Source organism: Photorhabdus machadonis, assembly GCF_052657765.1.
The window spans coordinates 2,652,894-2,710,564 of record NZ_CP199761.1; the positions used below are offsets into that span (position 1 = coordinate 2,652,894).

Here is a 57,671-nt window from a genome sequence, read left to right on the forward strand (position 1 = left end):
TATCCCCCATGCTGGAATAATCAGTGCTGATTATATAGGTAGCACTTATAGTGCAACCTCAAGATTTATTGAGACGATTGAATCACATAATCGACGCCTGATGGGGACAAAATAATAAGGTAAGTAAATTGGGTATGAAAAGCAGCTTAATACACTTTCTTCCCCGACCATAAACAGACTCAGACATTACAGAGGGCATTATCAATGCTAAAATATGCTGACTCCCAGAAAACGTCCAAACAACGATCTAAAAATACTTCCAGAATATCACCATCATCAGACTCTTCTGATGGTTACCTTTCATTTCCAAAGGCGGAACTTCAAGACTTTTTCCTGGTACAACCACATTCCGGCGAACTAAAAAGTTATTGTGGCTACTATGCCCTTTGCCACTACATGGGAAAAACGCTTGATCTAGATGATTTTCGCGACACTGTATATAAACAGTACGTAGATATTGGATTGCAGGAAAATGAAATACGTAAGTTGATCGCTGAAATTGGAACCGGCATGGAGGGGATTGCTACCGGAAAATACAATTTTATTGAATCTAAAGATCCCACGCCAGGAATTGAGAGAGGTAAGTTTATGGCAGCCACAAACAGATATGGTGGTCATTGGTTAACATACATGCGTGACAACTTGGGAAAGTGGTTGGAATACGATAGCTGGAAAGACTGCCCTACTATTATTGGTAATGAACAAAAGCTTAGGCGTCAGCTACAGACAGACCAAATGACTAATATTTACTATGCTGATTAGGGTGGCTTTTTAGGAGATGTATTCTGTAATGGTTGTATAAAGAAATATAACAGGTGTGTCTATTTTTTCTGAACTATATGGTGTGTTATTTATGCCTGAGGGTGATGTGACCGGGAGATAAAACTCAGCAGAAAAGTCATTGGATTATTAATGCATTGATTCAGCCTCCCATGTAAGAGAGGCTGAATTAATATCGCTTTATTGAGTTGATATTTATAACACCAGATTAAGGATAATGATGCCACACAAGCCAACTCCCCAAGCGATAGTGGTTGGTATTGACCAGACGATCATTTGTTGTTTGACATCTTTAATTCCTATCATTCGGTTAACCACCCAGAATAGGCTATCATTAAAGTAACTGAAGAATAGGGATCCCATGGCTGCGGCTTGTGCGGCAACCAGCATATTGATCCCCGGAATCTGACTAATAATGGGTGCGGAAATGGAAGCTGCGGTAATCATTGCCACGGTACCAGAGCCTTGGATCAGTCGAACCAGCGTTGCGATAATAAATGGGATCAACACAGGTGTCAGAGGTAAATTCGCTATGTGTTGTGCCAAAATAGTGCCGGTTCTACTTTCGCGCAATACCGCCCCTAATGCACCGCCAGCGCCTGTCACCAGCAAAATAATACCAGCAGCCTGTAAACCTTCTTCCAGACGGTCCATTACTTCATGTTTACTGGCTTTTGGCATCAGGGTATAAACTGCCAACAATACACTTATCGCCAGAGCGATAACTGGCGCACCGAGGAAATCAAATGCTTGAAAATATAAGTTGTTTTCTTGCCCAAAAAAAGTTTTGGTGCTTAATAACAGTCCATTAATGGCTTTAATGAAGATCAATGCAATAGGAACGATAATCGGTAACAGCGAGAGAAATAGACCCGGCAGGGGTTTATTTACTTTTTCTTCCATATAGTGCTGATGGATTGCTTTCAGGTCCTGAGTTTCTACTGTTTCATCAACGGGCTGAAATTCCGGATATTTTATGGCTAACCATTTGGCATAAAATACGATGCTGATAACACAAGGAACGGCCAAAACTATACCGGCCAGCATCATGGCACCGATATCTACGCCAAAGATAGCTGCAACACCCAGTGGTCCCGGTGTTGGCGGGACGGCAATGTGGGTAACAACCAATCCACCGGCCAATGCGACGCCAAGCGTCAGCAGATTGCGTTTGCCTTTTTTCGCCAGGGCCTTAGCCAGTGGATAGAGGATAACGAAAGCGGAGTCGACAAAAATCGGAATGCTGACGATATAACCGGTAATCGCCAATGCCCACTCTTCGCGTTTTTTACCTAACCATTTGATAAAGCTGTAGGCTATTTGTTCAGCCGCGCCGGAAACTTCCAGCACCCGTCCCATCATGACCCCCAAACCAATAATGATACCAATACTGCCCAGTGTAGAGCCGAAACCTTTAGTCATGATATCGATGGTATTCGCGGCGGTTAAACCACCCGAGATCCCGGCAATCACCGATGCAATCAGCATTGCCAGTAAAGCATGAACACGGGTACGTAGTACCAGAAAGATCAGGGTAAATACGGCTGCACCCAGACCAATGACTGGAATGTAGAGCTCCATAATTAGCCTCCATTCAGGGACAGGTTATTGGCGATAAAAGCATGGATTGCATCACTGAAAGCGTGATCAACCTGGAAACCGAGCGACAGCCCACGGTTGATATCAAAATGACCCGGCCAACTGGCGACAATGCGGTTAATGTTTTCATTCGGTTCGAAGTGGATCAGATCCACGGCTTTTTGCCCGGCAATGTCTGCCAGTGCGTCAATTATGCCCTGAACAGTGACACTGATACCGGGTACGTTAACTGTGCGGGAAAGGCCAAATTTCTCTGCTGGGATTTGAGCGGCATGAATAAAGTTGTGGATCACCGTTTCAGGGCTGGAAAGCCATAAGGTGAGATCGCGGGAAACCGGGCAGATGCTGCTTTCTCCATGCAAAGGTTCACGGATAATGCCACTGGCAAAAGAGGATGCGGCTTTGTTTGGTTTTCCGGGGCGAACACTGATTGTTGGCAGGCGGAGTACCCGGCCATCTACATACCCTTTACGGGAATAGTCGTTAATCAACAATTCACACATGGCTTTCTGTGTGCCATAGGATGATTGAGGATTAACTGCACATTGTTCGGTGATAGTCGCCGGTAATTCTCCACCAAATACTGCAAGGGAACTGGTGAAAATAAACTTCAATTTTGGATTTTTGGCCCGTGCGATTTCCAATAAGTTTCGGGTAACATCGAAGTTAACTTGCAAACCCAGATCGAAATCGTTTTCAGCCTGGCTACTGACAATGGCGGCTAAATGGAATAATACGGTGCTGTTTTCATCAATCAACTTTTCTGCCGCATCTGCCTGAGTTAAATCCAGTGCCAGGCACTGGACGCGAGGATCATTGATAGGTGAAACAGGGCGTTGAATATCGATCAGTATTAGCTGATCAAAATTTAATTCCTGGTTGTTTTCTAGTAAAGCACTGGTGAGTTGCTGGCCCAGAAAACCTGCTCCACCAGTGATTATCACTTTCATGTGACTCTCCTGTTCAATAGCCTTGGGCTATTTGCTTGTAGGGTAGGAATTTTTATTTTTATACGTTGACGGTATGCAATATCAGGTTGTGCTCCCGTAATTGCTGTTGCACCTTTAGCGGAAGTTGGCTATCACAGATAATGTCATCTAAACTCGAAAGCGGGCAGATACGAAACATACCGTATTTGCCATATTTACTGCTGTCAGAAACCAAAACTCGGCGGCGGGTGATTTCCAGTACTGCCTGTTTAATTAATACTTTTTCTTCATGTGGCGTGGAGACGCCATGCCCCAGATCCCATGAACTGGTGCTAATAAAGGCAATATCCACATTCAGGCTGCGAAGTAGCATGGCTGCGGTGCGGCCAACACAAGAGTGATTCCTTTTATCGACTTGCCCCCCGGTATGAAACAGGTTCAATTGGGGTTTACTCATCAGGGATTGGGTAATGGAAAAATCATTAGTGATGATAGTGAGGTTAAAACGTTCAGCTAGCACTTTGGCAATCTCAAACGTGGTGGTACCGGCATCAAGGTAAACCACTTGTCCGTCTTCAACCATAGATGCCGCGTATTGACCAATTTCTCGTTTATGCCGGTGATGAAGCCGGGCTTTTTCATTCCAAGGCAGTTCCTGACGTAAGACATCGCTAAGTTGTACACCGCCACTGACACTGATCACTTTTCCTTCTTCCTCCAGAGTGCGGATATCCCGCCGTACGGTCATATGCGAGACGTTCATCAATTCAACCAGTGCATTGATAGAAATTGTCCGATATTCATGTACATAGCGATAAATAAAGTCTCTGCGCTCTGATGGGAGCATATTTTCTCCTGTTATTTTTGTGCCTTGATCAACCAACCCAGGCCATCTTCAGTGTGGCCTGCCGGGTGATATTCACAACCTAACCAGCCTTGATAGCCCATTTCATCCAGTTTATTAAACAACCACGGGTAGTTTATCTCGCCACTATCGGGCTCATGGCGCTCCGGTACAGAGGCAATTTGGATGTGGCTGAATTTTCCCCATAGGCGCTCAATGGTACGCAGTAAATCGCCTTCCATAATCTGGCAGTGATAAAGATCTAACTGAATAAAAACATTTTGGCGGTCAATTTCTTTTAGTAACATTTCAGCCTGATGCTGAGTTGTCAGAAAATAGCCCGGCATATCACGAATATTAATGGGTTCAATCAATACGTTAATGTTATGTTCTGCTATTACATCAGCGGAATGTTGAATATTTCTGATATAACACTCATGTTGTTGTTCCGATGTAAATTGTTTATTCAGCTTTCCTGCCATAGCATGAATTTGCTTGCAATCCAGTGCTAACGCGTATTTCAGGGCAGTTTGCACATCTTCCGCAAATTCTTTTTCACGTCCGGGAATAGAGGCTGTTCCTCTTTCGCCTGCCGCCCAGTTTCCGGCGGGCATGTTGAATAAAACTTGTGTTAATTGATGCTGTTTTAACAGAGCAGCAAGATCTTCTGTCGTTGCTTCGTAAGGAAACAGATATTCAACACCTTTAAATCCGGCTTTGGCTGCGCGGGCAAAACGTTCTGTAAAAGGCACGTCTTTGAACATCATGCTCAAGTTTGCCGCAAATTTAACCATGATGAATTCCTTGTTGGTTTACTCAGTCTTTTGGGTAACGCGTTTCAAGTTCCTGTACTTGTTCTTCATTTAGCGTCGTGAAACCGTGTGGTAATAATGTCAAATAGAGTCGTGCGGTATCTTCCAATTCTTCTGCGTTGAAAAAAGCTTGCCGTAAAGTCTCTCCGCCGACAACGGGTCCGTGGTTCGATAGCAGAATTGCGCTATGTTTTGCGGCCAGCTTCGCAATTTCTTCACCGATTTTTTTATCTCCTGGTGGTAGATATTTCACCAGCGGCAGTTTACCAACTCGCATGACATAGTAAGGTGTTATCGGCGGCAGACAGTTACTGCTGTTCAGATTTGGCAAGCAGGAAAGGGCAGTTAACCAAGGGGAGTGCAGGTGTACCACCGCCTGACATTTGGGACGGTTGCGGTACATTGCCAGGTGCATAGAAACTTCTTTTGTCGGTTGGTCACCGGATAGCCAGTGACCTTCTGCATCCAGCTTGCTCAGGCGATCAATTTGCAAGTCGCCAAAACTGGAGTTGGTCGGCGTAATGATGATCGTGCCATCTGCCAACTTAACGCTGATATTACCTGCACTGCCACTGCTATACCCCCGGTAAAATATTGAACGAGCCCATTCTATTAGTTCTGTCCGTAGCGCTTGTTCACACATGAAACATCTCCTGTGCACGCAGGAAGAAATCAGTATCGCCGAAGTTACCTGATTTTAATGCCAACCAATAATTGTGTTGTAAATCGTGTACCCAGGGTACGCCAGGGGCAATAGTCGCACCGATACTGAATTGTCGGATGTTCAGACTTTGTACTATTTTACCGGCAGTTTCGCCGCCTGCGACAATAAATGTATTGAACCCTCGTTGGTGTAGGCTTTTTACAACGCTGGAGAATATGTTTTCTATTGCTCCACTGGCAATGGTTGCACCATGTTGTTGTTGGATTTTTTGCAATGTTTCCGGGGGTTGAGTCGTGTATAACATTGGTGCCAGACTGTTTTCAGGTTGTTGAATAATCCACGTTACCAGTCGTTCGGCATACCGAGGATCATTGATGCATGAACCAATATCCAAGGCTTTGGCCGGAGCGAGTTTTTGATATTGAGCAACTTGTTGGTTAGTCATAGCGGAGCAACTGCCGGAAAAGATTACGGTGCGCCTATTCTTCTGGGCTGGTGGTGTTGCGCCTTCCGGTTGACGTGGTATCAATGGTTTTCCGGTATCTATGCTGGCAAGTGCCGCACCAAGACCTGAACCACCGGTGACTAATTTCAGTTCTAAGGTCGCTCTGGCAGTAGGTAGCAGATCATTCATGGTTATGGCATCTGTTATTGCGTAACGTATACCTCGTTGTTGTAAATGATTTAGCCGATCGCGGATTGCCTGTTCTCCTTGATGAATACATGTCAAATCCACCAAATCTGCTTTTCCCTGGGCTTGTTGCTCTATCAGGCGTATCAGATTGGCATCTGTCATGGGGGTTACGGGATGGTGCTGCATACCACTTTCGTTAAGTAGTTGACCGTTGACAAACAGATGTCCATGAATAACTGTCCGACCGTTGATAGGGAGGGCTGGGGAGATTAGCGTGATGTCTGTTTTTAATTCATCCATCAGCGCATCAGTGACCGGCCCGATATTGCCTTTGCGGGTGGAATCAAAAGTTGAGCAGTATTTGAAGAATATTTGCTGACAGCCTGCCTTCTGGCGTAGCCAGCGACAGGATTTCAGCGCGTTATTCACTGCCTCATCTACCGGACAGGAACGGCTTTTCAGGCTAATAACAATCGCATCAATATGTTGAATATTTTGGTCATCAATGTCCTGAGAAATGAGGGTATTTTCGTCAGGCGCATCAAGAAGCTGAACGACTCGCCAGCCACTTTGCACCATAAAACCTGCGATATCGGTTGCGCCGGTAAAGTCATCGGCAATAACGCCCAATTTAATGGTCATTATTTTCTCTCCGGCAAAGTGAGGTTAAATCAAACCCCTATGTAGGAATGCCCGCATTAATGAACAGGCGGTTCCCATAGCCCTAATCCTATAATTCCTATTTTTTATGCTGATGGATTCATGATGGTTCCCTAGTGTTGCTGTTGTAATTTGTTATTTTTTATGATTATTTCACACGCTATTTCACAAATATACGACTGCTATCACATTCGAGCATCCTATGCGTGACGTTGATTTTTCTTGTAATCATTTGATTTATAAAGTTTATGTTAAATTGTTGTGAAATGTTAACTTTCACATAAAGGTGTGATGAAAAATATGACTATAGGATGCTTGCATCGCTTGCTTTGTGGATAGCAGCTATCTGTTCGTGTGTTAGCAGTCCATCATCATGTTCGTAATGAGGTAGGTACTTTTTGCTTAATATTCCTTCAACATAAAAGAAAGTATGTTACCACTCGCCGATGAGGAGAAAAAACTGGTTATGCTGCTAACGAAGGTTCTCAACCTTCCCCTAAATGGGAAAGTATGTATTTATAGTGTTGTTTAAACGTTTAGAAATAGTATATTCGTGATGGTGGTGGGGGAAGGATGACTCGTCACTGCGTTCCTCGCCCTGCGGGCCAATGCGTCGCAAGCGCCGCATTGTTGTTTCGCTGCGCTCAACTCGAACCTTAACGAAGGTTCTCAACCTTCCCCTAAATGGGAAAGTATGTATTTATAGTGTTGTTTAAACGTTTAGAAATAATATATTCGTGATGGTGGTGGGGGAAGGATTCGAACCTTCGAAGTCTGTGACGGCAGATTTACAGTCTGCTCCCTTTGGCCGCTCGGGAACCCCACCAGATTTTGAAAAGTACCACTGTTGCTTACAGCGGGCGGAATCATATCAGATGAACCACCGCTGTAAAGTCTATATTTGAAAATAAGTTATCACATGCTGTTTTTTTGCCCCAAACGAGTCAGTTGTAAGCAGTAAGCAAGGGATCTTCTTCTGCTAAAGAATGACCGTACGGTTTCCATAAACAAAAACCCGTTGGGCAAGTACCCAGTATAAAGCATGGCTCAGTACATTTTTTTCAACATCCCGGCCAGCTCTCATCATGTCTTCAGCCGTGTATGTATGGTCTATATTAATGACATTCTGAGTAATGATTGGACCTTCATCCAGATTATCATTCACGTAGTGGGCTGTCGCTCCTATGATTTTTACTCCTCTTTCATATGCCTGATGATAAGGGCGTGCACCGATAAATGCAGGTAAGAAGGAGTGGTGAATATTAATAATCTGATTTGGGTAATGCTGGACAAATTCCGGTGTCAGTACTCGCATGTATTTGGCGAGTACTACGTAATCAGGTTTGTACTGGTTGATCTGGGCAATCAGTTTTTCATCGTGTTGCTCTCGGGTTAAACCTTCATGGCTGATTAAATGGAAAGGAATACCAAATTGTTCAACTAATGATTGTAATGTTGAGTGGTTACCGATAACCGCAGCGATTTCAACATCAAGCCCATCGTAAGCGCTTTTCATGAGTAAATCCCCAAGGCAATGCGCTTCTTTTGTCACCATAATAACAATACGCCGCCGACCCGCAGTGTTTAATTCCCGCCGAGAACCCACTGGCAGTGCGTCATCTAAGTCAGCAAGAAATGTTTCATCGTTGAAGATTCCTTCAAGCTCAGTACGCATGAAAAAGCGGCCGGTGCGATGATCGACGAATTCATTATTCTGAATGATATTCAGTTGGTGCTTGTAGCAGATATTAGTAATTTTGGCGATTAATCCTTTTGCATCAGGGCAAATAGTGCGCAGAATTTTCTTTTGTATATGTTGGTGTTGCATGAATGGGATGATCCTTAAATCTTTTTCACTTTTTGTCTGTGGTGATTAATTAACCACAACATTTTTTGTATTTTTTACCTGAACCACATGGGCAGGAGCTATTACGGCCAGTTTGAGGTTTGACGCCGTCAATATAATACCAACGTCGGTCTATACGAAGAAAACGTGAACGCTCATGAATAAGTTGTTTATCTCGGGCTTTCTGATCAAGAAAGCAAGTCGAAAATTCAACATAGGCTTCGTCGTCGTTTTTACCTTTTTCAGTCGTGATAACATTTAATCCGAGCCATTGGGTAGCAATAAAACTCTGCTCTATATCTGAACGCCACTTTTCTGCCTGGCAGTCAGGATGCCAACTGGCAATAAGGTAATCGGCATTATGTTTTACATAGGCACTGTATCTGGAACGCATCAATAATTCGGCGTTTGGGGCAGGTTTTGTGTTTTTGAGATAGGGAGAACAGCAATCCGCAAAATCCATTCCACTGCCGCAAGGGCATAATTCTGTCAAAATAACTCCAATTGTAAAGGGTGAAATACCATTTTATGCGTTTTCTATTGCAAAGAAACGTAAGAGAACAAATGATAGTCACTTTATTGAACTAATATGATTGATAGTACCTAAGAACAGGTGAAAGTCGCAATATTAAGCTAAGGGAGCGTGTTTATGGAAAAAGCACTGACAGGCAAACAGATTCTGATTGTAGAGGATGAACCTGTTTTTAGTTCTTTGCTGGCTGGGTATTTGCGAACGTTGGGCGCTAAGGTATTGGTCGCATCTAATGGTGCTATTGCACTACAGGTGCTGGGACGCGAAGCGCATATTGAGCTTATTTTATGTGATTTAGATATGCCGGTTATGAATGGCATTGAATTTGTTGCGAAATTGACTAATGAGGGGATTAATATTCCCGTTATCATTATTTCAGCGACTAACAAGATGGCAGAAGTTGATGAAGTGCTTCGTTTAGGTGCAAAAGATGTTTTATTAAAACCTGTTGCAGATTTAAATGAGATAAAAAAAGCAGTACTGGCCTATTTACATCCAGCTGTTTTTATGTCTGGTGCAATTGAACAGAATAACTTGAATAAAGATTGGTTAACGCTAAAACATAATTCAGATGAAGCATTAAATATGCTTAAGCAGTTACAACCCCCGGTTTCTCAGGTGATTGCCCACTGTAAAGTCAATTATCGAAAATTAAATATGATTGATAAACCAGGATTAATTCTCGATATGGCTGCGTTATCTGATAATGAATTAGCTTTTTATTGTCTGGATATCAGCCGTTCAACAGAGTATGGTGTGATTTCAGCATTATTACTCAGAGTCGCATTTAACAGTTTGTTGCAAGAGCATATCACTCATCATTCCCGGCGTTTACCCAGTATGGCAGGTATTCTAAACAGGATTAATAGCTTGTTGGAAGATGCAGGATTACAAGGGCAATTTCCATTGCTGCTTGGGTATTATCATACAATCAATAAAACGGTTTTGCTTACTTCTGCGGGGTTACATGCCAGTATTAAGTCGGGTAACCACCAAATCCAATTAGATAGTGGTGTTCCTCTTGGGACGTTGAGAACAATTTGTTCAAACCAAGTTTGTTCTCATAGTGCTGAATGGCAATGTCGGATTTGGAATACAGATAGTCAAATAAAATTGATGCTTTCCTCAGTGTATTCCGGATGAATATTACCAAGGTGGGATTTTGTTTAAAGCAGATATTAAACATCAAGTCACGGTGATGTCATTAAACAGGGTGGTGCTATTTATCGGGTAGAATTAGCTGGTATACTCAGTTCATTATGCTTGGAATCTATCTAATCAGGCTATTTCATTCGCCACTCTTTAGTGCAAAGAGCGGGTTTAGTCCGGCTCAGATAAAAGCGATAACTTTTGAGTGTACTATTAATATGACCAGAAGGGCGGGCAAAGCGATGTGTTCTGTGTCTGCGTCGGTTTTTGTATGCTGCCCGCACTTTCGATTTATTGACAAGAATGGTCTGCAATAATGACGCTTTATTGGAATAGGCTCTTAAAGAGCCAGCACTGATTTTGAGTTGGAGGCGGATTTGTTTCAGCCAAAAAAACATCAGGAGAAAAGATTAATGCCATCAGTAAGTAAAATAGTAAAAAAAGCCGTTATTCCCGTCGCGGGATTGGGAACAAGGATGTTACCTGCGACGAAAGCAATTCCGAAAGAGATGCTGCCCTTAGTGGATAAACCGCTTATTCAGTATGTTGTTAATGAATGTATTGCCGCTGGCATTAATGAAATTATCCTGGTGACTCATTCATCAAAAAATTCAATTGAAAACCATTTTGATACCAGTTTTGAGTTGGAAGCTATCCTTGAGCAAAGGGTGAAACGTCAGCTGCTGGATGAAGTTCAATCTATTTGTCCAAATCACGTCACTATTATGCAAACTCGCCAGGGAATTGCTAAAGGATTAGGTCATGCGGTGTTATGTGCCAAGTCCTTAATTGGAGATGAGCCTTTTGCGGTAATACTCCCTGACGTTATTCTTGATGAGTACAGTACAGATCTGACTAAATATAATCTGAGTGAGATGTTGGTTCGTTATAATGAAACGGGAGCTAGCCAGATATTAGTAGAACCTGTACCTCATGAAGACGTTTCCAGTTATGGTATTGTCGATTGTCAGGGCGAAAATCTTCAACCCGGTGATAGTAAACCCATTAAGCGTGTGGTTGAAAAACCTAAACCGGAAGAAGCGCCGTCAAATCTTTCTATTGTTGGTCGTTATGTGTTGTCTGAAAAAATTTGGCCATTATTGGCAAAAACAGCGCCAGGTGCTGGAGATGAGATTCAACTTACCGATGCTATTGCTATGTTAATGGAAAAGGAACCCGTAGAAGCCTATCACTTGCGGGGGGGAAGCCATGATTGTGGTAATAAGCTCGGTTATATGCAGGCGTTTGTCCAATATGGCATGAAACATCATGCCTTAGGCAAAGAGTTTACTGATTGGCTAGTGGCTTTGCAGGATCAAGCTAAAGAATAATCTTGTGGAAATTTTTAGGTATCATATGAAAGTTACGGTATTTGGTATTGGTTATGTTGGCTTGGTTCAGGCTACGGTTTTAGCTGAAGTCGGGCATGATGTCCTTTGCATTGATGTAGATGAAAATAAAGTTGAAAATCTGAAAAATGGTCAAGTCCCCATTTTTGAACCTGGCCTAGCGCCACTGGTGAAGAAGAATTATGAAGAAGGCCGCCTGAATTTCAGTACTGATGCAAAAGCTGGTGTTGCTCACGGTAAATTACAGTTTATTGCGGTAGGTACGCCGCCTGATGAAGATGGTTCAGCGGATTTGAGGTATGTCTCTGCTGTTGCCCGTACTATTGCGGAGTACATGGATAGCTATAAAGTTATTATTGATAAATCTACCGTTCCTGTTGGTACCGCAGATAAAGTTAATGCGGTTGTCAATGAGACTCTGCGTAAACGCAATATTGATATCCCATGTGATGTGGTTTCTAACCCGGAGTTCCTCAAAGAAGGGGCTGCTGTTGCAGATTGTATGCGCCCTGAGCGGATTATTATTGGGTGTGACAACGACAGAGTCGTTGACCTGATGCGTGAGTTGTATGAGCCATTTAACCGTAATCATGATCGTATGATTGTGATGGATATCCGCAGCGCAGAACTGACGAAATATGCCGCGAACTGTATGTTGGCAACAAAAATCAGTTTCATGAATGAGATCGCGAACTTAGCTGAAATGCTGGGAGCGGATATTGAGCATGTTCGTCAGGGAATGGGTTCTGATTCCCGTATTGGCTATCATTTTATCTATCCGGGCTGTGGTTATGGTGGCTCATGTTTTCCGAAAGATGTGCAGGCGTTAATTCGTACCGCAGAGCAAATTGGCTATCAACCCAAGATTCTTCATGCTGTAGAACAAGTGAATGAACTGCAAAAGCGTAAATTGCCTTCTTTTGTCAAACGCCATTTCGGGGAAGATTTATCCGGTAGGACGTTGGCTGTCTGGGGATTATCGTTTAAACCGAATACCGATGATATGCGTGAAGCGTCGAGCCGTGTTTTGATGGAAACATTGTGGCAGGCAGGAGCCAAAGTACAGGCTTACGATCCTGAGGCTATGCAGGAAGCCCAACGTATTTATGGTCAGCGTGATGATTTATCATTGATGGGGACTAAGGAAGCGGCGCTTAGTGGGGCAGATGCCCTGATTATCTGTACTGAATGGCAAAGTTTCCGTGCGCCGGATTTTGATGTTATCAAAGCATCTCTTAAGACGCCGGTTATCTTTGACGGGCGGAATCTCTATGATCCTGAACGCCTGCAATCCCGTGGTTTTACTTATTATGGGATTGGTCGTGGTGCATCCATTAACCCGGTTATCTGAGTGATACGATGAAATTCTTAGTGACAGGTGCGGCTGGTTTTATTGGCTTTCATGTGAGTCAGCGATTATTGAAAATGGGGCATGAGGTTGTGGGTATTGACAACCTTAATGACTATTATGATGTGAATCTCAAACAAGCACGGTTAGATCTATTATTTGATAAGCCGGGTTTTAAATTTGAAAAGCTGGATTTAGCTGACAGAATAGCCATTTTCGATCTTTTTGTGCGACATCAATTCCAGCGGGTTATCCATCTGGGGGCTCAGGCTGGTGTTCGCTATTCGTTGCAAAACCCAATGGCTTACATTGATTCGAATATAGTCGGGCATATCAATATCCTGGAGGGTTGTCGCCATAATAATGTTGAGCATTTATTATATTCTTCTTCCAGCTCTGTTTATGGGTTAAATAGAAAGCAACCGTTTTCGACAAACGATTCAGTTGATCACCCAATTTCACTATATGCGGCAACTAAAAAATCAGATGAATTAATGTCTCATAGTTACTCTCATCTTTATCAGTTGCCAACGACAGGCTTGCGGTTTTTCACCGTATATGGGCCGTGGGGGCGTCCTGATATGGCTTTATTTAAGTTCACTAAAGCGATGTTATTAGGGCAGCCTATTGATGTTTATAACTACGGTAACATGGTTAGAGATTTTACTTATATAGATGATATTGTTGAATCAATAATCAGGTTGCAAGACATCATTCCTACATCAAATGAGAGCTGGATGGTTGAGGATGGGCAAATATTTGCCAGTTCTGCTCCTTACTGTATTTATAATATTGGCAATGGTCAACCAACTAGACTAGGTGATTTTATTGAGGCGATAGAAGAGTCATTAGGCATTCAGGCCAAGAAAAACTTTATGCCCATGCAAGATGGTGATGTTCTATCGACCTGTGCTGATTCTAGTGACCTTTTTCAAAAAATAGGATTCGCCCCCAATACGCCGCTCAAGCATGGTGTGAAGCAGTTTGTAGAGTGGTATTTGAATTTCTATCATCGTTCAAAATAAGAAAAAGGAGCCACTGGCTCCTTTTCTATTGAATCACTGACAGCGCCCAAAAAGAAGTAAATTAGGGTACCTGCTTGGTTATTAATTTGCCTTAGCATTGGCTAAGTTAGTAACTGGCTAGCGCTGTTTCACAACAAAGAAATGACACTACAGGTTGTTACTTGATTAAATGCTTGTCAATGATGTTTAAGCTCATATAACAGGCATTAATCCGTTTGTCAGTTAAACCGTTTATATAATAAAAATACCCTTGTAAGAGGGTATTTTTATAATTAAATCAATTCAAAAACAATGTGTTAGAGCAAGAAGCTTTCCAGAGTTTTTCCTTCGTCTTCAATTGCTTTTTTGATAACAGCAGGTGTACGTCCCTGGCCAGTCCAGGTTTTAGTTTCACCGTTTGTATCAACATATTGGTATTTAGCTGGACGCGCAGGACGTTTTGTTTTACCAGCAGATTTGCCGGCGCTCATTGTCTGAAGCAATTCGCTTGGATCAATTCCTTGTTCAAGAATCATTTTACGAACTTCTTCCAATTTACGTGAACGTTCCTCTAATTCAGCTTTTACCTGACTTTCTTCTTCACGGCGCTCTTCAACAGCGACGGTCAGTTTTTCAAGTATTTCTTCTAAGAACTCAAGTTCACATTCTCTTGCTTGAGCTCGTAAAGTACGGATGTTATTTAGGGTTTTTAAATCGCTCATTGTCCTGGTCTCAAATTATAATGATGATGGCTGATGTGGATATAATAATAGAATGCTATTTTATTTTCTGCAATAGTCAATTTCTCATATTCGGATAAAATGACTCTTTTTTTTAAACGTAATTTCTTTACAAAAGTTATATAGCGCTTTTTATACAGTTATTTCGATTGTCATTCCACAATAACATGTTCAGGGTACCTTTAACAAAGGGCATGATTATCTCTCTAATTTATAAACCAAGCATATACTAAATCGGTAAGTAATTTTAACTGTTTCTTATCATACCTGTTAAGGCCGAATAATACTAAGTTAAAAAAAACTTATGACTAATCCATGAGTTATCGTCGATTTTCTGTGACTATTTTCTGGAAGTAAGTCACGTACATTATTAATTTGTATACAATATGCAACAAATCAGTCTGGCTTTCATTTCTTAATTTAAACATGAACATTTGTCGTTCAAATGTGCTTTATTACCCATTTGATGTGATCAGTGTCATGAATCATTAAGACATCACTAAGCTAAATATTTCTGTATATCAATCGGTACAGCTTACTGAGATGGATAATCACCACTAAAGTTTATGGTAAACTTATCTGACTATATGGCTTTATAAATTTTGTTAAGAGGCAGGGCCGATGGCTCAACTTTATTTTTATTACTCCGCAATGAACGCCGGAAAATCGACATCACTGTTGCAATCTTCTTATAACTATAATGAGAGAGGGATGAGAACGCTGATTTTTACCGCAGAAATTGATATCCGGTTTGGCAAAGGAAAAGTCAGTTCTCGTATTGGATTATCTGCTGATGCACTTCTGTTTAGCCAACAGACAGATATTGTTGAGTTAATCAGAAATGAAAATATGCAGGAAAAAGTGCATTGTGTGCTGATTGATGAGTGCCAGTTTCTCACAAAAGCGCAGGTTGAACAGTTATGTAAGGTGACTGACTACGATGATATTCCGGTTCTTTGCTATGGGTTGAGAACGGATTTCAGCGGGGAGCTTTTTAGTGGTAGTCAGTATCTTCTGGCGTGGGCTGATAAATTAGTTGAGTTGAAAACTATTTGCCATTGTGGGCGTAAGGCAAGCCGTGTATTACGTTTTGATGGAGAAGGTGTGGCTATTTATGATGGTGAACAGGTTGATATTGGTGGTAATGAAAAATATGTGTCTGTTTGCCGTAAGCACTATATGGATGCTATCCGTGAGGCTAAGGAAAGACGAAGATAAGTTTATATCCTGTTGTCTGTTGTAAAGCTTCCTGAGGCCGTTTGAGGGGTTGGGTTAGCCTTGAGAAAATGGGCAGAGGTAACGCTAAAGGGGGCTAATATCAGCCCCTTTAAGTGGTTTAAATCAGTTAACAGCCTGTTTTTTTCGGGGGAGCTGGTGTTACCTCTGTTTCTGAGAATTCACGTCCATAGAATGAATCCAGCAATAGTTGTTTCAGCTCAGAAATTAGAGGGTAGCGTGGGTTAGCACCAGTGCATTGGTCATCGAAGGCATCTTCAGACAACTTATCAATTTTCGCCAGGAAATCAGCCTCCTGAACACCGGTTTCGCGGATAGATGCTGGGATACCCAGTGTCGATTTCATCTCTTCCAGCCATGCCAGTAGTTTTTCGATTTTTGTTGCCGTATGGTCGCCGGCCGCAGACAAACTAAGATGATCTGCAATTTCAGCATAACGACGGCGGGCTTGCGGGCGATCATATTGGCTGAATGCAGTCTGCTTAGTTGGGTTATCGTTAGCGTTATAGCGGATAACGTTACAAATCAACAGTGCGTTAGCAAGACCATGTGGAATGTGGAACTCAGAACCTAATTTATGTGCCATAGAGTGACATACACCCAGGAAAGCATTAGCAAATGCAATACCCGCAATAGTTGCAGCATTATGAACCCGTTCACGGGCAATTGGGTTAGCGGCACCTTCGTGATAGCTGGCTGGGAGGAACTCTTTCAGCAGTTTTAGCGCTTGCAGTGCTTGCCCGTCAGAGTATTCGTTTGCCAGGACCGATACGTAAGCTTCCAGGGAATGGGTGATTGCGTCCAGACCACCAAAAGCACACAGTGATTTTGGCATATTCATCACTAGGTTGGCATCAACGATAGCCATATCCGGTGTCAGGGCATAATCAGCCAGTGGATATTTCTGACCGGTTGCATCATCAGTGACAACAGCGAAGGGTGTCACTTCAGAGCCTGTACCGGAAGTTGTGGTAATCGCTACCATTTTCGCTTTAATCCCCATTTTGGGGAATCGGTAGATACGTTTACGGATATCCATAAACCGCAGGGCTAATTCTTCGAAATGTGTTTCAGGATGTTCATACATCACCCACATAATTTTGGCTGCATCCATTGGAGAACCACCACCCAGGGCAATAATGATATCCGGTTTGAATGAGTGCATTTGTTCTGCACCCTTACGCACAATGCTTAGGGTAGGGTCTGCTTCAACTTCAAAGAAAACTTCGGTTTCTATCCCGTGGGATTTCAGCACATCAGTGACCTGATCAGCATAGCCATTATTGAATAAGAAACGGTCTGTTACGATGAAGGCGCGTTTTGCACCATCGGTTGCGACTTCCTCTAATGCGATAGGCAGTGAACCGCGGCGAAAGTAAATTGATTTCGGAATTTTATGCCACAGCATGTTTTCTGCTCTTTTCGCCACAGTTTTGGTGTTGATGAGATGTTTTGGCCCTACGTTTTCAGAGATGGAGTTTCCTCCCCATGAACCGCAGCCCAGTGTCAGCGATGGGGCAAGTTTGAAATTATAGAGATCCCCGATACCTCCTTGGGAAGCGGGTGTATTTACCAGAATACGGGCTGTTTTCATTTTTTCGCCAAAATATCTGATCCGTGCCGCTTGATTGTCCTGGTCAGTATACAGGCAGGATGTGTGACCAATGCCCCCCATTTCAACCAGTTTTTCTGCTTTCTCTACCGCGTCTTCGAAATTGTTTCCACAATACATCGCGAGTAATGGCGACAGTTTTTCGTGGGCAAAGGGCTCTACTTTATCAATCAGGCTTACTTCTCCAATTAGGATTTTGGTTCTTTCCGGAACATGAATACCTGCCATTTCAGCAATTTTCGTTGCGGATTGACCAACAATCTCTGCATTTAGGTTACCGTTTTTCAGGATGATATCTTGAACCGCTTTCAGTTCCTTACCTTGTAACAGATAACCCCCATGAGTAAAGAAACGTTTACGCACCTGATCATAAACAGAATCCACTACGATAACGGATTGCTCTGAAGCACAGATAACGCCGTTGTCGAAAGTTTTGGACATCAGAATGGAGGCAACAGCGCGTTTAATATCAGCTGATTCGTCAATGACGACCGGTGTGTTACCGGCACCAACACCGATTGCCGGCTTACCAGAGCTGTATGCCGCTGTTACCATACTTGGGCCACCGGTCGCCAGGATCAGGTTGATATCCTGGTGGTGCATCAATGCACTGGAAAGTTCAACAGACGGCTCATCAATCCAGCCAATAATATCCTTTGGTGCACCGGCTTCAACCGCAGCACACAGAACCAATTCAGCTGCTTTATTCGTTGCTTTTTTAGCGCGTGGATGGGGTGAAAAAATAATACCGTTACGGGTTTTCAGGCTGATTAACGCCTTAAAAATAGCGGTGGATGTTGGGTTAGTTGTTGGCACGATACCGCAGATTAAGCCAATAGGTTCGGCGATAGTGATGGTGCCGAATATTTTGTCTTCGGACAAAATGCCACAGGTTTTCTCATCTTTATAAGCGTTATAGATGTATTCGGAAGCGAAATGGTTTTTGATCACTTTGTCTTCGACAATCCCCATCCCTGATTCCGCCACGGCTAATTTTGCTAAAGGGATGCGTGCGTCTGCGGCTGCAAGGGCTGCGGCACGGAAGATTTTGTCAACTTGCTGCTGAGAGAAGTTGGCAAATTCACGTTGTGCTTTTTTAACCCGGGCAACCAGCTCGTTCAATTCAGTAATATGAGTTACAGTCATAAAGAGGTACTCCTGAAAATATTAAAAACCTTTTAATATCAATAAATAAGTGTTTTGTGGACTATTTGGTTTGGTGATTTTATGATGGCTACAGGTTACCATTTGGTATTAAATAGATATTGATCTTAATCACATAAATTCCAAGCTGACTCCATTCAGCTTGAGTGAGTGATCATTATTGTTCGTTGGGTGATAAAAGCGCTAATCAGGTTGAATATTTAACCTAATGAAAGAATTGGGTTAACGACTTGTTATATAAGACATTTTGAATTGAAAAATGCGTTTCCGGCAATGGAAATCGAAGCGTTATCCGTATAATGTAAAGAAAAAATTAAGTTTTCTATGATTTTTGGGTGAGTGAGCATATGAAAATATTTTCATTAACACTGCGTAACTCAAGAGGGGGTATACGTGGGTGACTTACTGCTGGATCTTCTTGGTTACATTAAATTTTTTGTTGGGTTGTTTGCGCTCGTCAATCTTGTTGGTATTTTGCCGGTTTTTATCAGCATAACTCACTACCAGGCTCAGGTCAGCCCGCAATAGAACTAATTTTATCGCCAATACTTCGGTTGCCATCATTTTTATGGACAGCTTTGCTACTGGGTGATTCGATACTGCGGACGTTTAGCATTTTCATCGACTCTTTCCGTATTGCTGGTGGGATCCTTGTTGTCACCATCGCTATGCCGATGATTAACGGTAAACTTGGGGAGGACAAGCAGAATAAGCAAGAAAAATCAGAAACAGCCATTAGAGAGAGTGTTGGTGTTGTGCCGCTGGCATTGCCGTTAATGGCTGGCCCCGGGGCGATCAGCTCTTGTATTGTTTGGTGTTCCCGCTATCAGGGGCGGCAGAATTTTATTGGGTTGGTGTTAACCAGCGCTTTGTTTGCTTTTTGCTGTTGGTTGTTATTCCGATCAGCTCCCTTAGTCGTCAAATATCTTGGGCAAACAGGCATTAACGTTATCACCCGAATTATGGGGCTGCTATTGATGGCTTTGGGAATCGAACTGATTGTGACAGGGATCAGAGCATTATTTCCAAGGTTACTCTGATACGATTGACGATAAAAGGTGCTGGATTTTTTTCGAGTCAAATTACAAATTATAATATTCTTGTCATTTTTATTATAAAGCCTGTTTTATGGGCTTTTCTTACTTATTTTACTGGTACTTCCTGAATTTTATACAAATAACCCAATATTTTTCTAAATTATTCTTGCCTGCTAGTTCAATCTGTAACTGGTTGCTTCCACCACAGTTTTGTGATGAATGTAGGTTTTTAATTTGCATTGATTGCAATTTGTTAAAATTATGTTTATTTTCATCTATGGACTACCTTTGTTTACTATTTTAGTTAAGTTAAATGTAAATAAAGTGATGTATATCAATTTCTTATGGCGTTTTATGGGATGTTTTATCAATTAATGTAATAGACTGCATTAAGTTGTTTGTTAAGGAGGTTTTTTACAATATGGGAAGGGTATTTTAACAATTGATATGATAAGTCGCCTTTAATATTTAATCTGTTACTTTGAGCTAAATAATGTGAAGGTACTGGCCCTTATAGGATATATGCGAAATGAATGAGCAGGTTCACCAAACTGGAGGTAAAAAATGAAGATCAAGCAATTAAAATTACATAAGTTTATTTCCTGTATATTTTTATTATCGGTATTTCCTGTTACGGCCGTGTTTGCCGCTGACGTCCCAGAGGGTGTGAAGCTCGCGGATAAACAGCAGATTATTATCAATAATGGCACAGAAGTTGCCTCGCTTGATCCACATAAGGTCGAAGGTGCGCCGGAAACCAACATTATTCTTAATCTCCTGGAAGGATTAGTCAGTACGGGTTCCGAGGGAGAAACTGTTCCAGGAGTTGCGAGCCATTGGGAAAATCAGAATTACAAAATCTGGACTTTTTATCTGCGTGATAATGCTAAATGGAGTGATGGAACCCCCGTCACTGCCCATGATTTTGTGTATAGCTGGCAACGATTAGCTGATCCAAAGGTGGGTTCACCTTATGCCAGTTATCTTCAATATGCTTACGTTGAAAACATTAATGATGTTCTAAAAGGCAAAAAATCTCCTGACCAGTTGGGGGTTAAAGCGCTGGATGATCATCGTTTGCAGGTTACTCTGACGCATCCCGTGCCTTATTTCGTCAATATGCTCAGTCATACGGCAATGAAACCAGTGAAAAAGGATCTGGTTGAAAAATTGGGTAATAAATGGACTCTGCCAGAAAATTATGTGGGCAATGGGGCGTATCGGTTGAAAGAGTGGGTGGTGAATGAGCGAATTGTGATTGAACGGAATCCACAATACTGGAATAACGGTAAGACTATTATTGAGCAAGCGACGCTTTTACCACTTCAGTCCGAAACCAGCAGTGTTAACCGCTATCGTAGTGGGGAAATAAATATCACCAACAGCGCTATCCCTCCGGATTTGTATCGGAAAATGAAAAAAGAGATCCCTGATCAGATGCACGTCAGCCCTTATCTCTGTACGTTCTATTACGAAATTAACAATAATAAACCCCCGTTTACTGATGTAAGAGTCCGTGAAGCCGTTAAGTTAACTCTCGACAGGGAGATTATTGCGGGGAAAATTATGGGACAGGGGCAAATACCGGCCTATGGTTTTACTCCAACGTTTATCGGTGGCGGTGATTTTTCTAAACCAGAGTGGGCTGACTGGACACAGGAACAGCGCAATAAGCGTGCCAGAGAATTACTGGCGCAGGCGGGTTTTCATCAGGCGAATCCGCTGAAGTTCACATTGCTGTACAACACATCTGATCAAAATAAACAGCAAGCTATTGCCGCCGCTTCCATGTGGAAAAAGAATCTGGGAGCTGATGTGATTTTACAGAATCAGGAATGGAAAACTTCTCTCGAAAGCCGCCACCAAGGGAATTATGAGGTTACCAGAGCAACCTGGTGTGCGGATTACAATGAACCTACTGCGTTTTTAAATATGTTGCTTTCTCATAGCAGTAATAACACGACTTTCTACCAGAATAAAAATTTCGATAGCTATCTGGAGCAGGCGTTAGCCGCTAAAGATGCGGCTGCACGTAAGAAGTTATACCAACAAGCTGAATTTCAACTTGATAAAGACTCGGTATTGATTCCCGTTTATTACCGAGTGAGTGTACGGCTTGTTAGCCCATCAGTGGGAGGGTTTTCAGGGAAAGACCCATTGGATTATATGGATATTAAGCGGCTGTATATGATAAAAAATTAGACATTAGTTTTACTCAAAAGAGTTACTGGCCCTGCAAACAAAATCGTTCCTTTTGAATGCAGGTGATAATCCGACCCGTATTTCTGGGCCTCGACTGATAAAAAGTCTGACGATGTAAAATTGGAGTAGAAAAAGATGATAAACACAACTAAGAATAAATTACTTACTGTCAGCATCAGTGCTGTACTAAGTATGGTAGTGGCGAGTCAGGTATTTGCTGCAAAAGTGCCAGATGGTGTTCAATTAGCTGATAAACAGGTTTTAGTTCGTAATAACGCCTCTGAGCCGCAATCGCTGGACCCTCATAAGATTGAAGGGGTGCCGGAATCACATTTGGCTCGCGATCTGTTTGAAGGTGTTGTAATCGTTGGGCCGTATGGTGAAATTTTGCCGGGTTCTGCAACCCGTTGGGAAAATAAAGACTTTACCGTTTGGACATTCCATATGCGTAAAGATGCTAAGTGGTCTAATGGTGACCCTGTCACTGCTCATGATTTTGTTTACAGCTGGCAGCGTTTGGCTGATCCTAATACGGCTTCTCCTTATGAAAGTTATCTCCAATATGCCCATATCACGAATATTGATGACATCATCAGTGGCAAAAAGAAACCGGATACTCTGGGTGTAAAAGCACTGGATGACTATACATTACAGCTCACATTGAGTGAAGCGATTCCTTATCTGCCAAAGCTTTTGGCTCACCCCTCAATGTCGCCGGTTCATCGAGCTACGGTGGAAAAATATAGCGAAAAGTGGACTCAGCCGCAGAATTTTGTAGGTAATGGCGCTTTCAAACTGAAAAACTGGGTGGTCAATGAACGTATTGTGATGGAACGTAGCCCAACATACTGGGATAACAAAAATACTGTTATTGATCAGGTCACTTTCCTGCCAATTTCCTCAGAAGTAACAGATGTAAACCGTTATCGCAGCGGTGAAATTGATATGACTTATGCCAATTTGCCGATTGAGCTATTCCATAAACTGAAAAAAGAGCTCCCGAACGAGTTGCATATCAACCCATATCTATGTACTTATTATTACGAAATTAATAACGAAAAACCGCCATTTAATGATCCTCGCGTCCGTACTGCATTGAAATTGGCTATGGACCAAGACATTGTGACAAATAAAGTAAAAGCACAGGGTGATATCCCTGCTTACGGTTTTACACCGCCGTTTATTGATGGTATGAAAGAGGTAAAACCAGCGTGGTTTACTGAGTGGAACCAGGAAAAACGTAACCAGGAAGCCAAAAAATTACTGGCTGAAGCGGGTTATACTAAAGATAATCCATTGAAATTTAACTTGCTTTACAATACCTCCGATCTACATAAAAAAATTGCAATTGCAATAGCTTCTGTCTGGAAGAAGAATTTAGGTGTTGATGTTCGTTTGGAAAATCAGGAATGGAAAACTTTCCTTGATACCCGACATCAGGGCAATTACGATGTAGCCCGTGCTGGCTGGTGCGCCGATTACAACGAACCTTCTTCATTCCTTAATATGTTACTTTCTTACAGCAGTAATAACACCTCTCATTATAAGAGCAGTGAATTTGATAAGCTGATGAAAGAATCCCTGCAAGTAAAAACTGATGATGAGCGTGCGGTCGTTTATCAAAAGGCAGAAGAGCAGCTAGATAAAGATTCAGCTATTGTTCCCCTTTATTACTATGTGAATACCCGGTTAGTGAAGCCCTATGTTGGTGGTTATACAGGGAAAGATCCTTTGGATAATCTACACACCAAAGATTTTTATATTATCAAACACTAATAGTTGCAGGGCGGCCCGGAAAGGGCTGCCTTAGTGTCAGATTATTTTAAGGCCAGGGTTTAGGGCCAACACATAGGAACGGGCAATGCTTAAGTTTATTTTACGCCGTTGTTTAGAGGCGATCCCGACACTTTTTATTCTTATCACGATTTCGTTTTTCATGATGCGGCTGGCGCCAGGCAGCCCATTTACCGGTGAGCGGAAATTGCCGCCAGAAGTGATGGCGAATATTGAAGCGAAATATCATCTGAATGACCCCATGTATAAACAATATTTTGATTACTTAATCCAGCTTTCCAAAGGGGATTTTGGGCCGTCTTTTAAATATAAGGACTACACAGTTAACGATCTGGTCGCGACGGCATTTCCGGTATCGGCTAAATTAGGCGCATCGGCATTTATTATGGCGGTTGTGCTGGGGGTCAGCGCCGGGGTTATTGCTGCACTTAACCAGAATACAAAGTGGGATTATACCGTGATGGGATTCGCCATGACGGGGGTTGTTATCCCAAGCTTTGTTGTGGCGCCGTTATTGGTGCTGGGGTTCGCTATTCACCTTAAATGGTTGCCGGGAGGAGGCTGGAATGGCGGGGCGCCAAAATTTATGATCTTACCCATGGTAGCATTGTCTTTGGCCTATATCGCCAGTATCTCGCGTATCACCCGTGGTTCGATGATAGAAGTACTGCACTCTAATTTTATCCGTACTGCACGTGCCAAGGGGTTACCATTACGTATCATTATATTCCGTCATGCCTTAAAACCCGCATTGCTGCCGGTCATCTCTTATATGGGGCCTGCTTTTGTCGGTATCATCACCGGTTCGATGGTGATTGAAACGATCTTTGGTTTACCGGGAATAGGTCAGTTATTTGTTAATGGGGCGTTGAACCGTGACTATTCATTGGTACTAAGCCTGACGATTTTGGTTGGTGGCCTGACTATTCTGTTCAATGCGATTGTTGATGTGTTGTATGCCGTCATCGATCCGAAGATCCGTTATTAAGATTGGAGCGCGCAATGATAGTCAATAAACAAAGCAGCGAAGCTCTGGAAAATTTCTCTGAGCAACTGGAAATTGAAGGCCGCAGTTTGTGGCAGGATGCACGACGTCGTTTTATTCACAACCGGGCAGCAATTGCCAGTTTGTGCTTGTTATCGTTGATTACTTTGTTTGTGATCCTTGCACCGATGCTGGCCCAATTTACTTACGATGATACTGACTGGGCTATGATGTCTATGCCACCTGAGTTTGAATCAGGTCATTATTTCGGTACCGATTCCTCTGGTCGTGATTTACTGGTACGTGTTGCTATTGGTGGGCGTATTTCATTGATGGTTGGGATTGCCGCAGCCTTGGTTGCCGTAGTTGTTGGAACGTTATATGGGTCATTATCCGGTTATCTGGGTGGAAAAATAGACTCAGTGATGATGCGTCTGTTGGAGATCCTGAACTCATTCCCATTCATGTTCTTTGTGATCCTGCTGGTGACCGTTTTTGGGCAGAATATTTTGTTGATATTTGTCGCAATAGGTATGGTGTCATGGCTTGATATGGCGCGTATTGTCCGTGGTCAGACACTGAGCTTGAGACGTAAGGAATTTATTGAAGCGGCACTAGTGTGTGGGGTGCCAACCCGTTACATCGTGTTACGCCATATTGTCCCTAACGTATTGGGTGTGGTGGTGGTTTATGCATCTTTATTAGTTCCAAGCATGATTCTGTTTGAATCATTTCTTAGCTTTCTGGGATTGGGAACGCAGGAGCCATTAAGCAGTTGGGGAGCGTTGTTAAGTGATGGTGCAAATTCGATGGAAGTTTCCCCGTGGTTGCTGATGTTTCCTGCCGGTTTTCTGGTGGTGACCCTGTTTTGTTTTAACTTTATCGGCGATGGCTTGCGTGACGCCCTCGATCCGAAAGATCGTTAAGGAGGTAACATGAACAGCGTTAAAAACCAGAAAAGTTCTGAGTCGTTGTTAATTGTTAAAGATTTGAACGTAACTTTTAGTACCCCAGATGGGGATGTTACCGCAGTGAACAAGCTGAATTTTGATTTACGGGCAGGGGAGACACTGGGAATTGTCGGTGAATCGGGTTCTGGAAAATCACAAACCGCTTTTGCGCTGATGGGATTGCTTGCCAGAAACGGCACAATTGGCGGTTCTGCTATTTTTAATGGCAGGGAAATTCTTAACTTGGCAGAGAAAGAACTTAACCGCATGAGAGCGGAAGAAATATCAATGATATTTCAGGACCCAATGACTTCTCTCAATCCCTATATGCGCATTGGTGACCAGCTCACAGAAGTATTAATGTTGCATAAACGTATGAGTAAAAGTGAAGCATATCTTGAATCGATTCGGATGCTGGATGCCGTCAAAATGCCAGAAGCGCGTAAACGTATGAGCATGTACCCTCATGAGTTTTCTGGTGGAATGCGTCAGCGCGTGATGATTGCAATGGCACTATTATGCCAGCCAAAATTGCTGATTGCTGATGAACCGACAACTGCACTTGATGTTACGGTTCAGGCACAGATTATGATTCTGTTGAATGAACTGCAACAGGAATTTAATACCGCAATAATTATGATTACTCACGATTTGGGGGTAATTGCCGGTGTTTGTGACAAAGTACTGGTGATGTACGCGGGGAGAACGATGGAGTATGGCACGGCCCGCGAAGTGTTTTATCAACCAACACATCCTTATTCTATTGGCCTTCTTAATGCTGTTCCTCGCCTTGATGGTGATGAAGAGTCATTGACGACAATCCCGGGGAATCCGCCTAATTTATTACGGTTGCCGAAAGGGTGTCCGTTCCAGCCACGCTGTCAGTTTGCAGTAGACCATTGCGCGGCTTGTGAACCACAGTTAGAGGCATTTGGCAATAGGCGTTTGCGAGCCTGTTTTAAAGCACCGGGAGAATTGGTATGAGTCCGATTGAAGAAAGACGTGTGTTGCTGGAAGTGGCCGATCTGAAAGTTCACTTTGATATTAAAGATGGCAAACAATGGTTTTGGCAGCCAGCAAAAACCCTGAAAGCGGTTGATGGCGTTACATTAAGGTTATACGAAGGGGAAACCCTTGGTGTGGTTGGTGAATCCGGTTGCGGTAAATCGACTTTTGCCCGTGCAGTGATCGGATTGGTCAAGTCTTCTGGTGGCTCAGTAACTTGGTTGGGAAAAAGCCTGCTGGATCTGAATGATAAACAGTGGCGGGATATTCGCAGTGATATCCAGATGATATTCCAGGATCCATTAGCATCGCTGAACCCGAGAATGACGATTGGCGATATTATCGCTGAACCACTGCGCACTTATCATCCTAAGATGAAAGCGCTGGAAATCAAAGACCGGGTAAAAGCAATGATGATGAAGGTTGGGTTATTGCCGAATCTGATTAACCGTTACCCGCACGAATTCTCTGGCGGTCAGTGCCAACGTATCGGGATTGCCCGTGCGCTTATTCTTGAGCCTAAGTTAGTGATTTGTGATGAGCCAGTATCTGCACTTGATGTATCTATTCAGGCTCAGGTAGTGAACTTGTTGCAGGAATTACAACGGGAAATGGGGCTGTCGCTGATTTTTATCGCCCATGATCTTGCGGTAGTTAAGCACATATCTGATCGTGTATTAGTGATGTATCTTGGGCATGCGGTGGAGTTGGGCACTTATGATGAGGTTTATCATAATCCACAGCACCCTTATACCAAAGCATTGATGTCGGCAGTGCCGGTACCTGATCCGGATAAAGAGCGAAATAAACACATTGAGCTGTTGGAAGGAGAATTACCGTCACCCATTAATCCGCCATCAGGATGCGTTTTCCGTACACGTTGCCCGATGGCAGATCCTGAATGTGCTAAAACCCGACCATTGATGGAAGGGAGTTTTCGCCATGCGGTGTCTTGTTTGAAGGTTGATCCATTATAAATTATTGGTGACGTTGTCAAAAGTATTAATTAAGTTAATGTTTTTTGGTGTGGTTGGTATAATTGAATTTTACTTAAGAAAAGGAGACGTCAATATGAACAATATCGATCTTTCAAAATTGTTCATCCCAAAAGGTCATTTGTATACTGCTGTTGTTATCATCAATTTAAAGTGAGTGTTATCTGACGTCATTAAAGTGTCCAAATGGAATCATCTGGACACTTTAATATCCTTTATTAATAAGGAGTTTGTCATGACTACTGTCATTGAGAAGAATAAGTCATTTTTTGAAGATGAAGTGTTGTCTTCATTAAAGTATTTGTCTGAAAACTTCAATATTACCTTCAACGATGAGTTAAAAATAAATTATAACTGGAAAGTTTTTGCCAACTACTTTTTGTGTGTTGATGCGATAAAAGAGCAAAACCAAAAAAATGCAGAAAATTTCTTAAAATCTGCATTAGATCACTTATCTGTTCACAATCCTAATACATTGGTTCCTAGTAGACCGGAAATATCAGTTATTACTAATGCTAACATCTCGGAAGATATATCAAAAACTTTAAAAGATATCTATGATAAACCGGATAATGACATCAATGATGATGGTGTTTATGCATTCGGCCCATTCACGGGAAACTCAGAGGAAGAAATAGTTAAAATACATCAATCGTTGGATCTCATGAAATCTGTTTCACCCTACTACTACGACTTTGTCAATTCGTTAATAAAGCATATTGTTTTGGTCGGTCAAACTGAACGTGGGGGCATAAAATCGGGATCAACATTAAAAGCGTTGGGATGCATAATTATTTCTCCCAATACGAAGGAAGAGATCAGCTCAATAAACCAATATATTGAAGATTTGGTTCATGAGGCATCACACTCAAAATTATTTTTAGAGCAAACCAAAGATCAGCTTGTCAACAATCCTATAGAAAATCTCTATACGGCACCATTCAGAAAAGACAAAAGGCCAATGTCAGGTATTTATCATGCCAATTATGTGCTTGGTAATATTGTGTCTTATTTCAGACAAGCTGTTAAATCAGATACCAATAGCAATAGCAATGAAAAGTTCTTGGAAAGGGCATTAACTCGGTATAATGAAACATACAATATCATAGAGCAGTATGGCGACCTAACAGAAAGGGGTTATGCGATATTCAAGGAAATGAAGGAACGAGTTGACCAATGTTTAAATTAAAAAGTAGCCAATCACTATATTTTTTAGTTTCATACATCCTCAACTCGATGAATAATTGGGTTTTTAAATTTATCGCTCCGTTAGTTCTTTATTCAGAAACAAAATCATTACAAATGATGACGATTAGCTATGGATTGCTGTTTACACCAAATATCATTGCCCCTCCGGTAGCTAATCTGCTCGAAAACAGGCTTGCAAAAAAAGCAAGCCTATTAATACTGAATCTAATTGGCTTGCTTTTATGTCTCTTTTCCTATACCTACTTTGAGATTAATTTTAGTAACCTTGTTTTCTTTATGGTGGTATTTTTGTTATCATCCATTCTTATCTTGTATCAAACCATTATTCACAGTACATTGAAAGAGATATTACCACATAAAGAAGACATGGAGGAAATGAGTAGGAAAATTGCTTTTGTCGATAGCTTATTTCCTGCTATAGGGCCAATTATCGGTGCAACCATATTAAGTTATTTAGGTTATAGTAATGTATTTCTTATCATCGGTGTCATATATGTGATTTCTATGTTTATTTTGACCAAAATAAACATAGAATTAAGAGTAAAAACCACCGGTGAGCATTTCATCTTAAAAACTATCAAAGGTTTTAAACTTATTAAAGATAATTTATTTGTTAATTATTTACTGAGGCGATTTTTCTTTTCAAATATAGCCTTACATGGATTCCAATCTATACTGACATATTTTTTAATCGAAAGATTCAATTTGACGGATATACAATTAGGATTGTTTTTTGCTATGTCCACGGTCGGGTTAATTATAGGAGTAAGGATCGGCAGGATTATTTATAAGAATAATGTTAATAAATGGCATTTGATTTCTATTACAGGGATAATATGTGCTCTGTGTTTAATTTGTATACCTATAGCTAATAACATCTATATTTCATCAATAGCGTGGAGCGTTGTTATGTTGTTGAGTGCCATCAACTTAATTGTTTTTTATACTGAACGACAGACTAATTATCACCAAGATGAAGTGGTGAGTGTTATTTCTGCATCTTACATGATTATCTATTCTGCAATACCTTTTGGCTCTACTGTTTCTTACATTTTGTCACGTTACATGCAATCAAATGATGCAATGATTACATTAGGCACTTATTTACTTCTCGTCAGCATCTATTTCTTATATGAGGCGCTGAGGAGTACAAAAGTAAAAGATGAAATTGATATGTCTTAATATTGTCTGTACTCTATTGTCGCTACAATTACTCTTTCCACAAAATATGGCAAATCTGGTGAGATTTTTCCCGACAAATCAGAATACGGGCAAAAATATCATTAATCTCAGCATCCTCAGATTCAGCTAGCCCGATAATCACCTCTGCGAAAAAATCAGGGTTTAGATCGAAATCCACATGTTCCAGCCAATCCTCAGAAGGAGCCAGTAATTCTGCGCCGCCCCGTATTTCGAATTGTAAGCTGAATAGCAAAATATCCGCAGGATCAAGATTGGATGATGCCAGCTCAAGAAAGATGTCATACGCTTTCTCAAGGGTTTCATCTTCTGTCATTCGGTTATTGAGATCTAAATCCATTGTTTGTGAAGGGTTGTTGTCCATATCAATTCATTGGTCAGTAATGATGGGATAATTAAAGCATGACGGAGCGTTGATTGGTACCCCCATCTTGTCAAGATGAGGGTATTGGTTACAGTAGTGGGCTGAAAAAGTAACAAATGCGTTCAATTATTCGATGCCACAAAGGGCGTTGTTCCCACTCATGGATTTCCAGCAATGTAGAATGGGCGATGTAATCGTATTGCACCAGAGTCAGATCATTACCAAAGTTTTCATCATCAATAACCACGGTAATTTCAAAATTCAGCCACAGGCTGCGCATATCAAGATTAACTGAACCAACCATACTGAGTTGGCCGTCAACCAAGACACTTTTGGTATGTAATAAACCGTCTTCAAACTGATAAATCTTAACGCCCGCATTCAATAGTTCAGAAAAGAATGCACGACTTGCCCAGCGAATAAGGAAAAAATTATTTCTGCTAGGAACAATAATAATAACTTCCACCCCCCTTAAAGCCGCAGTGCAGATAGCATTCATCAGGTCATCACTGGGAACAAAATAAGGGGTGGTTAATATCAATTGCTTACGGGCAGAGAAAATAGCCGTCATTAAAGATTGTTGAATTAACTCTTCAGGGAATCCTGGACCAGATGCAATAATCTGAGTTGTATGCCCGCTGGCTTGTTCAAATGGCATGATATTGTTGTCTGGTGAGGCTGGAAAGATGCGTTGACCTGTTTCCATTTCCCAGTCACAAGCGTAAATAACCCCCATCGTCGTGGTAACCGGTCCTTCCATCCGCACCATGATGTCGATCCATTGTCCAACGCCGGCGTTTTGCTTAAAAAAGCGTGGATCGACCATATTCATACTGCCGGTGTAAGAAATATAGTTGTCTATCAGGATAATTTTACGATGTTGGCGCAGATCCATCCGGCGTAGAAATAAACGGAAGATATTGACTGGTAAAGCTTCAACAAATTCAATTCCCGCCTGGCGCATGATGTCAGGGTATTGGCTACGGCAATATAACCAGCTGCCGGCTGAATCCACCATAACACGGCATCTGACTCCTCGGTGTGCCGCAGCCATAAGGGCATCAGTCACTTGTTCAATCAAGCCGCCAGATTGCCAGATATAGAACATCATCTCAATGCTGTGTTTGGCATTCTCAATATCTTTGATGATGGTTTTTAGTGAATTGTCATAGGTTGTCAGCAGTTGGATCTTGTTACCCTTAACGCCTTCAAGCCCTTGCCGCCGTTCGCAAAGTTGGAATAAAGGTGTCGCGACTTCGCTATTTTCCGTGGCGAAGATATGACGAGATTTGCGCAATTCTTCAAGCCATACCGTTGTTGACGGCCACATGGCTTTTGCCTGCTCAACTCGGCGTTTTCCCAAATGCAACTCACCAAATGACAGGTAAGCGATAATGCCAACTAAGGGCAGGATATAAATAATCAGCAGCCAGGTCATCGCGGAAGTTACAGGCCGGCGTTTTATTAAAATACGTAAGGTGATACTGGCAACGAGTAGCCAATAGAAGAAAATAGCAAGCCAACTTAGGACGGAATAAAAGGTTGTCATGTTCGGCAATCAATCCTGTTTTGTTCAAACATCTTTGGTGGCGTTTAACTCGGTTTCCCTGAAGCACGGGATATACACGATCTAATTAACCTGATGAATTTACCAAAAAATTGGCAAGTATACTGCAAGCATGATACTTGATATGGGTCATTTCGCACTATTGACATAAAAAGGACTATCCAGATACGCTTTGGATCTCTTTTTTAAAGGCCTATATAATGAGCGTGGTATTTTTTACAGGTATAATTGTATGAGACATAGTCGGAATGAAGTAGGAAGGTGGCGGAGATTGCGCCAGAATTCCAACCGTCGTCGCCGTTGGCTGGAAGGACAATCAAGACGGAATTTACGTATTTATTCACTACGTAAATTAGATGTTTATAAACAGCGGCGAGCTTTATTGTTTGTTCAACATAGTGAATGGGTGCATTAAAAAATAATATTTTTGGCTTTATATTCACGCTCACCTACAATCTTTATTGAATATGATTGCTATTTGCATTTAAACTAGCAGTCATTCGAGGATTGACTACTATGCTGCTAATCAAGAGCCCCCTTATGCGTTGGATACATTGGCCAATATTACTATCAGTTTGTTTGCATATTTCTGTTGCTGCTGCACTTTTTTGTTCTGCGATACCGGAAAGGCAGTCTGACGCTGCACTTATGTCTGTAGCTATGATTCAGTTAGCTGCTGAGGAAGTCTCGGTTTCACAACCGGCGGCACCTGAACCCGAGTCAGAACCAGAAGAGCCGGAACCTGTTCCAGAACCGGTGATCCCAAAGCCAGAGGTAAAGAAGCTAAAACCCAAACCGGAAGTGAAGAAGAAGGTTGTTAAAAAGCAATCTGAGTCAGTTGAAAAGACAACTGAACAATTGGAAAAGCCACTGGCTAACCGGACTGATAATGACCAGAATAAACCGGCAACTAATACGGAAATTAAATCGCAGAATGGACCAAAAGCGTTAAATAAATCATTACCTATTTATCCATCCAGAGCGTCAGCACTGGGTATTGAAGGTAATGTTAAAGTCAAATATGACATTGATGAAGACGGTCGGGTAAAAAATATCGAAGTGATTAGTGCCAATCCACCTAATGTTTTTGACAGAGAAGTAAAAAAAGCAATGAGAAAATGGCGCTATGAAAAAATACCCGCTGTTGGCTATATCACAACAGTAGAATTCAAAATAACCGGTATATCCCAATCTTGATTGGCGGGAAAATGCAGATAAAAAAGGAGCGTGGTTCAGACGCTCCTTTTTTGCATTAATAATCAGGCTTATTCGTCAGCGCTGTTGGTCAGTTGGAATTGGGTTTTTCCTTCAGGTAATTGGCGGGGGGTATTATCCTCATTAACAGCAACATAAGTGAATACCGCTTCGGTTGCACGATAACGTTGACCTACAGGCCCAGATGCTACTTTCTTCACCCAGACTTCGATGTTAATAGTAATTGAGCTGTTTCCGGTTTTGAGACAATGCGCGTAGCAGCAGACGACATCACCAACAGCGACAGGTTTAAGGAAAGTAATACCATTTACTCTGACAGTGACAACACGGCCTTCCGCAATTTCTTTTGCCAGAATTGCGCCACCAATATCCATTTGTGACATCAGCCATCCGCCAAAAATATCTCCATTGGCGTTGGTATCAGCGGGCATAGCCAGTGTGCGGAGGACTAATTCTCCGTTAGGTAATTGTTGTTGTGTCATTGAAAATTTTACTTTATTTGATGAAAAAACAATACCTGCCTACAGACGATAGCAGACAGGTATCCATTTGAATAGGGTTATTTCTGTTCGCGTGGCAAGTAACGATAAATATAGACTACACTGAGCACGGTGAAAACCAGGGTTAAGGCAGTCAGGCCAAATACTTTAAAGTTAACCCAAACATCTTGTGGTAACCAGAAAGCGACATAAATATTGGCGAGCGCACAGGCAATAAAAAACAGCGCCCATGCCATATTGAGTTTATTCCAGACAAAATCCGGTAAAACCAGCTCTTTTCCTAGCATTTTCTGAATAAGTGGTTTTTTCATGAACCATTGGCTGACGAGCAAGGCTAATGCGAATAAGGCATAGATTGCGGTGACTTTCCACTTAATAAAGAGATCGCTGTGGAAAGCTAAGGTCAGAGTGCCGAAAACCGTAACCATGATAAATGTGATCAGAGAAGATTTCTCTACTTTCCGGTAGATGAAGTAAGTTATTGCTACAGCTAAACCGGTGGCGGCGATCAGTGCCCCGGAAGCATAGAAAATGTCATACATTTTGTATACAACAAAAAATACGACTAAAGGGAGAAAGTCTAAAAGTTGTTTCATGTTTGAACCTATCGTAATTCCGGCATCTGACGCTATCCGATTTTGGTGATTGAATATACTAAGCGGCACAGTATGGCTTTATTTATCGATAAATAAAGATTTTTATCGATCTGTTTCGCACAATTTTACCATAAAGAGCGGCGTAATTAACTTCCTGTTGTCAGTGAACAGATAACGCAGCATTATAGCTAAAACCCGTTGAAAAATAAGAGGGCATAAACCAGATGCAGTGGAAAAAACTACAGCGTTGGATGCCAGGGCTGGGCAATTTTTCTCATTATCGCAAAGAGTGGTTTAGTCATGATTTAAGGGCTGGGTTTTCTGTGGCCGCAGTAGCTCTGCCGGTTGCTATTGCTTACGCTGAATTAATGGGAATAAATGCAATTATCGGCCTCTACGCATGTATCTTGCCAATGTTCACTTATGCGTTATTTGGCACTTCAAGACAGTTGATTGTCGGGCCGGATGCAGCAACGTGTGCCGTCATTGCGGCAGCAGTTGCGCCCTTGGTTTTTGGTAATGAAGATGTACGTTGGCAGCTTACGATCGCGATGACGTTAATGACAGGAATATGGTGTATTCTCGCGAGTCATTTTCGATTAGGTGCATTGGCTGATTTTCTTTCAAGACCGATCCTTAAAGGATTAATGAACGGTGTGGCATTGACAATCATTGTAGATCAGTTGGCTAAAGTCTTTGGCTTTGCCGGCGTACCTGTTGGATTAATTGAACGGGTGATCGCATTACCTGCCAAACTACTGAGTACGCATTTACCGACATTGGCAATGTCGGTTGCGACGATATTGATTTTGCTGACTGTACGTTTCTTGCGCCCGGCTTGGCCGGGGCCCTTGTTGGCAATGGTATTAACGACGTATGTAAGCTGGCAATTTGGGCTTGAAAAATACGGTATTCAGATTGTTGGCAGTGTCAGCGGAGGGGGATTGCCTGTTGTGCCAATGCCTGATTTCCAACCTGGAATTATGCGTGATCTGGTTATCCCATCCCTGAACCTTGCTGTTATCAGTTTTGTCAGTTTTATGATGACGGCCCGTAGTTTTGCCAATAAAAACGGCTATCAGATTGATGCGGATTCTGAACTTAGGGCCTTAGGTATTGCGAATATCGCTTCTGCTTTATCTCAAGGGTTTGCTGTCAGTGCTGCCAGCAGCCGAACTGCGGTTAATGATGCTATTGGTGGGAAAACACAATTGGTTTCTGTGATTGCCGCTGTGGTTATCTTGCTGGTTTTGTTATTCATGACGGGTTTCCTGGCGCATATTCCATTGTCATCTCTTGGTGTAGTGCTGATTTATTCGGCATCATCACTGTTGAATTTACGGGGGATCTGGTCACTGCGGAAACGAAATCGTCAGGCATTTACTTTATCACTGTTTACACTGATTTCAGTGTTGGTGGTGGGTTTGATTAACGGTGTTGGTTTTGCTGTTCTGCTTGGCTTATTGCAGTTTTTGCGTATTGTCTTCCGCCCGACAGATCAGCTTTTGGGCGTTAATGAGCAAGGGATGATCCATTCCATTAACCAAGGCAATGAGATTAGACCGCTAGACGGTGTGATGATGTACCGGTTTAACTCCCCATTGACTTATTTCAATGTCAGTTATTTTAAAAAACGGGTGTTGCAGCATGTAGACAGGGCGAAAAAACGTCCGGGTTGGTTGGTTGTTGATGCGGCTGTGAGCTTTACCTATGACGATGTGAGTGTTTTTGCGGCTATTGATGAACTGATTACTGAATTGAAAGTAAAAGGTGTCACACTGGTGCTCGCTGGCCGACGGACAGAACTTACCCGCTGGATAAAACAAAATAAACTGAGAAGCAGTGATGACGATCTAGTTGTGGTGCCCGATCTCTATTTCGCTGTACGAATGATTCAAAGTAAGCCCGAATGGTACTCTAATTACATCAAAAGATAATGATTCATATATCTACCGGTGATGGGAATATATAAAGAACATAAGTATGACTCCCTGTGTCAGATTTGTGCCACTTGTATCTGGCTGTTCCTGCAAGTGGCTGCACAAACTTGCAGAGTAAAAAATAAAAATCCCTAGAGAGGGAGAATTGTAGGGGGTGATAGACGAAAGATCGGCGCGGGATTCGCATAACGCTATATAATATTGAACAATGGAGTGACATTTTAAACTTGGAATAACAATCACCGTAAACTTATTCTGGAAAGTCGAGTATATCAACGTCTATCGACTGGTGAATGACGCGTGAAATGAAGATGTCGTTATCCTGCAACATGTAGTAGATGGAATGTTTCTTGAACTCGAAGCGGCGCACACCTAGCCTGGTTTTGACCAAACTGCTGTATCGTATAAGCAATATGAAATATGTCTTCATCAGCCAACTTGGAAAACTTATACATTTAAGTCCTTCGCTGCCATTACAAAATATTTTTGCTGACAGGGGAATTCAGGCCAGCCAGCGCCATTTCACGAACATTCTGAATACACTGCTCGCGAGCCTCCATCAGGCGCAAAGCATCGCGGACAACTTCGGATATGTTGCCATAAAGACCAGATTGGATCATATCACCAACGAACCCGTTGAAGTGCTCACCAAGGGTAACACTAGTTACTCGTGCCATAAACCCGCCGGACCGACACGATGCAGTTCGGGCGGGTTTTGAATGACCTGAACACCGAGTTTATCTGTGCCAACAGCTCTCAGGTTAAAGGTCGTGTCGAGGTGCCTGAGTGATTTTTACTCAACGGGTTTAGAAAGAGGGATACCTTTTTGCCCTGCGTAGAAGACCACGAGAGTAACACCTTCTTTGCCTGTGTAACCGAGATGAGTGCTGTCAACCATCTCGGATAACACCTCTCCCGCCTTTATAAGACGTTTTTCACCACTGGATTTTTTCTCTGCTGTTAACACCCCGTTCAGCACGTAAGCTACATTAGGTATCGGGTGCTCATGCCAGGTAAGGCTGGTATTTGGAGCAATAGTAATTTTGAGAACTGAAAGTTGAGGAGTACCTTTAGGATATCCCTGATAAGGCACGCCATCCCAAGACTTTTCAGTTTCAAGCAATTTTTCAACGTTAATACCAGCAGTATTGCTGCTATGTGCTTGAGTGAAAAACGGAGCAATGAGGAAAGCAAAAGATGTAAAGACTGATAAAGTTTGAATAGATAGCCGCATATGGGATTCCTTGTGAATAAATTGGATAGGTGACCTGTGGCACAACCCCCAATTCTGTAAACTTTGAGGGTGAAACCGAGTTCAGTCATCCCGCCAAAAATGTTGTTTCAGGTGAAACTCTAATATCTTTGCCATCGCTTTCACATTAATTTGTCCGTTGTTTTTCTTGAAGTTGTACTGTTGTGGTCAATAAGGTCGGCCTGCGCATCGGGTGTTTAGCGATAGTTTGGTCAATGATCCCTGGGAACGTCGATAATGCCTTCAGCGATACCCTGAGCCAGCATTTCTATCAGTTTAACGACTAAAAGCGCAATTCAGTTTACAACTATTTTGTCCGCCCACAGCTTAATGAGTGCAAAATATACCGTCTAACTGTGCAGAATTGGTTATCGTGCTACAGATTCAAAGGAAAAATGGGTAAATTGAATAAATTGCAGTCGTATTCATGACGCTAGTTGTGTCAAAATTTTTCAATAGAGGAAATGCAATTGTCGCTTCATTTATCGAGCGGATAGGTGAAATTTATTGCGTACGGCGTCATCAGGTATGTGTTCTTAGCAAAATAAGCTAACTAATAGTTATATAAATTAAAGTAAAAATAACTTATTTATCTATTAAAAAATTAACGGATCCTTGCGTTCATCCATTATTGGAGATTAATTATGGAGTTAGAAAGTATAACTGCCGTTCAGTCAGGTCGACCTATTACATGTAATGCCTGGTTGTTCTGGTTAAGGAAGTTTACCGGGAGCATACCCAACAGCGTATTAGTAGTGATGGGTTCATTATTCATGAGCGTGGTATTCATGCCAACTACTGATGCATCCAACACGCGGATTTTTTCGTTGCAAGAAGCAACCATCAAACAGATGCAGCAAGCGATGGAGGCTGGTGCGTTGTCGAGTGTCGAATTGACGACAATGTACCTGAACCGAGTATATGCCTATGATCTCAATGGTATAAAATTGAACTCCATTCCTGTCTTAAATCCAAGAGTGCTTGAGGAGGCTGCGGAGGCAGACCGTCTACGGTCTGAAGGCATTATACTCGGACCTCTTCACGGGATCCCTTACACTGTTAAGGATAGCTATATGGTTGCAGGTCTCACCGTAGCGGCGGGATCACCCGCCTTCAAAAAGCTGATGGCAAAAGATGATGCTTTCACGGTTAAAAAGATTCGGGAGTCTGGTGGGGTTCTCATCGGAAAGACAAACATGCCTCCGATGGCAGCTGGTGGTATGCAGCGAGGTGTTTATGGTCGTGCGGAAAGTCCCTACAACGCTGACTATCTTACGGCTGCATGGTCTTCCGGTTCATCGAACGGTTCGGCTACTGCAACGGCGGCAAATTTTGCGGCCTTCGGTATGGGGGAAGAAACCGTGTCGTCTGGTCGTTCACCTGCTTCTAATAATGCTCTGGTGGCCTATACGCCTTCACGTGGATTGATCTCAATCCGAGGCAATTGGCCTCTGTACCCTATACGTGATGTGGTTGTCCCGCATACACGTACTGTTGAGGATATGCTTCGAGTCCTGGATGTGGTAGTGGTTGATGATCCGATCACAGAAGGAGACCTCTGGCGTCATCAGAAGGTTGTCAAACTACCTGCTGTGACTTCAGTACGCCCTAAAACCTATCTTGAACTCAGGGACACACATTCGCTGAAGGGACGAAGAGTTGGCGTTCCAAAGATGTACATTGGCAAAGATTTTGGTGGAAGTGATCCCGTTCGCGTCAGGCCGTCTATCATTGAACTTTGGGATAAGGCTGCTGCCGACCTTCGTGCGCTTGGCGCTGATGTGATTGAAATCGATTTCCCACTCCAGAATAATTATGAGGGGGACCGTGCAGGTACTAGAACAATGGAAGAGCGCGGACTTATTCCGCTCGACTGGATGGCGTTGGAGTTTAACTACATAAATTCCTATGTGGACGAAGAGTTCCTCAAGAGTGTAGGAGACCCGAATTTCCCTTCTTGGACTAATATTGACCCGGAGACAGTATTTCCGAACCCGCCAGCATCCGTCGATGCGTGTCGCGGATTTAATCGAAATTCGGATTATAAATTGCTCATCGACACAATTAAAGCTGGGATCCAGCCCATCGAGACACTACCGGGTTTTGCGACTATGCTCCGTGGCCTCGAAGAAACGCGAAAGATAGACCTTGAGAACTGGATGAAGGCGGAGAAGCTTGATCTCATTGTTTTTCCCGCAAACGGCAACATCGGTAAGGCTAACGCAGATGTTAATGATGTCTCGTACGAAGAAGCATTGCAGAACGGTAACTTTTACTCGAACACCAACTATGTTCTCCGTCACTTGGGTATCCCAAGTGTTTCAGTGAGCATGGGGACCATGAAGGACACGGGTATTCCTGTTAACTTAACATTCATTGGCCCAGCTTACAGCGATAACGATCTTCTTCGGTACGCATACGCTTATGAATTCGCCACCAATAACAGAACTATAGCACCCCGGGTTCCCCCATTGGCCGACGAAATACTGGACTACTCAGACGGAAAAACAGTACCACCGGTGCAACGTACAGATAAGCTGCCCCCGGTGTTAGTATTGAATGCATCTCTTGCTGGTACTACGCTTACAATTTCTGGTACGGCGAAGGACAGCAGTAAAATTGTGACAACGCGTGTTTATGTTAATGGGATAAAGATACCATTTGATGGCGATTTGGTTAACTGGCAGGCGAAAGTTGACACCAAAAAATACTACAACATCACAGCATTAGCTACCGAAGCCCTTTTCGTGGTTGTTATGTCTAAAGACGAATATGGTAATACAGCTGTGGCAACCAAAAGTATCAAATTGCCGGTAAGCGAGAGTAAAGCGGCAGTACAGATCGGCGACGGGACTACGTCATCATCTGTACGCCCGCCAGCAGTCATACCTGTGTGTATACCTGGCGTCTCTATGGGCAAGAATGCCCGCGCCTCAATGAGTTCTGCTAAAAAAGAGAAATACGACGCTAATACTTAGTTTTTTACTTTATTAAACGGGAAGTTAACAATAAACGGAATTTTGTTGTTTTTTATATGGTTACTGATAAATAATACCTTTCCGTAATTATTTTTTTCTATATTTTGTACAATTTTAGGGATTTTCAATGAAAAGAACACTGGTAGCTTCAGTGGTGGCTGTTGGTTTATCTGTATTCGCATTTGCAGCAAATGCGAGCGGTGAAAGTACAATTTCTGGTGGCTATGCTCAGAGTCATGCAAAGTTTAACGGTGAAAAGACTGATGATAACCCAAAGGGCTTCAACTTAAAGTACCGCTACGAATTGGATAATAATTTGGGTGTTATTAGCTCACTTACATATACATATTTAGGTTACGATTATTATCGTGGTGGCAGAAAAGTAGCTGAATCTGATATGGATTATTTTTCCCTGATGGCGGGCCCTACATATCGTTTTAATGAATATGTTAGCGTATACGGTATGGTGGGTGCTGCACATGGAAAGGTTAAGAACTCAGATTATGTTGATTCAATAAGTGGCAGTAAGAGTAAAACATCTGTCAGCTACGGATTGGGATTACAGTTTGACCCTATGCCAAATTGGACTATCGATACATCTTATGAATATTCAAAATTGGATGAGCTTAAGATAGGTACTTGGGTAGTTGGCGTAGGTTATCGGTTCTAATCGAAATTTGCTAATTAGCTACTTCTTTCTACAGAAATTCCCTGTCGTGTGGCAGGGGATATAAACTGGCTTATTCTGTATTCACTGTCAACCCCATAGCTTTTATCGCTATGGGGTTTGTTTGAACAGCTATTTTATATTCATTTTTTGTTGTGAAGAGGCAACCAGCATATATAACCTGAACAGATAAATTAGCAGAATGGCTGAGATCAGGTTATTAAACACACCAAGCATGATTCCCGCCATCTCACTATGAATGAATGTCAGACGATCAATAATAAACACCAGTAAGAGCTTTGCGGTCAGCCACAACAGAATGGCCGGAACCAGCAAGCGAATATTGGCAAATGCCAGTTTCCAACTTATTTTCATTGAAGCAAAAATACCACAACGTTCAGTGGTCATAATCACGGGTGATAAAGCCAGGGCGATAGACAAAATAATGCCGGGTACCAGCATCAGCATCAAACCAAGTTGAATCAGCAAGGTGCAGATAAGCAGTAGCAGGAACAGTTTTGGTAATTGGCTTGCTGATAAACCAATTGCCTGTAATGAAGAAATACGATTTCCCGCTGAAACTGCCGTGACCAACGTCAATACACCACCAACCAGCAGCACATTGCCAATCATACTGGAGAAAATAGTTCCTATCCCTGCTCGCATGATCATTGACTGTTGCTCTGGGGTCATTTGGGACACCATATCCTGAATACCTGCTTTACCTGAAGTTGCAAAAGTGAATTCTGCTTCTGTCAGCAGCTTCATCTGTTCACTATCAGGGATAAACAGGTGCCCCAATAGGGTAGTCACCAGAGCCGCTAGAACGGCCAGAGTCAGAGTACTTAACAGTTGATTTTTGAAAAAGTTAAAACTGTCACGGTACAGGGTATTCGCCGTGATTGGCATGAAGACAGCTCCTATCAGGTTAAACAATAATACACAGCGGTTAATTGTACTCTGTTATGGATAGATGTGGATAGCTGAAAGGAGATTATGCGGATAAATTAGTGATTGACTGCAATTGTTGATAAGAGGAAAAAGTCCTTTATGTTATCTTTCTAATATGAAAATAAACATAAATTTAACTTTGTTAAAACATAATAAAAATATAATCAGATAAAATATTTGAATTAACATATAAATATAAAAAATATCCAATTAATTAATAACAAATATTGATTTGTGTCAATTTAAAATAATTCCTGTTTGAAATAATAATATCGTAAATATACGATTTTTATTAAATTATTTAAAAGATGTGATCTATCTTGGATCATGATTTTAAATATATAGCTATATTTTTATTGACTTTAAATCACAGGAATGGAATGAATAATGAAAAAACTTTCTGCATTTGTATTAGCAGCGGCAACTTTAGCACCATCGTTCGCTTTTGCTCATGAAGCGGGTGATTTTCTTTTCCGCACGGGTACTGCAACAGTAAGGCCTAATACGGGGTCTGATAATGTATTAGGGGTAGGCTCTCTTAGTGCAGATAATAATACCCAGATGGGTTTAACCTTCGGTTATATGATTACCGATAATATTGGTATTGAATTACTCGCTGGGACACCTTTCCAGCACCAGGTCAGTTTACCGGGTGCTGGTAATATTGCCAAAATAAAGAGTCTGCCACCGACATTAATGGCGCAATACTATTTCGGCTCTAAAGAAAGTAATTTCCGCCCTTATATTGGTGTTGGTTTGAACTATACCACTTTCTTTAACGAAAAATTCAATGGTAATGATGCTGTTAAAGGCAATAATTTACACAGTCTGGATCTGAAAGATTCCTGGGGTGTTGCCGGGCATGTTGGTTTAGATTTTGAGTTAGATCAGAACTGGATGTTAAACGCGTCTGTATGGTGGGTGAACATTGAAACTGACGTGAAATTCAAAGCAGGTGACCAGAGCCATAAAGTTGATACCCGGCTTGATCCGTGGGTATTTATGTTTGGTGTCGGTTATCACTTCTGATAAGGATCGCGTTTGTTTTAATCATAACTTGTTTGATATGAAAAAATGGGGCAGATTTTGCCCCATTTTTTATGCTAACGTTGCGTTGCAGATTTCATTTTTGATACAAATTCAGTGAGTTTTTTCAGCATTATTTCTGGTTGAGAAAGATTTTCTTCAATAATTTTGATTACGGCAGATCCGGAAATTGCACCAGCTGCACCATTTGCTAACGTTTCTTTTATCTGTGTAGGTTCTGAAATACCAAATCCCTGTAATGGTGGTGAAGCATGATATTCCCGCAACTTATTGACCAAATGATTTAAAGGATGTTCAGCGCGTCGTTCTGTGCCGGTAACGCCTGCTCGGGATAATAAATAGGTATATCCCCGGCCATAAGAGGCGATTTCACGTAATAATTCATCTTCCGCATTCGGAGGGCAAATAAAGATAGGGGCAATACCATATTTCATCGCTGCGGTACGGAATGGCCGTGATTCTGATACAGGAACATCTGCAACTAATACAGAATCAACATCTGCGTCTTTGCAGCGGCGATAAAACTCGTCTATGCCATTGTGAAAAATCAGGTTGGCATACATCAATAAACCAATGGGAATATCAGGATATTTTGTCCGAATTTTTGCCAATAGTTCAAAACAAAGAGTGGGGGTAACATTTGAGGAGAAAGCACGCAGATTGGCATTCTGAATTGTCGGGCCATCAGCCAGCGGATCAGAAAAAGGAATACTTAACTCAAGGGCATCAGCACCACCTGCAATCAGTGCGTCGATAATTTCCAATGATAATGCCGGGTTTGGATCACCTAGTGTGACAAAGGGGACGAAAGCACCTTGCTTACGGTTTGCCAATTGTTTAAATAGCTGTTCATAACGTTCCATCAGATTTCCCCCCTGGATTTTAAAATATCATGGACAGTAAATATGTCTTTATCACCGCGACCGGATAGATTGACGATCAGTAATTGCTCTTTATCAGGCGCTTGATGGATCATTTTCAAAGCATAAGCCAACGCATGAGAGGATTCGAGAGCTGGAATAATGCCTTCCTCACGAGAAAGTGTTTTGAATGCCGCTAACGCTTCATCATCAGTGATGGAAAAATAGTCAGCCCGGCCAATACTGTTCAGATAGGCATGTTGAGGGCCGACAGAAGGGAAATCCAGGCCGGCTGAAATAGAGTAAGACTCTTCAATCTGGCCTTCATCTGTCTGCATCATGGGTGATTTCATACCAAAATAGATACCTAATTCGCCATGTTTCAGTGGGGCGCCATGTTTGCCCGTTTCGATACCGTGTCCCGCGGGTTCAATACCAATCAAGCGTACTGATGTTTCAGGAATAAACTCGGCAAACATGCCAATGGCATTGGAGCCACCACCAACGCAGGCCAGCACAGCATCAGGCAGACGCCCCTCTTTTGCCAGAATCTGGGATTTGGCTTCTTCGCCAATCATACGTTGGAACTCCCGAACGATGGTTGGATAGGGATGTGGGCCAGCGGCGGTACCTAACAAATAGTGAGCCTTATCATAGCTGCCAGACCAGTCACGCAGTGCTTCATTGCAGGCATCTTTTAGAGTTGCAGAGCCGCTGTAGACCGGGATAACTTCGGCTCCCATCAGACGCATGCGGAAGACATTAGGGGATTGGCGTTCCACATCTTTAGCGCCCATATAAATGCGGCATTTCATATTTAAAAGTGCACAGGTAAGGGCTGTTGCCACACCATGCTGGCCGGCACCGGTTTCCGCAATAATTTCATTTTTGCCCATGCGTTTCGCCAGTAATGCCTGACCCAGTACCTGATTGGTTTTATGAGCGCCGCCGTGTAATAGATCTTCTCGTTTCAGATAAAGGCGGGTTTTAGTGCCTTTAGTCAAATTACGGCATAGAGTTAATGCCGTTGGTCTGCCTGCATAGTTTTTCAGTAGATCCTGAAATTCTTGCTGGAATTCAGGATCTTGTTGAGCATCAATAAATGCCGCTTCTAATTGTTCAAGGGCGGGAATAAGGATCTGTGGCACAAATTGTCCACCGAAATCACCAAAATAGGGGTTAAGTTTACTCATTATTCTGTTTGTCCATTAATCAAAGAATCGCTGTTTATTGGTAGCTACGTAGACGCTGAAACACTTTGCTTAATTTATGGCTGCTTTTAATACCCGGTGCGCTTTCAACACCAGAGTTAAAATCAAGCCCGCAACAGCCATATTTTGCTGCCTGTTGGCAATTTTCTTCATTTAATCCACCTGCCAACATCACATTGTCGAGTGATTGTTTTTCAAGTAATTGCCAGTCGAAACTTTTGCAGGTTCCGCCTTGGCCATTATCAAGCAGATACCGATCAATATTTCCGGTTTTAGCGTGAAATGAATCTTTCGACATATCAATCGCTTTCCAAATTTGGCAGTTTTCAGGCAATAATTTCCGCAGTTCTTCAATATAAACTTCGCCTTCTGCCCCATGTAATTGCACCGCTGCGAGAGACAGAGTACGGGCGGTATGATTGATAAATGCAGATGATTGATTTTGAAATACCCCCACATATTTGAGAGCAGCCGCATTGATGATTTGTTGAGCTTGTTCGATATTAATTCTACGCAGAGAATGCTCAACAAATATCAAACCACCATAAACAGCCCCTGCTTGTAATGCCGCTTTAGCATCTTGTGGACGGGTCAATCCACAGACTTTATTTTCTCCCAGAATCAGTTGACGTAATGCCAGATCCAGATTGGACTGGGACATCAAAGCGCTACCAATTAGAAAACCTTTGGCGTAATGGCTGAGTTCACGAATTTGCTGATGTTGGTGGATACCTGACTCGCTGATAACAATCGTTCCTTCCGGTAACTGTGGTGCAAGTTGTCTGGTGCGGTTTAAATCTATAGAAAGATCTCTGAGATCACGGTTATTGATACCGATGATTTTGGCTTTTAATGTGATAGCTCTGATCCGTTCTTTTTCTGAACTCACCTCAGTCAGTATTCCCATATTTAAACGATGAGCAAGTTCAGACAGCATAATATATTGTTGATCGTCAAGAACGGACAGCATCAGCAGAATTGCATCTGCCTGATAATAACGAGCGAGATAAACTTGATAAGGATCGATAATAAAATCTTTGCACAATACCGGCTGATGAACAGCATCACTCACCAGCCGGAGAAAATCATAGCTGCCTTGAAAATATTTTTTATCCGTTAATACTGAAATTGCGGCAGCATAAGGTTGATAAGTTTTTGCTATCTGGATGGGATCAAAATCCTGGCGGATAAGTCCTTTTGAAGGCGATGCCTTTTTACACTCCAGAATAAAAACAGTCTGTTCACTGTTCAGCGCCTGATAAAAACTACGCTGGCTGGCAACAATAGAATCAATAAAGCTTTCCAAAGGTTGTTGTTGCTTACGCTTAATCAGATATTCGGCTTTGTCATTAACAATTTTCTGTAAAACGGTAGGTTGCATCATTAACTCCTTGCGGCAAGTGCGGTGACTCGTTCATAAGCCAGACCACTGTGAATGGTTTCAAGAGCTTGTTGAGTGTTATGACGTAAATTTTCTTGTCCATGAATTTTCATCAGCAGGGCAACATTAGCGGCAACGGCATCAGCATGGGTTTTCTTACCCCGGCCCTGTAACAATAAACTGAGGATTTCACGGTTTTCTTCCGGTGCCCCCCCCTTTAATGCCGATATTGGATGGCTTTGTAAACCAAAATCTTCAGCATTTAATTGATAATGGGCAATTTCTCCATCATTAAGTTCTGCAACGATGGTTGGTGCATGCAGGGCAACTTCATCCATTCCACCACTGTGAACAACTGCTGCTCGTTGATAGCCCAAGACTTGCAAGGTACGGGCAATGGGCCCAACTAGCTCAGGGCTGTAAACGCCAATTAATGCCAACGGCGGACGGGCAGGATTAATCAGAGGGCCTAATACATTGAACAGCGTCCGGGTTTTCAGTTGCTGACGTACAGGTATCGCATGGCGGAATCCAATATGATATTGCGGCGCAAACAGAAAACAGATGCCGATTTCATCCAAGGCGCTACGGGCACATTCTGCGCTGATATCAAGCGTTATACCAAATGCCGCCAGCAAATCAGATGAACCGGAACGGCTGGAAACACTGCGGTTACCATGTTTGGCAACTTTAATATGACAAGCTGCTGCGACAAATGCACTGGCGGTTGAAATATTGATGCTGTTAGTACCATCGCCCCCTGTTCCGACAATATCGCAGAACGTGTAGTCCGGCCTCGGAAATGGCAGGGCATTTGCTAGTAACGCCTGTGCGGCACCGGCGATCTCCTGTGGCTGCTCCCCGCGCAATTTCATACTGATAAGGACCGCCGCGAGTTGTGACTCACTTAATTTTCCTTGAATTATGGCGGAAAACAGTTGCTGACTTTCTTGTTGTGTCAGTATCTGCGCACTGAACAATTTGTCGAAAATAGACTGCATTTTTATACCTCCTTTTTAATTCAGTGCCCAGGCCAGAGTTTGTTCGAGTAATCTGGTGCCATGTGTTGTGAGAATAGATTCTGGATGGAACTGGAACCCGCAAACCTTATGTTTGTCGTGGCGAACCGCCATAACAGTGTCGCCACAACGGGCAGAAATCGTCAATTCAGATGGAATTCTGCAACCCGACAAAGAGTGATAACGGGCAACGGGCAAAGGATTTTCCAGATCAGCGAACATAGCCTGATTATCATGTTTTGCCAAAGAGGCTTTGCCGTGCAGGATTTCATCAGCGGCAGATATGTTTCCACCATAGGCTTCAATAATTGCCTGATGGCCAAGACAGATGCCGATCACCGGAATTTTGCCGATTATTTTTTCAAGTAATTCAGGCATACAGCCCGCATCAGAAGGTTTACCTGGCCCCGGTGAAAGCATCAGTAACGGTGAAAGCAGTACTTTGAATTGCTGCATAATGATGTCAGTTGCAACGGTATTGCGATAGATAACAACCTGATGACCTTTATTGCGTAATTGATCGACGAGGTTATAGGTGAATGAATCCACGTTATCGAGCAGGAGAATATTCGCCATCAGAAAATCTCCTCTGCCTGATGTGCTTCAGCAATTGCATGAATGACGGCTCTTGCTTTGTTGCAAGTTTCTTCAGCTTCTGCCAAAGGAACGGAATCCAAGACTACGCCAGCGCCAGCCTGAATCGTCGCTATGCCATCTTCCACGTAAGCGGAGCGGATGACGATACAATTATCCATATCACCTTTGCCGGTGAAATAACCGACAGCGCCACCGTAGCTGCCACGACGTTCATTTTCGTAATGGGCGATAAGTTGCATTGCCCGAACTTTCGGTGCACCGGTAAGTGTCCCCATATTCATACAAGCTTGATAAGCATGGAAAATATCCAAGTCATGGCGTAATGTCCCGACCACACGGGAAACCAGATGCATGACAAAAGAGTAACGATCGACTTTTGTCAAATCAGCGACATAGCGGCTGCCGGGTTCACAAATACGGGCCAAATCGTTACGAGCTAAATCAACCAGCATCAAGTGTTCAGCTAATTCTTTGTTATCTGTACGCATCTCCAGCTCAGTTCGGCTGTCCAGATCCGCATCCAACTCTCCGGCAGCATTGCGCCCACGGGGACGTGTGCCGGCGATAGGATAAATCTCAATTTGACGATTAGACGTATCATATTTCAGTGCGCTTTCAGGGGAAGCGCCGAACAGACAGAAGTCTTTATCCTGCATAAAAAACATATAAGGACTTGGATTGCGTTGTTTAAGTTTTTGATAAGCATTAAGCGGTGCTGGGCATGGCAGAGAAAAGCGCCGTGATGGAACTACCTGAAAAATATCTCCCTGGCGGATGTATTGTTGCAATTGTGTCACTATTTCTGCATATGTCTTGTCATCTTGATTGCATGAAACTTTCATTGTCGGTAGAGAGATTTTTTTCACTGGTTGCTTGGGTTCTGTGATGAGTTCCGCTAATGTTTTTAATCGTTGCTTGAGACGTTGTTGTTCTTCTGGCGAATGACTAAAGAGGCTGATTTGCAGGCGTGCATTTTTATTTTGATGGTCGATCACCATTAAAGTTTCTGCCAGATAAAAACAGAAATCAGGACAACGTTGAACGGTTTTCACTGTGGGTAACGGCTCAAATCCGGCGACCAGGTCGTAGGAGAAAAGGCCGCCAACGAATATTGCTTCTGCATTGTCTTGTGATGGTAATTCGTATTGTGATGGCAATTCTGCCAGAGAAAGAAGGGCTCGTAGTGCATCAAATACAGATATGGCTTTCAGGCGACTATCTTCATCTATCATATTGTGATTGATTGGTGGAAAGATCAATTGAAGAGAATCGTGTGTCATTTCAGATTGGACGTTGCTGGGAAATTTTTTGACCAAAACCGGTAATAAATTTTGGCCATTTTCTGTCAAGGCGTCAAAAGTGACCTGATTGCCGTTTGCGCTGATACGCAAAGCACTGTCGATGATTAACAGGCTTCTCAAGCTTTTTTTACTGTTAATTTCCGCAGATTCCAGCAATAACGTTGCCGATCGCTTACTACAGAGTTGATTGAATAGCTGTGCAGGATCGGACTGATAAGTTGTTTCCTGCTCAATGACTGTGAATTTTGGTTGTTTATCCGTCATTTTTTCGTCCTGATTATGAATTATGCATATAAAAAAACCCGCCTTTTTTGGCGGGTTTTGGTAATTTGGCACTGTTGATTTATGTGCGTGACCATGCCGCCCTTAATGGGAAGTTGTGCCACCAACGGATAGATATCATAAATACAGTCATTTTCAGTGCCTCTTTCGCATTAAATATAGATAATATTGCCATTTCTCTCGTACTAGTAAACTGGAACGATGTTGGTGTGTCAAGAATTTTATGAAAAAAATTCTATTAAATTTTTGTCGATTGGTTGGGTAATAGAAGACCTTAATATTAATGAATTTATTATTTTACTGTCATAAATAACTAATATTATCATTTTATGATATCGCTATTATGCATATTTAATAATATTAAACATGTCAATTTGATTTCATTAAAAACAGCATTTATCTGTAGTAAATTTTGGTTAAAAAAATGATTGGCTGGATTTTTATTGAGTCAATAGATAAATGGCGAGAATAGGTAATCAATTTTTATAGCTGCATATGAAAAAAGAGGTTTAACTGATATTACTATGAGAAGTAATATTCAACGCTCTGACATATTGTGTTATTTAAAATTTACATCTTGATACAGTTAAACGATGTTGCACTTATTATGTGAATCTACCTCTGAATACTTATAGAACTGATTGGTGCCAATATGATGCCCGCTTGGATGGTAAAAATGAAGAGGAGAGTGATCGGGGAAGAGGATTTGACTTAAGCATTATCAATATCACCGCCTATGATAAGTTAATCTTCAGCTTCTTGGGTATTTACGGTGACACTGGTGTTAAAGGAAAGAAGATCAAGGAAGTTGCAGAGGGTTGGAATAGCCAGAGTGACATCAAAATTACTGAAAGTCATATTGTTCCTCTTGATCCTTATGGTGATTTAGGTACTGCCCGCAATGTGGGATTACCTAAGGAAAGTGCTAATACGGATATTCATTCCGGGACATTTCTGCCTTATAGAAAGAAGTATGAAATTTCTTACCTCTTAAAATGATAATATTCAGCCCTGTATTTTAGGGCTGAATACAGTTCTTTTCTATAAAACATCGCCATTTACCGTTAAGCTAGCCGGTCGTATGTTCTAATCTATTCGAGCAGGAAAAGGAATAATGACAAATTCGACCACTGACTTGGTGACAATTTATGATCTTCATAGCCATACGACAGCATCGGATGGTTCACTTTCACCATCAGAGTTGGTTGAACGGGCGGTGGCAATGGGAGTCAATGTATTGGCAGTGACTGATCATGATACGACAGATGCTATTTCTCTGGCCCATGAACATATCTGCAATCATCATCTGCCCTTGAAATTAATACCCGGTGTTGAAATATCTACCCTGTGGGAAAATATGGAGATTCACATTGTGGGTCTGAATATAGATATTCAGGCAGCTGCAATGACTGAATTGTTGGGCAAACAGGCTGAACTCAGGAAAGAGCGCGGAATTAAAATAGGTCACAGGCTGGCAAAGGCGGGTATTCCCGATGCTTGGGCAGGAGCAAGTCAGTTAGCAAATGGTGGTCAGGTGACGCGGAGCCATTTTGCCCGCTATTTAATAGAAATCGGTAAAGAGCCGACTATTGCGAAAGTATTTAAGAAGTATCTGGCAAAGGGAAAAACCGGATACGTTCCACCGCAATGGTGTACAATTGAACAAGCTATTGATGTCATTCATCAATCAGGCGGACAGGCAGTGATTGCACATCCGGGGCGATATGATTTATCTGCCAAATGGTTGAAACGTTTGATTGTCTGGTTTAAGCAACATGGTGGTGATGCAATGGAGGTTGCACAGTGTCGGCAGGCGCCTAATGAGCGGAAACATCTCGGTCAATTGTCACGGGAGTATGATTTGATGGCATCGTTAGGTTCTGATTTTCACCAGCCTTGTTCATGGATAGAGTTAGGGCGTAAATTGTGGTTACCCGGTGATGTGGTACCAATATGGCGCAACTGGTCACTGTAGGGGCTGCATAAAATTAAGAGGTAATTTATGAGCCAGTTTTTTTATATTCATCCTGATAATCCGCAGCCACGCTTAATAGGGCAAAGTGTGGATGTGTTCAAAAAAGGTGGGGTCGTGGTTTATCCAACTGATTCCGGTTATGCGATTGGTTGCCGTCTGGAAGATAAAGATTCGATGACTCGGATATGTCGTATTCGTCAGTTGGACAGTAATCATAATTTCACCTTAATGTGTCGTGACTTATCAGAGATATCGACCTATGCTTATGTTGATAATTCGGCTTTTCGACTGATTAAGAATAATACGCCAGGTAATTACACCTTTATTTTACGGGCGACCAAAGAAGTGCCTCGTCGTTTAATGAATGATAAGCGGAAAACCATTGGGCTGCGTGTTCCATCGAATCCAATTGCGTTGGCTCTTCTTGAACAAGTGGGTGAACCACTGATGTCTACCAGTCTCATTTTACCGGGGAATGATTTTGCTGAATCTGATCCGGAAGAGATTAAAGATAATTTGGGTAAATTGGTTGATCTGATTATTCACGGTGGTTATTTAGGACAGCAGCCTACAACGGTAATTGATTTGACTGAGGATACGCCGGTTGTAATACGTGAAGGTGCCGGGAATGTAACGCCATTTTTATAGGTTAAGCAGTAATTATTTTTAGTGTCTATATAAAGCCAGTATATTATACACTGGCTTTATATTTTTTTATTGAATTGAAATTTCGCGTATTCAACTATTAAATGCAACACTTGCCTATGCAGCCTGGCGTATTTCATCAAAGACGACTTTAGGCTGCCTAAGAAAAACGAATGAGAAGGGAACTAAATGCCTGAGGTGTGATCAGATCTTTTACCACAAAGCCGCTCACGGGAGTCCTCAGTTTTCAAAAGCAACATTATCAAAATAAGATTTATTTTTCCTATAGAAAAACAAACTCATTTTTCGGTGTGAGTGATAATCAGGCATATTTATTAGAATCATTGATTCCAAAATTAGTGTAGAATGCCCGGCCACGGACTGGAGTGTATGACCTGTTTTCTAACACTCCATGTTAAAAAATTGATTAAAATCAATTTGTTATAATTTTTTTCTAATGTGACGTATTGATTGATATATAACACGACGCCTGTGAAGGCGACAGCAGAGGTTGCTCAATGAGCGGTAAGACACAAAAATCTGAAAAGTTACAGAAAATTCTCGCGCGTTCCGGCCACGGTTCCCGTCGCGAAGTAGAAGGTTATATTCAACAGGGGCGCGTCAGTGTTGACGGCAAGATTGCCACTTTAGGTGATCGCATTGAAGTTCAGCCCTCCACAAAAATCCGCCTTGATGGCCGGATATTAAATATCAAAGAACCACAAAAAGAGGTTTGCCGTGTTCTGGCTTATTACAAACCAGAAGGTGAACTTTGCACCCGCCATGATCCAGAAGGGCGGCCAACCGTTTTTGATCGTCTGCCTAAGCTACTGGGTTCCCGCTGGATAGCGGTTGGGCGTTTGGATGTGAATACCTGTGGTTTGTTGCTGTTTACCACGGATGGTGAGTTGGCGAACCGTTTGATGCATCCAAGTCGGGAAGTTGAGCGCGAATATGCTGTTCGTGTTTTTGGCGAAGTTGATGATGCCAAACTGAAACAACTGACTAAGGGAATTCAACTGGAAGATGGTCCGGCATCATTCTGTACTGTCGCGTTCAAAGGCGGTGAAGGAATGAACCAGTGGTATAACGTCACGCTGACAGAAGGACGCAACCGTGAGGTTCGTCGTCTTTGGGAGGCTGTGGGTGTACAGGTAAGCCGCCTTATTCGTGTGCGTTATGGTGATATTAGTTTGCCAAAAGGTTTACCACGCGGCGGCTGGACAGAACTTGGTCTGGAGCAGACTAACTATTTGCGCCAATTAGTGGGTTTGAATGAAGAGATGGTTTCCAAAGTGGCAGTTGAACGTGATCAACGCCGTCTTAAAGCTAACCAAATCCGCCGTGCGGTTAAACGTCATACTCAGGGGACATCACGTCCATCGGCAGGAAAGCGTCCGGGTAGCTCCCGTCAGAACACGGGGCGTCTAACTGCACCAAAAGGTCGTTAATTTCTATTTCTATGGGCTTTGCTGGCCTCGTGTAATCACGGGGCCTTTTTCCTTTTTTTACCAGTCGATGCCTTTCTGTGCCTTAATGCCGGCATCAAAAGCATGTTTTATCGGGCGCATCTCTGTGACGGTATCGGCCATTTCCAATAACTCACGGTGGCAACCACGACCGGTAATAATAACGGATTGGTGTTCTGGCCGGTGTTTCAGGGCGGTAATAACCTCTTCAAGAGGAAGATAGCCGTAACTCACCATATAAGTCAGTTCGTCCAGTACAACCAGATCTAAATCAGGATCAGCCAGCATCTCTAGCGCATGACGCCATACCTGATGGCAGGCTACGGTGTCTGTTTCCCGGCTTTGGGTTTCCCAGGTAAAACCTGTCGCCATAACATGGAAATTCACACCATGCTGTTCCAGCAGGTTTTTCTCGCCATTCTCCCATTGACCTTTTATAAATTGGATAACACCGGCACGTAGCCCATGACCTACCGCACGGGTCACTGTGCCAAAAGCCGCAGTGGTTTTGCCTTTACCATTGCCAGTAAAAACGATGAAAATTCCCCGCTCTAACTGGGCGGCTTCAATACGGGAATCCACTTTTTCTTTCAGGCGTTGTTGCCTTTTTTGGTGCTGGTTGTCATTGATTGTCATTATTCGGCTGGTCCTGCTTTGCGTCCGGGTTGCGCATCAAAACTGATGCCTGTTTTACGCAGACTGTCGCTGCCCATGAGATAAAGATACAGCGGCATAATATCCGCCGGTGTTTTCAGTTTAGCAGAATTTTCGTTAGGGAATGCGTTGGCACGCATATTTGTGCGTGTGCCACCAGGGTTGATGCAATTAACGCGTAAAGAGCTGTGTTTATATTCTTCCGCTAAAACTTGCATCATGCCTTCGGTCGCAAATTTAGATGCAGAATAAGCTCCCCAACCACTACGACCTTCACGGCCAACGCTTGAACTGGTAAAGATTAATGATCCATGGGGGGATTTCAATAATAGCGGAAGCAATGCTTGAGTTAACATAAAGGTTGCATTGACGTTGATTTGCATAACATCGTGCCATAACTGAACCGGCTGTTCTGCCATTGGCGCGACGGCACCCAGTAATCCGGCGTTATGCAATACACCATCCAGACGCGGATAATGTTTCGTTAAATCGTCAGCGAATGTTTTACATCCTTCGGCTGTGATAGTGAGTAGATCCATGGTGTAAATAACGACAGGGGCGCCACCTGCTTGTTCTATCTCTTTTTTGACGGCTTCCAGTTTGTGCGTGGTTCTGCCAAGTAAGATCATTTGTGCTCCATAACGGGCATAAGTCAAAGCCACTTCACGACCAATCCCATCTCCAGCGCCTGTAACCAGAATAATACGTTGCTGTAGGAGGTCATGTTTAGGTTGGTAATGTAACATTTGAAGATTTCCTGTTATTGATAGAGCGATTTGTTACCGCCGGAGGCAGTTCAGGCTATCAAAACAGAAATTGATATATTGAGTCAAATTTGTAAAGGCTGATTGCTTAAGAAGTAAATGGTGAAACATTGCAGGCGTTAATATCTGTTTTTAGTTAGAATGAAAAATATTAATTATCAGAAGACAAAGGTGGGTTTTGTGGAGTATTTATCTCTTTACGGGTTGTTTTTAGCCAAAGTAATAACGCTGGTGTTGGCCGTTATTGCCTTGGCTATATTTGGCATTGGTGTGGGAATGCGGAAATCTTCGCCAAAAGGTGAGTTGAAACTGACAGATCTTGGTGAATCATACCGGAATAAACAGCGTCAAATGCAGCAGGCTCGCATGACCGAAGCCGAAAGAAAAATCTGGCAGAAAGAGTTTAATAAACAGCAAAAGCTTGAATCCAAGCAGAAGAAGAGTGAGGCTAAGACAGGGCAGAAAGGATTACAGAAGCCTTGTCTCTATGTGCTGGATTTTAAAGGCAGTATGGATGCACATGAAGTGGATTCACTACGTGAAGAGATTAGCGCGATTCTGGCAGTGGCAGATGCAAAAGATGAAGTCTTACTGCGTCTTGAAAGCCCCGGTGGAATGGTTCATGGTTACGGACTTGCCGCTTCCCAGCTTGGCCGTCTGCGTCAGAAAGGTGTCCGCTTGACGGTCGTCGTAGATAAAGTGGCTGCCAGTGGTGGCTATATGATGGCTTGTGTTGCTGATCGTATTGTTGCCGCGCCATTTGCCATTATTGGTTCTATTGGGGTGGTCGCTCAGATCCCAAATATTCATAAGTTATTGAAGAAAAATGATATTGATGTAGAACTGCATACGGCTGGTGAATATAAACGTACATTGACTTTTTTAGGGGAGAATACAGAGCAAGGCCGGAAAAAATTCCAGGAAGACCTCAATCAGACTCACGAATTGTTCAAAGCGTTTATTCATACACATCGTCCATTGCTTGATGTGGAAAGTGTCGCTACAGGCGAATATTGGTATGGCACACAGGCGAAAGAAAAAGGGTTGATTGACGAAATTGGTGTCAGTGATGATCTGTTAATTACTCAAATAGATCACTGTGAAGTGATTGGTGTCAGTTATACACGCCGTAAACGCATGGTAGAGCGTTTCACTGGTAGCGCAATGGAAGGTATTGATAAACTGCTATTACGCTGGTGGCAGAGAGGAGAAAAGCCTTTGCTTTGATTAAAATACCACAGCTTTGAATGAATAATCTTGGCGTACCCGAAACAGCGTTCTTTTCTTAACGCTCAGGGGCGCCTTGGTATCGTGTCTGTTAACAGCCCGGCTGGTACGCTGATTGAACCGTGCCGAGTTCATTTTTCCGTTTATCGTCAAGATGCTATTTCCCTGAAAAACCAGATATTTTGATGGCGGGGGTTTTCTCTGATCTTCCCCTGAAAATTAGATAACCTTTAAAGTTGATAGTGCAAAGTGTTTTATATACCCGGCAGGTATATTTTCAGATGATTTTTATATCTGCCTATTCGTTGCCCTATAAATTTTTGTTACTCATTTTCGAGATAATATTCACCTCGGAATACCAATACATCCCCTTTTTGGGCTACATCGTCTACGTGTATGCCCTGAATAAAATCCTTATGTTGGCGGGTAATACGGTTGGCTTTTTCCAATAATTGTTTACGTTTAATCGGTGCCGCTCCCTTTTGCGTTTCTCAGACCTTATCAAAAATAATTTGTTGCGCATCATTTTTTATCAGGTAAAGTGTGAACTTTTCGTCATGTAGATGGAAGATTTTGTTTACGATTCGCTTCATTCATTTGCATAGCTCATGGGCGGTATCTAAAATACCTTAAATAATTCAACAGGTTTCGTGTTCGGACAGATCATCTGAATAAAAATAAGTTGATATATTGAGAATCTATCGCAATATAAAAAGAGGTTTTAACAAAATTGCGGAATTCTCCCGCCTAAATTCTTATTGAGAGTGAAGCGAACTTTTAGGATTAGGGGGAAGATGGATAGCCAACGGCCCATAGGGCTGTCAGCGGTCTGTCATACCAAGGGGGATTTTAGCTTGTAGACACCGTGATATGGACACTGTGAATTCCGCCATCTGAAAAGATAATTAGGTAAAGATAACTATGGGTAAA

The 57,671-nt window shown here is 42.4% G+C and carries 53 protein-coding genes, 1 tRNA gene, 1 other RNA gene, 2 pseudogenes and 1 other annotated feature (2 of these 58 cut by a window edge); of the genes and pseudogenes, 28 read left to right on the forward strand and 29 right to left on the reverse strand.

Annotated elements, in window-relative coordinates:
- Positions 1-115, forward strand: the end of a protein-coding gene (locus ACUN2T_RS12625) for a hypothetical protein (protein ID WP_445497756.1). The gene continues 938 nt to the left of window position 1, outside the view; the window shows 115 of its 1,053 coding nt (coding positions 939-1,053); its start codon lies off the left edge, out of view; the stop codon is at positions 113-115.
- Positions 116-204: 89 nt separating this feature from the next.
- Positions 205-762: a hypothetical protein gene (locus ACUN2T_RS12630; RefSeq protein WP_445497757.1), complete on the forward strand. Its 558-nt coding sequence runs from the start codon at positions 205-207 to the stop codon at positions 760-762.
- A gap of 213 nt (positions 763-975) precedes the next feature.
- Here the strand turns inward: ACUN2T_RS12630 and ACUN2T_RS12635 are convergent, their stop codons facing one another.
- From ACUN2T_RS12635 to ACUN2T_RS12680, 10 genes are all read right to left on the reverse strand, one after another.
- A complete protein-coding gene (locus ACUN2T_RS12635) occupies positions 976-2,361 on the reverse strand; it encodes a GntP family permease (RefSeq protein WP_445497758.1) in 1,386 nt (461 codons plus the stop codon).
- A gap of 2 nt (positions 2,362-2,363) precedes the next feature.
- Complete coding sequence (gene denD / locus ACUN2T_RS12640; RefSeq protein WP_445497759.1) at positions 2,364-3,329, reverse strand: D-erythronate dehydrogenase; 966 nt, start codon at positions 3,327-3,329, stop codon at positions 2,364-2,366.
- Positions 3,330-3,387: 58 nt separating this feature from the next.
- Entirely contained in the window at positions 3,388-4,155 is a 768-nt protein-coding gene (locus tag ACUN2T_RS12645) for a DeoR/GlpR family DNA-binding transcription regulator (protein WP_445497760.1), read from the reverse strand.
- Positions 4,156-4,166: 11 nt separating this feature from the next.
- A complete protein-coding gene (otnI, locus tag ACUN2T_RS12650; protein ID WP_445497761.1) occupies positions 4,167-4,946 on the reverse strand; it encodes a 2-oxo-tetronate isomerase in 780 nt (259 codons plus the stop codon).
- A gap of 22 nt (positions 4,947-4,968) precedes the next feature.
- The gene (gene otnC / locus ACUN2T_RS12655) at positions 4,969-5,607 is read right to left on the reverse strand and encodes a 3-oxo-tetronate 4-phosphate decarboxylase (protein WP_445497762.1); all 639 of its coding nucleotides are present in this window, start codon (positions 5,605-5,607) and stop codon (positions 4,969-4,971) included.
- The gene (otnK, locus tag ACUN2T_RS12660; RefSeq protein WP_445497763.1) at positions 5,600-6,904 is read right to left on the reverse strand and encodes a 3-oxo-tetronate kinase; all 1,305 of its coding nucleotides are present in this window, start codon (positions 6,902-6,904) and stop codon (positions 5,600-5,602) included. Before otnK ends, otnC begins: the two co-directional genes overlap by 8 nt.
- A 575-nt stretch (positions 6,905-7,479) precedes the next feature.
- Positions 7,480-7,616: non-coding RNA, RtT sRNA (locus ACUN2T_RS12665), on the reverse strand.
- A gap of 47 nt (positions 7,617-7,663) precedes the next feature.
- Positions 7,664-7,748, reverse strand: a tRNA-Tyr gene (locus ACUN2T_RS12670).
- A 153-nt stretch (positions 7,749-7,901) separates the two neighbouring features.
- On the reverse strand, positions 7,902-8,750 hold the full coding sequence (purU, locus tag ACUN2T_RS12675; protein ID WP_445497764.1) for a formyltetrahydrofolate deformylase: 849 nt from the start codon (positions 8,748-8,750) through the stop codon (positions 7,902-7,904).
- A gap of 49 nt (positions 8,751-8,799) precedes the next feature.
- The gene (locus tag ACUN2T_RS12680) at positions 8,800-9,261 is read right to left on the reverse strand and encodes a YchJ family protein (RefSeq protein WP_445497765.1); all 462 of its coding nucleotides are present in this window, start codon (positions 9,259-9,261) and stop codon (positions 8,800-8,802) included.
- Positions 9,262-9,417: 156 nt separating this feature from the next.
- Between ACUN2T_RS12680 and rssB the strand changes: the two genes are divergently transcribed.
- From rssB to ACUN2T_RS12700, 4 genes are all read left to right on the forward strand, one after another.
- Positions 9,418-10,443: a two-component system response regulator RssB gene (rssB, locus tag ACUN2T_RS12685; RefSeq protein WP_445497766.1), complete on the forward strand. Its 1,026-nt coding sequence runs from the start codon at positions 9,418-9,420 to the stop codon at positions 10,441-10,443.
- Between the two features lie 419 nt (positions 10,444-10,862).
- Complete coding sequence (galU, locus tag ACUN2T_RS12690) at positions 10,863-11,780, forward strand: UTP--glucose-1-phosphate uridylyltransferase GalU (RefSeq protein ID WP_445497767.1); 918 nt, start codon at positions 10,863-10,865, stop codon at positions 11,778-11,780.
- A 25-nt stretch (positions 11,781-11,805) separates the two neighbouring features.
- Positions 11,806-13,149, forward strand: coding sequence for a UDP-glucose dehydrogenase family protein (locus ACUN2T_RS12695; RefSeq protein WP_445497768.1), 1,344 nt, complete (start codon positions 11,806-11,808; stop codon positions 13,147-13,149).
- A gap of 8 nt (positions 13,150-13,157) precedes the next feature.
- Complete coding sequence (locus ACUN2T_RS12700) at positions 13,158-14,171, forward strand: NAD-dependent epimerase (protein ID WP_445497769.1); 1,014 nt, start codon at positions 13,158-13,160, stop codon at positions 14,169-14,171.
- A gap of 296 nt (positions 14,172-14,467) precedes the next feature.
- Here ACUN2T_RS12700 and hns read toward each other — a convergent pair whose 3' ends face one another.
- Positions 14,468-14,872 carry a histone-like nucleoid-structuring protein H-NS gene (gene hns, locus ACUN2T_RS12705; protein ID WP_021325507.1) on the reverse strand — a complete coding sequence of 135 codons (405 nt, stop codon included), beginning with the start codon at positions 14,870-14,872 and terminating at the stop codon, positions 14,468-14,470.
- 639 nt (positions 14,873-15,511) lie between these two features.
- On the opposite strand from hns, the gene ACUN2T_RS12710 reads away from it, so the two are divergent.
- Complete coding sequence (locus ACUN2T_RS12710) at positions 15,512-16,108, forward strand: thymidine kinase (protein WP_445493396.1); 597 nt, start codon at positions 15,512-15,514, stop codon at positions 16,106-16,108.
- Between the two features lie 127 nt (positions 16,109-16,235).
- On the opposite strand, the gene adhE is transcribed toward ACUN2T_RS12710, so the two are convergent.
- Positions 16,236-18,884, reverse strand: coding sequence for a bifunctional acetaldehyde-CoA/alcohol dehydrogenase (gene adhE / locus ACUN2T_RS12715; protein WP_445493397.1), 2,649 nt, complete (start codon positions 18,882-18,884; stop codon positions 16,236-16,238).
- Between the two features lie 411 nt (positions 18,885-19,295).
- On the opposite strand from adhE, the pseudogene ACUN2T_RS12720 reads away from it, so the two are divergent.
- The 9 genes and pseudogenes from ACUN2T_RS12720 to ACUN2T_RS12760 all read left to right on the forward strand — a co-directional run bounded on the left by ACUN2T_RS12720 (position 19,296) and on the right by ACUN2T_RS12760 (position 30,261).
- A pseudogene (locus ACUN2T_RS12720) lies at positions 19,296-19,942 on the forward strand (YchE family NAAT transporter).
- A gap of 561 nt (positions 19,943-20,503) precedes the next feature.
- Positions 20,504-22,141, forward strand: coding sequence for an ABC transporter substrate-binding protein (locus ACUN2T_RS12725; RefSeq protein ID WP_445493398.1), 1,638 nt, complete (start codon positions 20,504-20,506; stop codon positions 22,139-22,141).
- 135 nt (positions 22,142-22,276) lie between these two features.
- Positions 22,277-23,917 (forward strand): oligopeptide ABC transporter substrate-binding protein OppA, encoded by a 1,641-nt coding sequence (gene oppA / locus ACUN2T_RS12730; RefSeq protein WP_445493399.1) that lies wholly within the window; start codon positions 22,277-22,279, stop codon positions 23,915-23,917.
- A gap of 85 nt (positions 23,918-24,002) precedes the next feature.
- Entirely contained in the window at positions 24,003-24,923 is a 921-nt protein-coding gene (gene oppB / locus ACUN2T_RS12735) for an oligopeptide ABC transporter permease OppB (RefSeq protein WP_021325326.1), read from the forward strand.
- Between the two features lie 14 nt (positions 24,924-24,937).
- Positions 24,938-25,846, forward strand: coding sequence for an oligopeptide ABC transporter permease OppC (oppC, locus tag ACUN2T_RS12740; RefSeq protein WP_445493400.1), 909 nt, complete (start codon positions 24,938-24,940; stop codon positions 25,844-25,846).
- A gap of 9 nt (positions 25,847-25,855) precedes the next feature.
- Entirely contained in the window at positions 25,856-26,854 is a 999-nt protein-coding gene (locus ACUN2T_RS12745; protein ID WP_445493401.1) for an ABC transporter ATP-binding protein, read from the forward strand.
- The gene (gene oppF / locus ACUN2T_RS12750; RefSeq protein WP_445493402.1) at positions 26,851-27,852 is read left to right on the forward strand and encodes a murein tripeptide/oligopeptide ABC transporter ATP binding protein OppF; all 1,002 of its coding nucleotides are present in this window, start codon (positions 26,851-26,853) and stop codon (positions 27,850-27,852) included. Before ACUN2T_RS12745 ends, oppF begins: the two co-directional genes overlap by 4 nt.
- A 253-nt stretch (positions 27,853-28,105) precedes the next feature.
- A complete protein-coding gene (locus ACUN2T_RS12755) occupies positions 28,106-29,059 on the forward strand; it encodes an aKG-HExxH-type peptide beta-hydroxylase (RefSeq protein ID WP_445493403.1) in 954 nt (317 codons plus the stop codon).
- Entirely contained in the window at positions 29,047-30,261 is a 1,215-nt protein-coding gene (locus ACUN2T_RS12760; RefSeq protein WP_445493404.1) for an MFS transporter, read from the forward strand. The genes ACUN2T_RS12755 and ACUN2T_RS12760 overlap by 13 nt, the downstream gene beginning before the upstream one ends.
- A 28-nt stretch (positions 30,262-30,289) precedes the next feature.
- Here ACUN2T_RS12760 and ACUN2T_RS12765 read toward each other — a convergent pair whose 3' ends face one another.
- Both ACUN2T_RS12765 and cls read right to left on the reverse strand, forming a co-directional pair.
- Complete coding sequence (locus ACUN2T_RS12765) at positions 30,290-30,619, reverse strand: HI1450 family dsDNA-mimic protein (RefSeq protein WP_350305026.1); 330 nt, start codon at positions 30,617-30,619, stop codon at positions 30,290-30,292.
- A 112-nt stretch (positions 30,620-30,731) separates the two neighbouring features.
- Positions 30,732-32,192 (reverse strand): cardiolipin synthase, encoded by a 1,461-nt coding sequence (gene cls / locus ACUN2T_RS12770; protein WP_445493405.1) that lies wholly within the window; start codon positions 32,190-32,192, stop codon positions 30,732-30,734.
- Between the two features lie 250 nt (positions 32,193-32,442).
- Between cls and ACUN2T_RS12775 the strand changes: the two genes are divergently transcribed.
- Positions 32,443-32,625 (forward strand): YciY family protein, encoded by a 183-nt coding sequence (locus ACUN2T_RS12775; RefSeq protein WP_445493406.1) that lies wholly within the window; start codon positions 32,443-32,445, stop codon positions 32,623-32,625.
- A 125-nt stretch (positions 32,626-32,750) separates the two neighbouring features.
- The gene (tonB, locus tag ACUN2T_RS12780) at positions 32,751-33,407 is read left to right on the forward strand and encodes a TonB system transport protein TonB (RefSeq protein ID WP_445493407.1); all 657 of its coding nucleotides are present in this window, start codon (positions 32,751-32,753) and stop codon (positions 33,405-33,407) included.
- Between the two features lie 68 nt (positions 33,408-33,475).
- On the opposite strand, the gene yciA is transcribed toward tonB, so the two are convergent.
- Both yciA and ACUN2T_RS12790 read right to left on the reverse strand, forming a co-directional pair.
- On the reverse strand, positions 33,476-33,907 hold the full coding sequence (yciA, locus tag ACUN2T_RS12785; protein WP_445493408.1) for an acyl-CoA thioester hydrolase YciA: 432 nt from the start codon (positions 33,905-33,907) through the stop codon (positions 33,476-33,478).
- Positions 33,908-33,984: 77 nt separating this feature from the next.
- A complete protein-coding gene (locus tag ACUN2T_RS12790; RefSeq protein WP_445493409.1) occupies positions 33,985-34,521 on the reverse strand; it encodes a septation protein A in 537 nt (178 codons plus the stop codon).
- A 224-nt stretch (positions 34,522-34,745) separates the two neighbouring features.
- Here ACUN2T_RS12790 and ACUN2T_RS12795 point away from each other — a divergent pair, with 224 nt between their 5' ends.
- Positions 34,746-36,458 (forward strand): SulP family inorganic anion transporter, encoded by a 1,713-nt coding sequence (locus ACUN2T_RS12795; protein ID WP_445493410.1) that lies wholly within the window; start codon positions 34,746-34,748, stop codon positions 36,456-36,458.
- A gap of 253 nt (positions 36,459-36,711) precedes the next feature.
- On the opposite strand, the pseudogene ACUN2T_RS12800 reads toward ACUN2T_RS12795, so the two are convergent.
- The 3 genes and pseudogenes from ACUN2T_RS12800 to ACUN2T_RS12810 form a co-directional block, all read right to left on the reverse strand.
- Positions 36,712-36,916, reverse strand: a pseudogene (locus ACUN2T_RS12800) (type II toxin-antitoxin system RelE/ParE family toxin).
- An 18-nt stretch (positions 36,917-36,934) separates the two neighbouring features.
- The gene (locus ACUN2T_RS12805) at positions 36,935-37,138 is read right to left on the reverse strand and encodes a type II toxin-antitoxin system ParD family antitoxin (RefSeq protein ID WP_445493411.1); all 204 of its coding nucleotides are present in this window, start codon (positions 37,136-37,138) and stop codon (positions 36,935-36,937) included.
- Between the two features lie 116 nt (positions 37,139-37,254).
- Positions 37,255-37,695, reverse strand: a complete 441-nt coding sequence (locus ACUN2T_RS12810; protein ID WP_445493412.1) for a cupin domain-containing protein — start codon at positions 37,693-37,695, stop codon at positions 37,255-37,257.
- A 662-nt stretch (positions 37,696-38,357) separates the two neighbouring features.
- On the opposite strand from ACUN2T_RS12810, the gene ACUN2T_RS12815 reads away from it, so the two are divergent.
- Together ACUN2T_RS12815 and ACUN2T_RS12820 are read left to right on the forward strand one after the other, a co-directional pair.
- Positions 38,358-40,691 (forward strand): amidase, encoded by a 2,334-nt coding sequence (locus ACUN2T_RS12815; RefSeq protein WP_445493413.1) that lies wholly within the window; start codon positions 38,358-38,360, stop codon positions 40,689-40,691.
- A 127-nt stretch (positions 40,692-40,818) separates the two neighbouring features.
- Positions 40,819-41,361, forward strand: coding sequence for an Ail/Lom family outer membrane beta-barrel protein (locus tag ACUN2T_RS12820; RefSeq protein ID WP_445493414.1), 543 nt, complete (start codon positions 40,819-40,821; stop codon positions 41,359-41,361).
- A 129-nt stretch (positions 41,362-41,490) separates the two neighbouring features.
- Here ACUN2T_RS12820 and ACUN2T_RS12825 read toward each other — a convergent pair whose 3' ends face one another.
- Positions 41,491-42,267: a YciC family protein gene (locus ACUN2T_RS12825; RefSeq protein WP_445493415.1), complete on the reverse strand. Its 777-nt coding sequence runs from the start codon at positions 42,265-42,267 to the stop codon at positions 41,491-41,493.
- 429 nt (positions 42,268-42,696) lie between these two features.
- Here ACUN2T_RS12825 and ompW point away from each other — a divergent pair, with 429 nt between their 5' ends.
- On the forward strand, positions 42,697-43,338 hold the full coding sequence (gene ompW, locus ACUN2T_RS12830; RefSeq protein WP_445493416.1) for an outer membrane protein OmpW: 642 nt from the start codon (positions 42,697-42,699) through the stop codon (positions 43,336-43,338).
- Between the two features lie 74 nt (positions 43,339-43,412).
- On the opposite strand, the gene trpA is transcribed toward ompW, so the two are convergent.
- The 6 genes from trpA to ACUN2T_RS12860 are packed head-to-tail and all read right to left on the reverse strand — an operon-like array spanning position 43,413 to position 49,989.
- Positions 43,413-44,219 carry a tryptophan synthase subunit alpha gene (trpA, locus tag ACUN2T_RS12835; RefSeq protein ID WP_445493417.1) on the reverse strand — a complete coding sequence of 269 codons (807 nt, stop codon included), beginning with the start codon at positions 44,217-44,219 and terminating at the stop codon, positions 43,413-43,415.
- Positions 44,219-45,409, reverse strand: a complete 1,191-nt coding sequence (gene trpB / locus ACUN2T_RS12840; RefSeq protein ID WP_445493418.1) for a tryptophan synthase subunit beta — start codon at positions 45,407-45,409, stop codon at positions 44,219-44,221. Before trpB ends, trpA begins: the two co-directional genes overlap by 1 nt.
- Before the next feature lie 34 nt (positions 45,410-45,443).
- Positions 45,444-46,808: a bifunctional indole-3-glycerol-phosphate synthase TrpC/phosphoribosylanthranilate isomerase TrpF gene (gene trpCF, locus ACUN2T_RS12845; RefSeq protein ID WP_445497871.1), complete on the reverse strand. Its 1,365-nt coding sequence runs from the start codon at positions 46,806-46,808 to the stop codon at positions 45,444-45,446.
- A gap of 2 nt (positions 46,809-46,810) precedes the next feature.
- Entirely contained in the window at positions 46,811-47,809 is a 999-nt protein-coding gene (gene trpD / locus ACUN2T_RS12850; RefSeq protein ID WP_445493419.1) for an anthranilate phosphoribosyltransferase, read from the reverse strand.
- A 15-nt stretch (positions 47,810-47,824) separates the two neighbouring features.
- Positions 47,825-48,403, reverse strand: coding sequence for a glutamine amidotransferase-related protein (locus ACUN2T_RS12855; protein WP_445493420.1), 579 nt, complete (start codon positions 48,401-48,403; stop codon positions 47,825-47,827).
- Positions 48,403-49,989 (reverse strand): anthranilate synthase component 1, encoded by a 1,587-nt coding sequence (locus ACUN2T_RS12860; RefSeq protein ID WP_445493421.1) that lies wholly within the window; start codon positions 49,987-49,989, stop codon positions 48,403-48,405. Before ACUN2T_RS12860 ends, ACUN2T_RS12855 begins: the two co-directional genes overlap by 1 nt.
- 28 nt (positions 49,990-50,017) lie before the next feature.
- Positions 50,018-50,119 (reverse strand) — a sequence feature (Trp leader region).
- A gap of 551 nt (positions 50,120-50,670) precedes the next feature.
- Between ACUN2T_RS12860 and ACUN2T_RS12865 the strand changes: the two genes are divergently transcribed.
- From ACUN2T_RS12865 to rluB, 4 genes are all read left to right on the forward strand, one after another.
- Positions 50,671-51,006, forward strand: coding sequence for a hypothetical protein (locus tag ACUN2T_RS12865; protein WP_445493422.1), 336 nt, complete (start codon positions 50,671-50,673; stop codon positions 51,004-51,006).
- 115 nt (positions 51,007-51,121) lie between these two features.
- Positions 51,122-51,982, forward strand: a complete 861-nt coding sequence (gene rnm, locus ACUN2T_RS12870; RefSeq protein WP_445493423.1) for an RNase RNM — start codon at positions 51,122-51,124, stop codon at positions 51,980-51,982.
- Between the two features lie 27 nt (positions 51,983-52,009).
- Entirely contained in the window at positions 52,010-52,630 is a 621-nt protein-coding gene (locus ACUN2T_RS12875; RefSeq protein WP_445493424.1) for an L-threonylcarbamoyladenylate synthase, read from the forward strand.
- A gap of 515 nt (positions 52,631-53,145) precedes the next feature.
- Positions 53,146-54,078 carry a 23S rRNA pseudouridine(2605) synthase RluB gene (rluB, locus tag ACUN2T_RS12880; protein WP_445493425.1) on the forward strand — a complete coding sequence of 311 codons (933 nt, stop codon included), beginning with the start codon at positions 53,146-53,148 and terminating at the stop codon, positions 54,076-54,078.
- Positions 54,079-54,135: 57 nt separating this feature from the next.
- Here the strand turns inward: rluB and cobO are convergent, their stop codons facing one another.
- On the reverse strand, positions 54,136-54,732 hold the full coding sequence (gene cobO / locus ACUN2T_RS12885; RefSeq protein ID WP_445493426.1) for a cob(I)yrinic acid a,c-diamide adenosyltransferase: 597 nt from the start codon (positions 54,730-54,732) through the stop codon (positions 54,136-54,138).
- Positions 54,732-55,496 (reverse strand): YciK family oxidoreductase, encoded by a 765-nt coding sequence (locus ACUN2T_RS12890; protein WP_445493427.1) that lies wholly within the window; start codon positions 55,494-55,496, stop codon positions 54,732-54,734. The genes cobO and ACUN2T_RS12890 overlap by 1 nt, the downstream gene beginning before the upstream one ends.
- A gap of 198 nt (positions 55,497-55,694) precedes the next feature.
- Here ACUN2T_RS12890 and sohB point away from each other — a divergent pair, with 198 nt between their 5' ends.
- Entirely contained in the window at positions 55,695-56,741 is a 1,047-nt protein-coding gene (gene sohB, locus ACUN2T_RS12895; protein ID WP_445493428.1) for a protease SohB, read from the forward strand.
- A gap of 323 nt (positions 56,742-57,064) precedes the next feature.
- On the opposite strand, the gene ACUN2T_RS12900 is transcribed toward sohB, so the two are convergent.
- Positions 57,065-57,190, reverse strand: a complete 126-nt coding sequence (locus ACUN2T_RS12900; protein WP_445493429.1) for a DUF2498 family protein — start codon at positions 57,188-57,190, stop codon at positions 57,065-57,067.
- 472 nt (positions 57,191-57,662) lie between these two features.
- Between ACUN2T_RS12900 and topA the strand changes: the two genes are divergently transcribed.
- Positions 57,663-57,671, forward strand: the 5' portion of a protein-coding gene (gene topA / locus ACUN2T_RS12905) for a type I DNA topoisomerase (protein WP_445493430.1). Its footprint extends 2,592 nt past the window's final position; 9 of the gene's 2,601 nt are visible here — the first part of the coding sequence; its start codon is at positions 57,663-57,665; its stop codon lies beyond the right edge, outside the window.

What these genes read in the sequence shown, in the direction of transcription:
- ACUN2T_RS12760 (WP_445493404.1), top strand. Translation starts at nt 29,047, where the DNA reads ATGTTTAAATTAAAAAGTAGCCAATCACTATATTTTTTAGTTTCATAC.
- galU (WP_445497767.1), top strand. Translation starts at nt 10,863, where the DNA reads ATGCCATCAGTAAGTAAAATAGTAAAAAAAGCCGTTATTCCCGTCGCG.
- ACUN2T_RS12725 (WP_445493398.1), top strand. Translation starts at nt 20,504, where the DNA reads ATGAAGATCAAGCAATTAAAATTACATAAGTTTATTTCCTGTATATTT.
- ACUN2T_RS12775 (WP_445493406.1), top strand. Translation starts at nt 32,443, where the DNA reads ATGAGACATAGTCGGAATGAAGTAGGAAGGTGGCGGAGATTGCGCCAG.
- ompW (WP_445493416.1), top strand. Translation starts at nt 42,697, where the DNA reads ATGAAAAAACTTTCTGCATTTGTATTAGCAGCGGCAACTTTAGCACCA.
- ACUN2T_RS12820 (WP_445493414.1), top strand. Translation starts at nt 40,819, where the DNA reads ATGAAAAGAACACTGGTAGCTTCAGTGGTGGCTGTTGGTTTATCTGTA.
- ACUN2T_RS12855 (WP_445493420.1), bottom strand. Translation starts at nt 48,403, where the DNA reads ATGGCGAATATTCTCCTGCTCGATAACGTGGATTCATTCACCTATAAC.
- tonB (WP_445493407.1), top strand. Translation starts at nt 32,751, where the DNA reads ATGCGTTGGATACATTGGCCAATATTACTATCAGTTTGTTTGCATATT.
- rssB (WP_445497766.1), top strand. Translation starts at nt 9,418, where the DNA reads ATGGAAAAAGCACTGACAGGCAAACAGATTCTGATTGTAGAGGATGAA.
- ACUN2T_RS12860 (WP_445493421.1), bottom strand. Translation starts at nt 49,989, where the DNA reads ATGACGGATAAACAACCAAAATTCACAGTCATTGAGCAGGAAACAACT.
- rluB (WP_445493425.1), top strand. Translation starts at nt 53,146, where the DNA reads ATGAGCGGTAAGACACAAAAATCTGAAAAGTTACAGAAAATTCTCGCG.
- ACUN2T_RS12645 (WP_445497760.1), bottom strand. Translation starts at nt 4,155, where the DNA reads ATGCTCCCATCAGAGCGCAGAGACTTTATTTATCGCTATGTACATGAA.
- oppF (WP_445493402.1), top strand. Translation starts at nt 26,851, where the DNA reads ATGAGTCCGATTGAAGAAAGACGTGTGTTGCTGGAAGTGGCCGATCTG.
- hns (WP_021325507.1), bottom strand. Translation starts at nt 14,872, where the DNA reads ATGAGCGATTTAAAAACCCTAAATAACATCCGTACTTTACGAGCTCAA.
- ACUN2T_RS12755 (WP_445493403.1), top strand. Translation starts at nt 28,106, where the DNA reads ATGACTACTGTCATTGAGAAGAATAAGTCATTTTTTGAAGATGAAGTG.
- ACUN2T_RS12795 (WP_445493410.1), top strand. Translation starts at nt 34,746, where the DNA reads ATGCAGTGGAAAAAACTACAGCGTTGGATGCCAGGGCTGGGCAATTTT.
- ACUN2T_RS12875 (WP_445493424.1), top strand. Translation starts at nt 52,010, where the DNA reads ATGAGCCAGTTTTTTTATATTCATCCTGATAATCCGCAGCCACGCTTA.
- otnK (WP_445497763.1), bottom strand. Translation starts at nt 6,904, where the DNA reads ATGACCATTAAATTGGGCGTTATTGCCGATGACTTTACCGGCGCAACC.
- ACUN2T_RS12765 (WP_350305026.1), bottom strand. Translation starts at nt 30,619, where the DNA reads ATGGATTTAGATCTCAATAACCGAATGACAGAAGATGAAACCCTTGAG.
- ACUN2T_RS12710 (WP_445493396.1), top strand. Translation starts at nt 15,512, where the DNA reads ATGGCTCAACTTTATTTTTATTACTCCGCAATGAACGCCGGAAAATCG.
- otnC (WP_445497762.1), bottom strand. Translation starts at nt 5,607, where the DNA reads ATGTGTGAACAAGCGCTACGGACAGAACTAATAGAATGGGCTCGTTCA.
- ACUN2T_RS12805 (WP_445493411.1), bottom strand. Translation starts at nt 37,138, where the DNA reads ATGGCACGAGTAACTAGTGTTACCCTTGGTGAGCACTTCAACGGGTTC.
- trpA (WP_445493417.1), bottom strand. Translation starts at nt 44,219, where the DNA reads ATGGAACGTTATGAACAGCTATTTAAACAATTGGCAAACCGTAAGCAA.
- cobO (WP_445493426.1), bottom strand. Translation starts at nt 54,732, where the DNA reads ATGACAATCAATGACAACCAGCACCAAAAAAGGCAACAACGCCTGAAA.
- trpB (WP_445493418.1), bottom strand. Translation starts at nt 45,409, where the DNA reads ATGAGTAAACTTAACCCCTATTTTGGTGATTTCGGTGGACAATTTGTG.
- rnm (WP_445493423.1), top strand. Translation starts at nt 51,122, where the DNA reads ATGACAAATTCGACCACTGACTTGGTGACAATTTATGATCTTCATAGC.
- trpD (WP_445493419.1), bottom strand. Translation starts at nt 47,809, where the DNA reads ATGCAGTCTATTTTCGACAAATTGTTCAGTGCGCAGATACTGACACAA.
- ACUN2T_RS12890 (WP_445493427.1), bottom strand. Translation starts at nt 55,496, where the DNA reads ATGTTACATTACCAACCTAAACATGACCTCCTACAGCAACGTATTATT.
- ACUN2T_RS12635 (WP_445497758.1), bottom strand. Translation starts at nt 2,361, where the DNA reads ATGGAGCTCTACATTCCAGTCATTGGTCTGGGTGCAGCCGTATTTACC.
- oppA (WP_445493399.1), top strand. Translation starts at nt 22,277, where the DNA reads ATGATAAACACAACTAAGAATAAATTACTTACTGTCAGCATCAGTGCT.
- ACUN2T_RS12790 (WP_445493409.1), bottom strand. Translation starts at nt 34,521, where the DNA reads ATGAAACAACTTTTAGACTTTCTCCCTTTAGTCGTATTTTTTGTTGTA.
- ACUN2T_RS12745 (WP_445493401.1), top strand. Translation starts at nt 25,856, where the DNA reads ATGAACAGCGTTAAAAACCAGAAAAGTTCTGAGTCGTTGTTAATTGTT.
- ACUN2T_RS12815 (WP_445493413.1), top strand. Translation starts at nt 38,358, where the DNA reads ATGGAGTTAGAAAGTATAACTGCCGTTCAGTCAGGTCGACCTATTACA.
- ACUN2T_RS12700 (WP_445497769.1), top strand. Translation starts at nt 13,158, where the DNA reads ATGAAATTCTTAGTGACAGGTGCGGCTGGTTTTATTGGCTTTCATGTG.
- adhE (WP_445493397.1), bottom strand. Translation starts at nt 18,884, where the DNA reads ATGACTGTAACTCATATTACTGAATTGAACGAGCTGGTTGCCCGGGTT.
- ACUN2T_RS12630 (WP_445497757.1), top strand. Translation starts at nt 205, where the DNA reads ATGCTAAAATATGCTGACTCCCAGAAAACGTCCAAACAACGATCTAAA.
- purU (WP_445497764.1), bottom strand. Translation starts at nt 8,750, where the DNA reads ATGCAACACCAACATATACAAAAGAAAATTCTGCGCACTATTTGCCCT.
- trpCF (WP_445497871.1), bottom strand. Translation starts at nt 46,808, where the DNA reads ATGCAACCTACCGTTTTACAGAAAATTGTTAATGACAAAGCCGAATAT.
- ACUN2T_RS12695 (WP_445497768.1), top strand. Translation starts at nt 11,806, where the DNA reads ATGAAAGTTACGGTATTTGGTATTGGTTATGTTGGCTTGGTTCAGGCT.
- oppB (WP_021325326.1), top strand. Translation starts at nt 24,003, where the DNA reads ATGCTTAAGTTTATTTTACGCCGTTGTTTAGAGGCGATCCCGACACTT.
- yciA (WP_445493408.1), bottom strand. Translation starts at nt 33,907, where the DNA reads ATGACACAACAACAATTACCTAACGGAGAATTAGTCCTCCGCACACTG.
- ACUN2T_RS12825 (WP_445493415.1), bottom strand. Translation starts at nt 42,267, where the DNA reads ATGCCAATCACGGCGAATACCCTGTACCGTGACAGTTTTAACTTTTTC.
- cls (WP_445493405.1), bottom strand. Translation starts at nt 32,192, where the DNA reads ATGACAACCTTTTATTCCGTCCTAAGTTGGCTTGCTATTTTCTTCTAT.
- ACUN2T_RS12810 (WP_445493412.1), bottom strand. Translation starts at nt 37,695, where the DNA reads ATGCGGCTATCTATTCAAACTTTATCAGTCTTTACATCTTTTGCTTTC.
- denD (WP_445497759.1), bottom strand. Translation starts at nt 3,329, where the DNA reads ATGAAAGTGATAATCACTGGTGGAGCAGGTTTTCTGGGCCAGCAACTC.
- otnI (WP_445497761.1), bottom strand. Translation starts at nt 4,946, where the DNA reads ATGGTTAAATTTGCGGCAAACTTGAGCATGATGTTCAAAGACGTGCCT.
- oppC (WP_445493400.1), top strand. Translation starts at nt 24,938, where the DNA reads ATGATAGTCAATAAACAAAGCAGCGAAGCTCTGGAAAATTTCTCTGAG.